Below are 56,491 nucleotides of genomic sequence, written 5' to 3' on the forward strand. Positions count from 1 at the left end.
CTGACGGTGAGGTTACTGTGGACGCTCCCGCACGGTCACGTCTAGCGTATCAGCGAGGGGCGAGGGGGCTTTCTTTGACACCACTGAGTCTTTCCATCGGAGCCGCTTTGCTGTTTTTATTGGCGGGAATTTTGATTTTTCCTAATCAAAAGGCTTTGTTTGGTGTGCTGGCGATTATTTGTGGACTCGCGGGAAGTTGGCTTTATTACCATAAGCGTCAGCAACAAGCCTTGCAGGAGGTGCTGAAGGCAGAAGATGGGCCACCACCGATTGCCCACAAACAAACCGCTGGAAGTCCAGCAGCCCCTCTGAAAGATCCTATTCAGGAAAACGACGCGTTATTGACAGCTTTACAAAGTCGGCAAACACAACAGGTCCAGCAGCTTAACCAGCTCTTACCGATGAAGGACCCAGAGAAAATCTTGCAAGATCCTTTCAGTTATCAACAGGACTATCAACAGTACCAAAAGCTGTTGCAAGAGTTGGAAACAGTCACAGCATCACTACAAAAAACAGATCAAGCATATGGCGAGATGGCGGCTAGCTTTGATTTTTCTAGCAATTGGTTGCCACTGGCTGAGTTGGATTTGTTGGCCCGTTTTGAATATTTGCAACAGTTTGATCAGAAAATGAGTCGACAAAAACAACTTCACAGCCAACAACAGACCACCCTTTTGGCGGATCAGCGGCAAAAATTGGTAGCTCAGCAAAGCCGTTTATCAGAAAAAGCTGAAGCTATACTGGTGGCTACGGATACGGCTAGTCTAGGAGAGATTCCCCAGCGCTTGCAACAGGTACAACAAACAGAAAGTCAGCAACAGCGTCTGGAAGAGTTGACGAAAACGATCGGACCCCTGTATCCCAATCGGCCCACTTATCAAGAACTCAACCAAGCCACAGCGACTAATCAGCAACACGTCCGCCAGTTACAACAAGAAGAGGGGACATTGATGGAGACCGTCCAGCGGCAACGATTGGAGCTAGAAGTCTTACAAAAAGATGGCACTCTTGATGAATTGCGGCAACAACAAGCGCAACTGGAGACCGGCTTGTTTGCAGAGCTAGTGGAATGGGGCGGTAAAAAAACGGCGCAGGCGACTTTGACAGACTTAGCCACCGACTTGTCCCAACAACAGCTCCCCCAACTCTTGCAAGTAGCGGGGCAGTATTTGGAAATTTTGACAGCCGGGCGTTACGATCAATTAGGATTTAGTGAAGGGTTCTTAACCGTTGAAGGCGTGAACCATGCGCGCTTATCGATTCACGAGCTTTCCACTGGGACAAAAGATCAAGTGATTATGGCGATTCGTTTTGGTTATTTGCAACTACAGAAAAACCGTCAGCTGACTCCAGTGATTATCGATGATGGCTGGCTTAACTATGACAGCCAACGGAAAAAGCAACTGGCCCGCCTGTTAGCCCACTTTAGTGAAAATTATCAGGTGATCTGTTTGTCTTCTGATCAAGAAATGGTAAGCTATTATCAAGAACTGCAACAACCGGTGGTAGACTTGCGACAGGTTGGCTAGGTAAGGTGATTGCAGCTAGCTTAAGGGAAGGCGTTGGCCATCACCAAAGACTGTTGGTTATTATAAGGAGTGAAGATTATGACGAAGATTCGCGAAATGCAAGTGGATCAGGAATTTCAAGGCTATTATTTAATCAAAAATGCCGATGTTCGTTTGGCGAAAAATGGTAAAAAGTTTATCGCCTTTACCTTTCAAGATACGACAGGTACCGTAGACGGCAAGTTTTGGGATGCATCGGAAGAGGAAATCGCGCGTTTTGAACCCGGTAAGGTGATTGCTTTGCAGGGAAAACGAGAAGTTTATAACGGACAACCCCAAGTTAAAATCATGCATTTGCGCTTGGCAAAAATCGACGAGCCTTCTGATGCCACTATGTATATGGAACGGGCCCCCCTCAAACGAGAGGAAATGGAAGAAGAAATCAATCAGACCCTTTTTGAAATCATCAATCCTCATTGGAATCGGATTGTCCGTTTCTTACTAAACAAGTATCAAAAAGAGTTTTTTGAATTTCCAGCAGCCAAACGCAATCACCATGCCTTTGCGAATGGCTTGGCTTATCATACGGTGTCGATGTTGCGTTTAGGAAAAGCCATCGCCAAGGCCTACCCAGAGCTGAACGCGTCATTGTTGTATGCTGGCATTATCATTCACGATTTGGGCAAAGTATTGGAGCTTACAGGTCCGATGGCGACAGAGTATACCGTCACTGGCAATCTCATCGGTCATTTAGTCTTGGTGGATGAGGAAATCACCAAGGCGTGTATCGCACTGAAATTTGATGATCAAGAAGAAGATATCGTGGTCTTGCGGCATATGGTCTTATCTCACCATGGGTTGCTAGAATATGGTTCTCCTGTGCGGCCACGAATTATGGAAGCGGAGATTTTGCATCAGATTGATAACATGGATGCTTCCATGCAGATGATGTTGACTTCGATTCGCCAAACGACACCAGGCGAGTACACGGACCGGATCTTTGGTATGGACAATCGTAGTTTCTATGTACCAAAAAATGTCTGAGGCCATCGTTATGGATACCAAAGCCATGCAAAAAGCGGTTTATCAAAATAAACTGGAGCATCAGTTTAACGTTACCGATGTCGACTTGGAGTTTTTGTTGCTATACGGCGAGGTTCATGAAGCCTGGGAAGCCTATCGAAAGAAAAGTCGTGAAGCAACCGCAGATGAGTTAGCGGACGTAGCTATTTATCTATTAGGACTTGCTGAAATCTTGGAGATTGATCTGGGTGAAGCCATTGCTAAGAAGATGGCTTATAATCGCGTGCGCACAGATCATCTAAAAACTGCAAAAGAATAAATAGAAAAATCCCCCCTATCAAGCGGATCAGCTAGGATAGGGGGGATAATTGCTTTATTGCTGAAGTTTTTACTTAGAAGATTCAGTAGTGGATTCAGCTACCGAGCTTTCTGTAGTTGATTCAGCAGCAGAAGATTCCGTTTCAGCAGTTGAGCTAGCTTTAGTTTCTTCTGTAGATTCGGCTGTTGAACTTTCAGTAGTCGATGTGCTTTCAGCGGCATCGATGTAAGTGCTCAAGACGTCTGCGAAGGTATCGTCTTTAATCTTCACATTGGCTTTTTTCAATTCTTCGCCGATGACTTTATTTTGGAAAGTGCTATCTTGGGTGTAAGTAGCAGTGGCGATTTCCTTCAATTCATCTTTGTATTTGTCCATATCGTTGCCTTTTGGTGTGTTTTTCACCATTTTGACAACATAGTAAGTCGTTACCATTTGATAAGAAGAATCGTAAGTGGTATCAGTGATGACATCCGAGATTTCGCCATCTTTCAATTTGTAAATGGCTTGTTGGACAGCTGCGGAAAGGTTAGAAGATTGAGAGTCAAATTTGGCTGTGCCACCGTCTTCTTTATAAGTCGTGTCGGTGTTTTTATCGTTTTCTTTGGCAATTTTGGCAAAGTCGGCATCGTCTTTTTTGACTTCTTTTAACAAGGCTTTGGCATCGTCTTCAGAAGCGGCTGTCATCAATTGGACTTCAACTTCTGGGTGGAAGTTATCCCAAGCCGTTTTGATATCTTCATCCGTCAAGTCAACGTGAGCTTCCATACCTTTTTGGAAAGCCAAGTTTTGCTTGATTAATTCTTTGTAGCTTTTTTCCGTCATATTGCTAGACTTCAAAGCAGCAGCAAAGTTGTCGCCGAGAGATTTTTTAGAAGCATTGAATTCTTTGTTGATTTCTTTTTCAGTTACTTTATCTCCATAAGCTTCCGTGAAGACTTTGTAGATAATCATTTGAGCGACGGATTGTTTGCTTTCATCTGACGTTTTTACTTTGTCATAAAAATCAGAAACCGTGATGGTGGAACCTTTCATCGTTGCGATTTTGTCATCAGTGGCGCTAGATGAGCAAGCCGCCAAACTCAATAGCGTTACAGCGCTGATGGCAGCGGTAATAAATTTCTTTTTCATATTCGTCGTTGCACTCCTGTAGGTCATTTATTTTCACATGGTCTATCATACCACATTTTTGTTTTCAAAAAAAAGGGGCGCTGTGATGTTTCCAAGAAAATTCACAGTTTCCCCTTGATTTATAGGTTTTCTTAAAATCATTCGTGTTTTTTGGCTGTTTCGAATTGAGCAATATGCTCATTGAGGACTTCCGCTTGTTTTTGAATTCGTTCGATACGCGGCTCGGCCTGAAATTGAAACGCCTCGATATCTTTTTGTAGGCCAGTCATTAATTCGGGAATCATTTTTGTGACTAGCGTTTGGGTTTCTTTGGCGCTGTTGGTAAAGCGTTGCAGGCTACGATTGAGGTCTTCTTGGGTTCGAGTGGCTTCCTCTAAGCTCAAGGATAGCTTCCGACGTGTGTCATTGCCGCTACGTGGAGCAAAAAGTAGACCCAGGGCCCCCCCTAATACGGAACCAAACAGCAAACCTTTGATAAAGTTTTTGATCATGACGTCACCTCATTTTTCTTTATTAAGTGGCAATCTTTTAAAAGGCCGCCTGAATCGTATCAGCAATTTTTTGCATTTCAGCAGGGCTATATTGTTGGCTATGATCACCGAAATGAATCGAAAAATCATCCTCTTGGGAATAGCGAGGAATCAGATGGATATGGCTATGGAAGACTGATTGATAAGCCAATTCTTTATTGTTGTTGATGATATTCATTCCCTTGGCATCAGGAAAGGCTTTTTCCAGCGCCCGGGCAATTTTTGGAATGCGAGCAAAGACGGCAGCTGCCAATTCTTCATCATATTCAAAAATATCATCTACATGTTGTTTAGGTACGACTAGCGTATGACCAGCAGTGACTTGTGAGAGGTCTAAAAAGGCATACACGATCTCATCTTCATAGACTTTGTAGCTAGGGATATCCCCGTTAGTAATTTTACAAAAGATACAATCCGTCATGGCAATCGCTCCTTGAATAGGGTTCTTTTTTCATCCTGATTTTGGTCAGGTACTATCATTACTTTAGCACAAGTTTACCAGATTTGAGAGGAAAAACCCAATCACCAGTAGAACAACTAGCAGATTTTTATTTGGTAAGGGACGTGCTTGTGCTATGATGTTACTAAACGGTTAGATAGCGTTTTCAACTTGGAACGGATTTTATATGTATAAATTATAGGAGGCTTTTTCATGTCAAACTTCACCACGCTCCCCAACAACCCATCTTTGGCCGGCTGTGCCCGCTTGATTCGCGATGTTTGTTTTTCCAAAGCAGGTGGCGGGCTATATCTAGATCTGCTATTGCCTTGGGGGGCAGAGCAAGAAGGCAACAACCAGCTTTATCCCGCAGTCGTTTTTTTGCAAGGTAGCGGTTGGACCTTCCCCGACCGGGACTACGAACTGCCGCAGTTGGCTCGTCTGGCACAACGAGGGTTTGTGGTGGCGACGATTACCCACCGCAATTACCATGATGGCTATCCGATGCCGGCGTTTTTGGCAGATGCCAAGACGGCGATTCGCTTTTTGAAGCATCAGGCAGCGGCTTATCACATCGACAAAGAACGGATTTCTTTTTGGGGCACCTCGTCTGGTGGCAACACGTCGCTGTTAGTTGCTTTGACCCAAGACAATCCTGAGTACCACACCGACGAATATGCTGAAGAAAATGACCAGATTTGCTGTAGCGTGGCTTGTTTTCCGCCGACGGATTTGCTTACGTTATTGTATCAACGCAAAGGGGAAGAGGACAATATCGTTGCTTTGGAGAAAGCGGTGGGTGACGTATCTGACGAAGTAGCGAGAACGTTGCTTGAAGCCATGAGTCCTTTGCGATTATCGGCAGCAGGACAACAGGCGAGGGTGCCGATTTTATTGGCCCACGGAGATGCTGATGAACTGGTACCTTATGAACAATCAGCGTTGATGTTTGAGCAGTTGCAAGCAAATGGTGAAGAAGTCAGTCTGGTTAAAGTTACCGATGCGCCTCACGAAGGGGATTTTTGGTCGCCAGAAATGTACCGTCTAATTTTTGATTTCTTGGAGCAACATACTTGAGAGAAAAGTGAATTTTAAATTTATTAGCTGTCGCCGAGGTTTCTGGTGGCAGCTTTTTGGTCCGTTACTTTGTAATTACAGTAATTACGTGATATATTGTGTACAAAGGAGCTGATTTCATGGAAACAGTGAAAGCCCGAAAACAAGGAAATGCAGTGATGGTGACCCTTGCTAGTAAGTTTGGCGTACAAGAAGGACAAGAATTTTATATTTTTAAAGAAGAGGACGGCGCCTTGACGTTGATTCCGAAAATAAACGACTATTTTGCAAATGCCAAAGCCGGAGAATTCATTGATGATGAGCTAGATGAATTAGTTCGTGAATTTACACCAAGGGGGCATGAGCTAGATGAATACTAAGCTAAAGCAAGGCAGCATTATCACCGTTGATTTCGATCCAGCTAAAGGGAGTGAAATTCAAAAAAGAAGGCCAGCAGTCGTCATCAGCCGCGATGAATATCAGCTGGCGGCTAATTTGATGATTGTTTGCCCAATTACTTCTACTCCCAAAAAGACACCTTATTTGGTTCCCGTTCATGGGGAGACACTGAAAGCAGGTAGTAAAGTCAACACAAAGCAAGTCTATACGATGGATCACACTGAAGCCGGTGGACGCAATGTCAAAGTGATTGGCGAACTATCGAAACGGGATTTTTTGATGGTCGCCCAGCATTTTCTCCAAAATTTCAATTTTCCATTCTAAGATCTAGTTCCTGCTACTTAATTTAGACCAATTGAAAGGCGTTGCATTATCCTAACTGTGGCGTGGTATAATAAACGGGAATCTTAGCGAAGACCTATTTCTCGCAACGGCTCCCGAAAAACGTGGTGGGGAGCTTGGCGTAGCAGATTTCCACGTAGACTGATGGTAGGCTGTGTGAACTTTTTAGCCAGCCCTTCATCCCATTTGGAGGAACAAATATGACATTGACAATCACTAATCTTTCCGGTGGCTATGGCCAGCTGCCGGTGTTGAAAGAGTTGAATTTTGAAATTAAAGATGGCGAACTGGTGGGACTGATTGGTCTCAACGGTGCCGGTAAAAGTACCACCATCAAGGAAATTATGGGGTTGTTACAGCCACAAGCTGGTTCCATCACTTTAAATGGGCTGACATTGGCGACTGATCCGGAAAACTACCGCAAGCAGATTGGTTATATTCCTGAAACGCCTAGTTTATATGAAGAGTTGACGCTTAAAGAACATATCGAAATCACGGCGATGGCTTATGATATTCCCATGGAAGAAGCGCTGCGTCGGGCGGAAAGCTTGTTGAAAACGTTTCGACTCAGCAACAAACTGGACTGGTTTCCGGCGAATTTTTCCAAAGGGATGAAGCAAAAAGTGATGGTTTTGTGTGCCTTTTTGATTGAACCGTCTCTGTATATCATTGACGAACCATTTTTGGGCTTGGATCCCTTGGCGATTAATTCGTTGTTGGAGCTGATGGGTCAGATGAAAGCAGAAGGGGCGGCGATTTTGATGTCTACCCACATCTTGGCGACGGCGGAAAAATATTGCGACCGCTTCATCCTCCTTCATGAGGGGCGCATCCGAGCGCAAGGGAGTATCGAGGATTTGCGAAGAGAATTTCAGCTGGCGGATGCTTCCTTGGATGAAATCTATTTACGTCTTACCGAAGAAGCAGGTGTAGCTGGATGAAAGAGTTGTTCCATCAGCGCTTAAATCGTCATCAAAAGCAAATGATGCGCTATTTACGTTATGTTTTTAATGACCATTTCGTCTTGGCCTGTACTTTTTTGCTCGGTGGCGTGGGGCTTTACTATTCGAATCTGGTGAAACAGCTTCCCTCTGATTTCTTGCCGGGAAAACTGTTGGTGATTGCCGTCTTAGTCCTGGTTTTGCACTTGGGAAATTTTGTCAGCTTGACGAAAACGGCGGATGTCGTGTTTTTATTGCCAAAAGAAAAAGAGATGCGCAGTTATTTAGAGGGCGGTTTTCGCTATTCTTTGCTGCTACCTTTTGTCAGTCTGGTACTTCTTGGTGGCTTTATGATGCCCTTGTATGTTGTCAGTGCAGCCGGTCAATTTAGCGACTTTTTCCCGCTAGTATTAGGATTGTGGGGGCTGAAGGTGGCTCATCTGCAGTTGAAACGTTATCGGTTATTTCAAAACAGTCAAGAGGCAAATAAGTGGTATGGTTTTTGGTTGGCCTTTTCTGTGCTAGCTTTGGCTTTGGCAGTCTTTGTCAATCCTTGGGTGGTATTGCCGGCAGGGATCGGGATCGCTGTAGTTTACTATCAGCTGTTATGGAAAAACGTCCAGCAACCACTGGACTGGAACAAGATGATCCAACTTGAAAGCAATCGCTTGCAGCGGATTTACCGCTTTATCAACCTTTTTACCGATGTGCCTCAGGTGGTAGCTTCCGTGAAACGGCGGAAATATTTGGATGGCCTATTGACCAAAATTCCTAAAGATCAGGGCCATACCTACTTATATCTTTATGCTCGCCGCATGTTGCGGGGTTCAGAGTTTAGTGGTTTGTATTTACGCTTAGTCGTCATCGGTGGTTTGCTCTTGTATTTTGTCAATGAGATTTGGTTTTCTGTTGGGCTCGGGGCGTTGTTTCTTTATTTGATTGGCTTTCAGTTGGTGCCGTTATATAACCAATTCCAATACATGGTGATGACGCAACTGTATCCGGTCCCTTCACAGCAGAAAACCAAAGCGCTGCGGCAATTGCTATTGGTGTTATTGCTTGTGGCGGCAGTCATTTTTACGGTTGTCGGGAGTATTCCCTATCCTTCTTGGGGCGATCGTGGTCTTTTGCTGGCTGTTTTTGTGGCTGTGGCGCTGGCTTTTACTTATCTTTACCTGCCTTTACGCATCAAAAAAATGGCGGACTAAAGGCGGAAAAACGCTTTCGGACAGGCAATGGGAACGTATAGTCGCTTGACGATAGTCTGTTAGGAAGCTAAAATAGGTGTACTTTGTAAAAATCAATTGACTTGAAAGCTTCGAGGGAAACTTCGAGGCTTCTCAGCGTCTTAAGCCCTGTTTGTTGTTGAAGAGATAGGTGTTTATTTACTTTTGAAAGGAGCGTCGCTGATGGAATTTCAACTTGGACAAGACTGGCAGTTGAGCCCCATCAAAGGAGATACCGGCAAGGCCTACTTGGGTCTGAAAAACAATGCCAAAGTCTTCGTGAAACGAAATACCACACCGATGTTAGCCGCCCTTTCAAAAGAAGGCATCACCCCTAAGCTAATCTGGACCAAACGCGCCGGCAATGGCGATACTTTTTCGGCCCAAGAATGGCTGGAAGGCCAAGTGATTTCGACAGAAGAAATCGGTCAGCGTAACGATGTTGTGGATGTCTTGTACTCCTTGCATCATTCCAAAAATTTGATTCAAATGCTGGAAAAAATCGGTGGTGAAATCGTCACCCCACAAATGATGTTGGCAGACTACGAAAACGCCTTGCCTCAACCAGTAGCTAGCAACCGCTTTTTGAAGTTGGTTTTGCATTATCTGAAGACCCATGTACCGACGTTTGATGAAAAAGATAAAGCGGTGGTTCATGGAGATGTGAATTACAAAAATTGGTTAGTTTGTCGCCATTACCTGTATCTAGTAGATTGGGATTCCATCATGTTCTCTGATCCTTGTGTCGACGTTGGGACATTTTTGGGACATTACCGACCAAAATCGGCTTGGAATTCTTGGCTTTTGAGCTACGGCATGATGCCCACTAGTGAGAATTTGGAAAAAGTGTATTGGTACGCCCTGCTTTCTTTGTTACAAGAAGTGAAAAAGTATTATAACCGCGGAGATTTTGACCGCATGAACGATGGTATTACGCAATTAAAGCGTATCTTTAGTGATTAACCAACAGCCGGACACACCGCCTTGGTGAACGAGGGGCGCCTGTGACATCCGGCTTTTTTATTGCTTAGATTATGAAGTGAGACAGATGAAAGGAAACGAAAACATGCGAGTAAGAAAACGTAAAGGTGCCGAAGAATTGTTGGCAGAAAATCCTCAGATTGTTGTGCCTGAAGCGACTGGGACAGCTTACAAAGGACGCTGGCGGGAACTATTTGGCAATGACCACCCGATACATATCGAGATCGGTATGGGCAAGGGGAGCTTCATCACGGGGATGGCTCAAGCCCATCCAGAGATCAACTATGTCGGCGTGGAAATGCAAGTCAGTGTTGTATCCCATGCCTTAGATAAAGTACTAGAAAAAGAATTGACCAATGTAAAACTACTGCACATGGATGGTTCAGCGTTGACGGAATATTTTGCAGATAGTGAAGTGGATCAAATCTATTTGAATTTTTCTGACCCATGGCCTAAAAAACGCCATGAAAAACGGCGCCTGACGTCTCCTGGCTTTTTGGCAGTGGATGAAGCGATTTTGAAACCGGCTGGCGAGATTCATTTCAAGACGGACAACCAAGGTTTGTTTGAATATTCTTTGGCGAGTTTTTCTCAATATGGCATGATTTTGCAAAAAGTCTGGTTGGATTTGCACAATAGTGATTTTGAAGGCAATATCATGACCGAGTATGAAGAAAAATTTTCTTCTCGTGGGCAACGGATTTATCGTGTGGAAGCACGATTTGCAGATAAACGCGAAAAAGCATAATGGTTTTCAAACGAACCGTCTCAGGCGACAAGCTTGAGGCGGTTTTTTGGCGCGTGCCCACGAGATAAATAGAGATTTTTATTATGGCAAACACTGGAAAAGCAATGAAAATTTTCTCTAGGAAATTTGACGAAAGCCAGCCTGATTTGGGCATGTCCCCCCGTACTTTTCTTCGAGGAGGTGACTTATGGATATCCAGACATTGTCAGATGAATTGATTCTTTATGGTGTGACAGAGCAGATGCAAGATATGTATATCCAGTGTAAAGAGGAGCGTTGGCAGGTTGTTTTTCGTAAAGGGGAGACTTTCTATCCTTATTGTGAGCTAGATGAGACCGATGCCCGGCAGTTGATTACGCGATTTAAGTACTTGGGGGAGATGGATGTTGGGGAAAATCGCAAGGTCCAGCTAGGCGCCATCACTTATTCTTTGCCTGGGGGGCGGCAACAACGGTTACGGCTGTCGGGAGTGGGGGATTACCGCATGCGCAATAGCCTTGTTGTGCGCTTTTTGCATCCGTTTGTGGAGGCCGAGCCACGCTTTTTTATTCCTGAGCAACTAAAAGTTGTGGAAGAGGCCATGAAGCGTCGTGGTTTGTATTTGTTTGCTGGGCCTACCGGGAGTGGAAAGACCACCTTGATGTATCAATTGGCTCGACAAGCGCAAGGACAGGTGATTACCATCGAGGATCCCGTGGAAATTGAGGAACCCAATTTTTTACAGCTACAGGTAAATCCTAAAATCCAACAAACCTACGATGTGCTGATTCAATTATCTTTGCGTCATCGACCGGATGTTTTGATTATCGGAGAAATTCGTGATCAAGAAACCGCTCAAGCCGCCATTCGCGCAGCATTGACGGGAGTTAAGGTCTTTGCGACGGTCCATGCGAAGGGGATTGCTGGGACCAATGCTCGGATTCGCGAACTGGTAACGACGGAATCAGAACTTGGCGAATGTCTGGAAGGGGTTATCTATCAGCGCCTCCTCCCTTTTGATAAGCAGGGAGTGGGGGCTTTATTGGCGTATCGCTTTAGTGGAAGGGAGCTGCCGTATGACGATTGGCAAGAAAATTTACAAAACCTCTATCAACAAGGAGGCTTGGCTAGGGAGTTTTACGAAAAGGAAATTTAACGGCAAGTTGAAATCCCAACACTTGCAAACCTTGACAGATTTGTTGGTCAATGGATTTCCTTTGCCGGAAGCGTTAGAGGTGATGTTGCGCTCTCAACATTTCGATCAAGAACGACTGGCGAACTTTCACCAAAGACTAACTGAGGGGGCGCAGTTGGCAGACTGTTTCACCAATTTTGGCTTTACCCCGCAAGAAACGGCCCAAGTGGAATTAGCTCAACATCATGGAAATTTGATTGCCACCTTGCAAAATATCGCCCAGCAAATGGAATTGACCAATAAACAACGGCAAGAAATGGTTAAGACGTTGGCTTATCCAGTGTTGTTGTTAGTGTTTATTGCTGGGTTACTTGTGGGGATGCGACAGTTTTTACTTCCTCAATTATTAGCCACCGGTATGATGGATCCAAAACATTGGGGCATTCGCTTTTTGGTGGCAGCGCCCTATTGGTTGGCAGGGATTGTAGGTGGGGGACTTGTGTTGGGAGTATTGTTGAAATTACGTTTGCAATCTTTGAGCGCCATCCAAAAAAGCAGCCTTTGGAGTCGGCTACCCATTGTTGGCATGCTGTATCGCATGTTGGCTTCTAGTTATTTTGCCTTGGAGTGGGGCAAGTTGTTTCAAGAAGGACTGGAACTGCGGCAAATCATCGCCACGATGGGACAAACCAATCCCCGTTCTTTGATGCATCAGCTGGCAGCTGAATTGGATCGCGGGTTGCAGCAAGGGCATTCCTTGGCAGACCAATTGGCTCGCTACCGGTTTTTGACGCAGGAGTTTTCCTTGATTGTCTTTCAAGGGGAGGCAAAAGGACGGCTAGGGGCAGAATTGGTCTTGTATAGCCGCCTCACTCAAAAACGCTTTTATCAAAAGGTAGAAAAAATGCTTCATCTGTTGCAACCTTTGATTTTTTTATTTGTCGCATTGTTGATTGTCAGTGTCTATGCCGCTATGTTTTTGCCTCTTTATGGAAATTTGAACGAAATCATGTGAGTGGGAAAGGAATGCCAGATTGTCTTGGAAAGAAACTGATTTATGCTCTTTAAAAAATCCGTCTTGGAATTAAAAAAGGAGAGAGAAACATGAAAAAAAGCAAAAAATGGTTGAAAAAAGCTCGAGCATTCACTTTGGTGGAGGTGATGGTCGTTTTACTAATTATTGGTGTGTTGGTGATCATTTTGGTACCGAATGTTGGGACAGCCAAAGACACCGCTGATAAGCGTAGCGGGAAAGCAGTGGTGCAGTTGGTTAATAATCAAAAAATGCTATATGAAGTAGAAACAGGAAATTCTGTAGTAGATTTGGATGAGTTAGTGGATGGTAAGTATATTACCACTGAACAATTGAAGGCTTACAATGATTATTTGGCGAAATACCCAAACCCATAGAGCGTTTACCCTAGTCGAAACCCTGCTTGTTTTGGCGGTGATTAGCTGTTTTAGTTTGTTGCCGGTGTTGGCAGTGAAGCGGTGGCAAGAAGAGTTAGCGGTGACGCACTTTTTCAGTCGCTTTGAGAAGATGCTGTTGGTTAGTCAGCAGATTGCGATTATTGAGAAATATCAGACGACGCTCACAGTTGATCGGGGAAATCGAATGGTCACATTTGCTACTATTGGAACTGATGGGAAAACCGGAAGTGATTTTGAAGAGGATTCTTTTTCTGAAATAATCATACCAGAGGCAATTTATTTCAAAACGGCTGATGAAACTAGGTTTTCTTTCAGCACTCAATCGGGAAGTCCCAGTGCGCTTCGTAAAGTGTCCTTTTATCTCAAGGATAAGCCGATAACAGTTTCATACCAAATACAGATGGGAAGTGCACGCTTTGAAAAAACAGTGGAATAAGGCTTATATGTTGATCGAGGCTTTGGTTGCTTTAGGGATGTTAGCCACCTGTGTCATGATTTATCAGGCAGGAACTTTACAGCTGTTAGCTAATGAGCAAGAAAATTATCATCGGATTCGCTCAGCCCGCGTGTTACACGAAGAACTAAGAGAGTACCTGAAATATGATGGAGCTCTTGAGCGGGAGTTGATTTATGGCGAGGAGGTTTTTCAAGTCTTTTTTACGGAGGATAAGTGCTATGGCAAAGTGGTCAGCGACGCCTACGAATTGTCGATTCAAATGGACCCCACCGGCTTTTACGCTGATTGAATGTCTGCTGGCGTTGTTGGTGTTAGGGATGGCGCTGTTTTTTACAACGCCGCTGATCGAGACGACGATTCGAGCAGAGAAGCAGATGAGCAGTTATCGGGATCAAGAATTTGAGGTAGCGATGTTGCAGTTGGATTATGAGATGCGAGGTTTTAGATATTCTGAAAACTCACAAAATATACTGCGATACCTTGACAGTGATGGAAAGGTTGCCGATTTTCGCGTAGTCTCAGAGAATTTTGTTAAGACTTACAATCGCGGATACCATCCGTTAGTGACTAAAGTAACGCAAATTTATGTCCAAAAAACTAAAACAGCAGCAATGCTCACCTTTAGATGTAAAGACGGGAGGTTTCGTTATGCTAAAGTCCTTTTGGAGCCACCGCCTAAGATGGAAACCCTCGACACCCCTTAAAGGGGGCATCATGTTGTCGGCTTTGGGAATTATTCTGGTGGTGAGTGGCTTGTTTTATATGGCAATCGAGAATCGCCAGCTGACGACAAATGTCGCGGTGCGCACCCAAAGAGCCTATCGCGTACGAATCATGGAAGAGATGTTTTGGCATCACTACAAGCGTTTGCCGGAAGAAGAACGACCGGCCTCTGGGAAAATTGATTTTGCGGAAGGGTATCTGGAATTTGGCCCAGCTGTTGATACGAATCACAAAAAATTTAGAGTGAAGGTGATTCTTGATGGCCGCATTCACATTACGTACCATTCTGAAATAAAAAATGATCCAAATCCGGAGAGCAAGTGACCTTAAAAAGAAACAGCTTTAAACACGCACTGACACACAGGCGTTGACAAGGGAGATAGAACTCTTGTCGACGCCTTTTTGACGAGGGTGTAACAGTCAGACTGTTCGCTGTTTCACAAAGAAAAACAAGGAAATTCGTTGATAAATCAGGGGAAATCAGCTAGAATTATACAGGTATACGAGTTGTTATAATGAAAAGATGAGGTGACCTTGTGTTCCCTGAAAAAATTGAAAAAAGTTTTGAGTTGAACCTTGAAGCAATCCAATTGTTGCAAAATGCGTTACAGACGTCTTTTCTGGATGCTTACATCGAAAATGTCGAAAATCAATTGGATGATTATCAAGTCCGAGTGATGGATGGGCAACCCGATGAAGTGACGACTAAGCGCATCGAAAACTTGTACCAACAAATGCAAGAATTGCTATTGCAACCAGAGGAAATTCGCAAACTGTCGCAATTGTTACTCTTAAAAGGTAGCAAGACGGAAAAACTGCAACCCAACCATCAGTTGACGCCTGACGGGATCGGGTTTTTATTCGTGTATTTATTGGAACAGTTGCATCCACAAGACAAACCATTGACAGTCTTTGATCCAGCGGTGGGAATGGGAAATCTGTTATTGACAGCTTTGACCAATCTAACTCTGGCAAAGCGGACCGTTCGTGGCGTGGGTGTGGATAATGATGAGACGCTTTTGGCTGTGGCGGCTGCTGATGCACAGTGGGCCCAAACGCAAGTGCAGTTGTTTCACCAAGATGGGTTGCAAGATTTGTTATTAGACCCTGTGGACGCGGTTATCAGTGATTTGCCAGTGGGTTACTATCCAGTGGACGAAAAGGCGCAGCGCTTTTTGACAGCAGCTGACAAAGGGCATAGTTATGCGCATCATTTGCTGATGGAGCAAGGGATGGCTTACGTCAAAGAAGACAGCTTTGGTATTTTCTTGGTGCCGGCGAATTTCTTGGCGACGGAGCAATCCACTTATCTGAAAAAACTGTTCACGGAAAAAGTTTACTTGCAAGGAATCATCCAATTGCCAGAGGAACTATTTTTCAATAAGGATTCCCAGAAGAGTATCATCTTGTTGCAAAATCATGGCGAACATGCGAAGCAAGCGCCGGAAGTTTTAGTGGCCCAACTAACGACTCTGAAAGATCCAACAAAAATTACCGAGTTCTTTACACAATTCGAAGACTGGAAAGCCTCGAATTTATCGTAAAACCAAACTACCAGACAATCGAAGGAGACCAATGACATGAGCAAAACAATCGCAATCAACGCCGGCAGTTCCAGTTTGAAATGGCAATTGTACCAAATGCCGACGGAAAACGTCATCGCTAAAGGTATCGTAGAACGAATCGGCTTGGAAGATTCGATCTTTACGATTAAATATGGAGATGGCCAAAAATTTGAAACGGTAGAAAATATCAAAGACCATGAAGTTGCCGTTCAAATGTTATTGGACCATTTGATCGAATTGAAAATTATTCATTCTTATGAAGAAATCACTGGGGTGGGCCACCGGGTTGTAGCTGGTGGGGAAGCCTTCAAAGATTCCACGATCATCACTGACGAAGTATTGGAAAAAATTGAAGAACTGGCTGAATTGGCACCTTTGCACAACCCAGCCAATGCGATGGGGATTCGTGCCTTCCGCCATATTTTGCCAAATATCTTGTCTGTCGCTGTTTTTGATACGTCTTTCCATACGACTATGCCAGCTGTCAATTATATGTACAGCTTGCCAAAAGAATATTACACCAAATACGCTGCCCGGAAATACGGCGCCCACGGAACAAGCCATCGTTTTGTTTCCCAACGTGCCATCGAATTTTTGAACAAACCAGCAGAAGAAACGAAGATTATCACTTGCCATATCGGTAATGGGGCTTCTATCACAGCTGTTAAAGGCGGTAAATCAGTGGATACTTCCATGGGCTTCACACCACTTGCTGGGGTGACGATGGGGACTCGTTCTGGGGATATCGATGCTTCCTTGATTCCTTATTTGATGCGTAAAGAAGGCATTGATGATGTAAATGATTTCATCGATATCTTGAACAAAAAATCTGGGATCTTAGGCCTATCTGGGATTTCTAGTGACATGCGGGATGTCCAAAAAGCAGCAGCTAGCCACAATGACGATGCTGAATTGACTTTGGAAATCTACGCTGACCGGATTCGTAAATATATCGCTCAATACATCGCGGTGATGAATGGGGTAGATGCCATCGTCTTCACTGCCGGTGTTGGGGAAAATGCCGCTTATATCCGCGAAGCAGTCTTGAAACCAATGACTTGGTTTGGTATCAAACTGAATACTACAGTCAATAACTTGATCCATGGGGAAGAAGCTGAAATCACTGCTCCTGATTCGAAAGTGAAAGTCTTCGTGATTCCAACTGATGAAGAATTGGTAATCGCCCGTGACGTTCAACGTTTAGGTGCAAAATTGCGCTAGTTTTGATAAACAGGAAAAACGACGGAAATCTGCTGAAATGCTTCAGTAGTTCCGTCGTTTTTTATTGATTAAGCTAGCTTGGCTTTATGAAGATGTTCCATTCGAAACCGTATTTGCTAGTTCTTATCCAACCATTTTTGCATGGATGCCTCGGTTTGGTTGGTGATGTCTTTTTGCAGATCTTCTTTGATATCATAGCCTTCTAAAAAAGCGTCAGCAAAAGCTGCTACATCGGTGCCAGTTACTTCCAGGACGTCTTTTTGTTCTTTGGCGCCCGCTTCGAATAAATCGATTAAATCATGAAAGAGACTGGTGTCTTTACTTAGTGTCAAAGGAGCAATCTTAAATAAGTATTTTTGGATTTCTTGATAGACGATATGGTAGTCTTGGGGCAAAAGTTTGGCACGTTTTTGCAAGGCTCGCCAAGCTTTTTTATCCTGCAATGCTTCTTGTAAGCCCATGTGAATTCCTCGCTTTCCTAGTTTTTTGGCAACGGTATCGTTTAATTATTTGCGTAATTTGTCTCGGTAGTTTTTAGCCCCTTCGATTCGAGCGATTTCACTGATGAAATCATCGACATTTTCACCAATGACGCCACTGATTGGGAGGGCTTCGGCGGCACTTTCTTCAAAAAGATGCAAGACTCCTTCTAAAATCGGATAGAGGTTGCGACCAGTAAAATCACTAAATTGCCAAAGTTTTTGATTCAGTTCTTGCCAAGTCGTTTGGTAGTCTTGAGGTAATAAAGCTACGCGACGAGAGAGTTCTTTTTGCTTTTTGGTCATGTCATTACCGGTAATTTTGTCATAAAGATTCATGGTCATCCTCCTATTTTTTGATTTTAGCTAATTGGTCTGAAAGAAAAGCCCATTTTTTCCAAAAATCCTGTAGGTACGTTTCACCATCTGCGTTTAATCGATAAAACTTGCGGGCTGGTCCCAATTCAGATTTTCGTTTTTCAACAGTGACTAACTTCTTTTTTTCCAAACGTAGTAAGACGGTATAGACGGTGCCTTCTACGATATCTTGAAAGCCGAGGTCCACCAAAGTATTGGTGATTTCATAACCGTATGTTTCGCCACTATTCTGGATGACTTGCAGTACCACGCCTTCCAAGACACCTTTTAATAGCTCGGTCATTCCTTTCACAGCACTCATCCTTTCATGAGTTGGTTTATTACTGAGTAGGACTACATAATATTACAGAGTAGATAATCTGTCAACTACTTTGTAATGTTAAGTAGGTGAAGGGTAAGAAAAAAGAAGAGGTTTTCCTCTTCCCATTATTATTATACCGCTTCTGGTGTGGAAAAAACAGTCTTGTTTTTGAGGTGGGGTGGGTGTAGACTGCAGACTCATCCTAGTGAAAGGACGTGGGGAATTTGGCAGATGTCAGAAAACTTGAGGAGGCACGGCTGGCTTTCGTCTATGCCGAGTTAGTGAAGACGCAAAAACGACTGCAAGACTTGATTGCCACAAAAGACGCATCCGGCATGACTGATTTAGTGGCGATGGCTGGAGAAGTACGGCTAAATCATGACAATTTAGCGGATAATTTGGATACCTTTGCGAATATCGAAGCGTTGAACCGGCAAATTGATCAGTACAATTTGCAATTGGAAAGTAGCAAAAAGCAATTGGACAAAGTGGAACGGCTCTTGCCCAGTCCTTATTTTGGTAAGGTGTTGGTGGATTTTCTGGATAGGGAGCCATCAGAAGCCCTGTATATCGGAGTCAATGGTTTTACGGATGAGCAAGGGTCAGATTTGATTTATGATTGGCGCTCGCCAGTGGCAGAATTGTTTTATAACAATCAGTTGGGAACTTCTAGCTATCAAATTGATCAGGGGAAAGTGTCGGTAGCCATCGAAAAGCGGCGCCAATTACTGACGGAGTATGATTGTCTGATCAACTGGTTTGATAGTGGTACGGCGATCCAGGATGATGTCTTGTTGGCTGCATTGGCTGAAGATAATTCTACCCAGATGAAAGACATCACGGCCACTATTCAGCGGGAACAAAATCTGATTATTCGGGATACGAAACATCCGGTGGTTTTGGTCAATGGCGTCGCTGGGAGTGGGAAAACCTCGGCAATCATGCAGCGAATTGCCTATCTTCTCTATCGTAATCGAGGCCAGCTTAGTGCTGAAGAGATGTTGATCCTGTCGCCAAATCAGGCCTTTGGAAAATATATCGCTCAGGTCTTGCCTGCTTTAGGGGAAGCCAATCCGGTGACCTATACTTTACTCCAGTTGGTCAAAAAACTGATGGTATCTGGTGGCGCCGAGTTGGAAGATGAGACGGCGTATTTTAATCGGATTAGTGGAGGCGGCACGGTTGACCAGACTGGTATCACAGAAATTTTGCGATCACCGGTATTTTTGGAGGCATTGATCACTGAGAGGGATGAAACACCACAGTTTCATGCCATTGGTCACAAAGGTAAGACGCTGATTACGGTGGCACATTTGGAGCGCCTTTACACAGCTACCCCTTCGAATCGTCCCTTGCAGGAACGAATTCAGGGGATGAAACTCCGACTGGCTCAGGAGTGGGAACGCCATTTGATTCGACAAAGCCGTAGCGAGCAGCTTCATCAGCAACTGCTGTCTTTGACCGAGGAGCAACAACGAAAAATGATCGGCCACTTGCTGGAAGAAGCGGATGAAGAGTTATTAGAAGAATACGGCTTGCGGCTGTTACGGCGACGGTATCAAGGGGTGGTTCGTCAGATTCAGGACCTGGATTGGTTGGATGAAGAGGAACTGTTTGCCACGCATTTTCGTCAATCAGCCAAACAGGAGTTGCCTAGCAGGGGCAATCAAGGGGCTGAAATGCTGACAGTGGATTTGGCGATTGCTAAGTTGTATTTCCGTCATCACTTGATTGAGCCAATCCTAGTTCCTGACTTCAAGGTCATCATGGTGGATGAAGTCCAGGATTATTCTGCCGCGGCTTTGCGGTTCTTGCAAAGTTTATTTCCGAAAAGTCGCTTTACTTTGGTTGGGGATGAGAATCAGGCGATTTTTGATTCTCATAGTCGTTTTACGACGATGGTAAGTCTTTTTGGGGAGCAACGAGTGACATATTATCCCTTGGTAAAAAGTTACCGTTCCAGTGGCAATATCACGAGATTGTTTGGCTCATTATTGAAAGAGACGGATACTATTGAAATTCAGGGGATTCGACCGGCGGGAAGAGAAGTTGCTTGGTTAGAGTTGGCGAATGAGACCGATTTGCGGGAGGCCGTGTTAGCCTATGCCGCAAATCTACCAGAGGGCAATTTAACCATTTTAACAAAAACAGCACAAGAGGCCCAAGAAGTCGCATCCGTGTTTGCCGATCAGCCCCAGATTGCTGTCTATGCCATTCCTTTAGCCAAAGGGTTGGAGTTTGCAAATGTCTTGTTGGTGGCTGTTTCAAAAGCAAACTATCACCAAGGAAGAGATCGCCAGCTTTTGTACACGGGAATTTCTCGGGGGACGGAAACTGTGGGACTGATGTGGTCCGGCCAGCTTTCACCGTTGCTTGAAGGACAGGCTAAGTAAAAAGGTCGACTTGCTTCCAGAGAATCACTTGGACTGCAGCCGAACGGGTAAATGTCAATGAAAGAACCCTAAGCCCAACTAGTTGATTGAGCTTAGGGTTCTTTGGTTGGCATTGACCGGTCCCACTGCATCTTGAGGGATTTGCCGGAAACAAGACCAACTGGCTTTCTAATTCTGCTACGACTTCAGAGCGAGCCTCCTCTGTTTTCTTCTGATCAGTGTTAGCCAGCTTCTCCGGCTTTCTCGACTGTGCTCGAGGAAGTGTTACCGGTTATTGCAGTTGTTGTTTTGCCAGCGTCATCGCTGCTAGCGGAGGTGGTTTGTGATGATTCGGTGATATTACTCTCCGGCCACTTTAAATCCAGTAAAGCCATCATTTCATGATAGGCGGTTTCGATCCGTTGCCGTTTTTCTGCGGGTACTTGGTCAGCGTATCTTCCCTTTGGCAGATAATCTTCCGCCAAGTAGACTTGGTAGTCATAGGCTTGATTGACGACACCATCTTGGGTGTAAGTCGCTCCTTCAATCGGTTCTTTGGAAACCCAAGTCGGATGAGGGAGGATGTTGGAAATCGTCGTTTTATCCCCTTTTTTGGTCAGCTCTAACTCCATCAGCACGCCCCGTTCGCCCCAGTAATTTTGGATAGTTTCGTAGCGCTGGTTGGAAAGTAGATTTCCCATAGAGTAGATGATAAATTTTTGTTGGCCATCTTTTTCGATAATTTCTGTGGGTTCGGCAACGTGGGGATGACCGCCGAAAATGATATCGGCTCCTAAATCGATCATTTTGCGATAGGTGCTTTGTTGTTCTTCGGTAGGTGCCAGGGCATATTCAGTTCCCAGCTGAGGCATCACCACGGTGATATCCGCCAACTCCTCAGCTTTTTGAAGGTCGGCGGCGACTTTTTCCATATTCAAATCATGGAGGTATTTGTCGTAGTCAGCTTGACTGAGGTTGTTTTCCATCCCATTGAAACCATAAGCGTAAGCCAATAAGGCCACTTTGATGCCGTTGATTTCTTTAATCAGGATATCATTTTGCCCTTCAGGATTGACGCCAATCGTAGCGATGTCAGCTTTTTCAAAGGCTTTTGCGGTATAGTTCAAACCGTCAAGACCGGTATCCAAAATATGGTTGTGGGCGAGATCCACGACGTCAAAGCCGGCTTTTTGGATGCTCTTGACGACATCTTCGGGGGCGTTGAACATGGGAAAACCACTTAAGGGATAAGCAGGGTTGATGGTTCCTTCAAAATCCCCTAGACAAAGATCTGCACGATCCATGACGGTTGCTAGCTGTTCAAAGTCGTTGTCCAAGTCATAGCGTTTTTCGCCGTCGTTGTAGGCGCCACCAAAAACGACGTAATGATACAGCATATCGCCACTGGCGGTGATGGTAGCTTTGGTTTCCGTTGTTTCAGGAGTTTTTGCTTTGTCAGCGGGAGTGGAATCTTGGGTTTTTGGCGCTGTCTCAGGTAAGGTCCGAATTGGTTTATTCGGTTGGGAGGTAGCAAAGTAAAAGCCCAAAGGTGAGCAGATCAATAAAAGTGAAGCGATCCAGAGCATGATTTTGGTGCTGGTTTTCAATTTGAGGTGATGATGTTGCTGACGATTCATAGTTTCCTCCAAAAATTGCGACCTAATTGCTTGTTCTTTTATCTTTTTCTACAGTCTAAAGGAGATGGCTCAGAGATAAAAGGGGAATCCTATTAAAATTAACCTATTTTTCACAAAACATTCGCAATAGTGTGTAAACAGGTCCCTTTTTTAGAAAGCCAGTGTTAAAATGAGTGCTCATGGGTAGAGGAGGTGACCAGATGATTCCGCAAGAATTGGTGGAATATATTGAAACCAATGTTATTTTTAAATATCATCAACTGGATACGAGTCATGATACGACCCATGTCCGGCAGGTGATTGCCAATAGTTTTCAGATTATCCAGGAGCTAAAGGATGCCTCGATTGATGAGCGAATGGTCTATGTCGTAGCGGCTTATCATGATTTAGGTTTGCTGGCTGGACGGGCAGGACATGAGCAGCGATCAAAAGAGTTATTGTTAGCGGACAAGGGGTTGTCTCGTTGGTTCTCAGTGGCAGAGTTGCAAATGATGGGGGAGGCGGTGGCGGATCATCGTGCTTCTAGCAGTCATGAACCTAGGAGTATTTATGGCAAAATCGTGTCTGAAGCGGATCGGGATATCGATTTTTGGCGAATCTTACGGCGGACTTATGTCTATGCCATCGAAAAGAAACAGTTGCGACACCCGCAAGTTCTAACTGATGAGGCTTACGATTATCTCACCAAAAAATATGGCTGTGACAGTGGGCTTGTTTTCTGGCTAGAGTATTCACGAAATCACAAAAATCTGCAGGAGCTACAAGCTTTTCTGCAAAATCCTGAAGAGTTTGCTTCGGCGTGTCAGGAAGTTTATAAGAAACTACAGCAGGCTGGTTTTTTGGACCAGGCAGCTAGCTCTTGCGCCTCACTAGGATAGGTGTGAGATTATTAAAAAAAGCTGGAGGGATTCCTCCAGCTTTTGATTTAGATGAACTGTCTGCGCAGATGCATCTTTCAGCTTTGATTGTGGATTCAAGCGTAGAGTAAGTGGTGCACGCATCGCAACTCTAAGTTATTTATCGCGCCACTTTAGAGCTACTTTCAAGCCAATTCTACTTTAACGCTCTCCTTGCTAGTAGTGCTTATTGACAAAAAAGACTTAGCATTTAGAGGTCCAACACTGTTTGCAAAATTCAACGGAATCTAGCCTAAAAAGGGGTTTCGTTGAATCGACGCACTTTCCGCTAGTTATTTACGTTCTTTGACAATTTCCAAAAACTCATCTAGGTCTTGGCGATGGGTTAGCTGGCGATTGCAGGCATCACTGTCGATGCAAATGTAGTTGCCTTTTTTGGTGTAAGTGCCTTCTGAGCCAGTTTTGGTTGTCGCCATAAACAAGGCGACGTTGCTTTCTTTGTGGCAGATGGCACAGACATTTTTTTTGACACTTGCGGGAATCGAGCCGGCAATTCCGGTTAAGCGACCGTCAGCATACAACAGCAAATATTTTTTTTGACTGCCGGGGTCGTTCCAGCCGAGATAGGTGTGTTCTCGCAAGTCGATTTGATCGAAATCTGGCAGCTTTAGCTTTTTGACTTTGCGAAAGACCTTTTCTATTTGTTTGGTAGACGGCTTGGCAAAAGGGACGACAAAGTCTTTGAAGTCCTCAAAAAAGCGTTGGGTCTTGGCCTTGGTCACCCGGGTATCCATGATAAAGTCGATCAACTCTTGGATTTCTGGATAATCTTCGGGAACATTTTCACGAATCTTGGCGACGGTTAATGCTTGAACCGTTTGGATCGTATGTGGATCGTTGACAGATTGATAGACGTTGATCAGCTCGTCTGCCGCTTGGCGCAAGGCCATGAATTGATATGGTTGGATTGTTGGTTTCATAGTTATTTTCCTTTCCGGATTGCCTTATTTTTAGGCAACAAACACTGCTGATCCCGGAAAAGGTCCAGGTATCAGCCTAACAGCCGACAACCTGTGTTTTAGAAGATACAAAACGTATCATCTGATCACCCCCAGTTACTAGCCAATATTTTAGCATGTTTTTGTTAAGTTGCAAGAACCAATCCTTGAGCTTAAGGTTTTCTATAGGCAAAACTTATAGCTGGCGATTGCTTTTAGCGATTATCCAATCCGACCATGAGATGCTACACTAACTGGTAAGCAATCTTGAATGAAGATTAATCAAACATGGAGGCGTTTTTGGATGAGTCAAGCAGAGCGTACAATTTTGGATTTAGTGGGGCAAACCCCAATTGTAAAGCTGCAACACAGCGTACCCGCAGATGCAGCAGATGTCTATGTAAAACTGGAGTACTTCAACCCAGGCTCTTCAGTGAAAGACCGGATTGCCTTGGCGATGATTGAAAAAGCCGAAGCAGAGGGGAAACTGACTGTTGGTGGGACAATCGTGGAACCGACTTCCGGTAACACTGGTATTGGGCTGGCGATGGTCGGGGCGGCTAAAGGGTATCAGGTGGTTATCGTGATGCCAGACACCATGAGTATTGAACGCCGCAAATTGATGCAAGCATACGGCGCCCAACTAATTTTGACTCCGGGTGCAGAGGGGATTAAAGGCTCGATTGCCAAGGCGAAAGAACTGGCAGAGGCTAACGGCTGGTTTTTGCCATTACAATTTGAAAATCCGGAAAACCCATTGATCCACGAATTAACTACGGGTAAAGAAATTGTGGAGACTTTTGCAGGAGAAACATTGGATGCTTTTGTTGCAGGCATTGGCACTGGCGGCACGATCACTGGAGCGGGGCGGGCCTTGCGAAAGGCGTATCCAGATATTTTGATTTACGGCGTTGAACCAGCCGAATCAGCAGTTTTGGAAGGGGGCCAGCCAGGACCTCACAAAATTCAAGGGATTGGCACTGGTTTTGTGCCAGCTACTCTGGATACGGCAATCTATGACGAGGCGGTATCTGTGACGAGTGAAGCGGCTTTGGCTACTGCACGAAAAATTGGGCAAACAGAAGGGCTGTTGGTAGGAATCTCAGCTGGCGCGGCCATCAATGCGGCACTAACGGTTGCGGCTGAGTTGGGAGCGGGCAAAAAAGTTTTAGCCATCGTGCCTGATAATGGCGAACGTTATTTGTCGACAGCCTTGTATCAATTTGAAGACTGATGTGCTCTCTAGTCGTTGAACCTTCCCTAAAATAAACATACAAAGAAGCCCTTTTTCTTGATGAGTTGTCATCTAGGAGAAGGGCTTCTTTATGTTTGGATTGATCTGTTATTTCTTAACAATCAAATTGATGGCTTGTTGGATTTTCGCTTCTTGGTTTTCTTGGTCTTCTGTGGGATGCTGCAGGCAATTTTTTAGATTTTCGGCAACGATAAGGCCCATGATGCGGTCGACACTAGAACGGACAGCGCTAAGTTGTGTTACTACATCAACGCATTGAGCTTCTTCTTCAATCATTTTTTGAATGCCTCGGAGCTGACCTTCTGCCCGCTTGAGGCGATTGATTAGCTGTTTATCGCAAGCGGTCATTATTCTATCTCACCTCTCCAAGCGGACATGCCGCCCATGACGTTGGTGACATCGTAGCCTTGGCTTCCGAGAAATTCCGAAGCGTTGGCCGAGCGAGCGCCGGAGTGGCAAATGACGAAGTATGGCTGTTCTTTGTCCAATTGAGTATAGCTTTGAGCTAGTTCGCTTAATGGCATGTTGATGGCTCCGGGGATGTGGCCGTTTTGGTATTCATCGACTTCCCGGACGTCGATAATTGGTTTGTTGTTTCTTTCTTGGTAAAATTCATCGTTTGAAATAGATTGATACATGTTTTTTCCTCCTTGAAAGGGTTAGTTTGTTGGTTTAAGTCCTTTGACCGTTTTGTAAAGAGCGAAGGCGCCATCGAGGTTTTTCACCTTGAAGCCGGCTTGTTTCAGGATTCGTTCTCCCAGATAGCTTCGTAGTCCGCTGTGACAACTGATGATGTATTCCTGGGTAGGGTCTAGTTCTGATAAGCGGCAGCGCAATTCGTCTAAAGGGATATTGATGGCATCAGGAAATTGGCCGTTTTGTTTGAGCTCATTTGTAGCCCGGACATCCAAGAGTTTCTTTCCTGCAGCTAGTTCGTCTGCCAGTTGGTACCATTGAATATTTTCGCTGAGACCTTCTACTAAGTTCATAGCCGCGTACCCTAACATATTCACCGGATCTTTGGCAGAACCAAAAGGCGGTGCGTAGGTGAATTCCAGTTCTGGCAAGTCGAAAATGGTCAAGTCACCTTTGATTGCAGTCGCTAAAATGTCAATCCGTTTATCCACGCCTTTCGCACCAATTCCTTGGGCACCGTAGATTTTACCGGTTGCTTTGTCGAATACCAGTTTCAATAAGATGTCCGTTGCGCCAGGATAGTAGCCTGCGTGATCTTTGCCGGAAACGTGAACCACTTGAACGTCATAACCAGCTTGTTTAGCGGCCCGTTCGCTCAATCCAGTGGAGGCTGCCGTCAAGTCAAAGACGCGTACGATGGCGGTCCCGATGCTGCCTTTGTTTTTACGAGACAATCCAGCGATGACATCGGCGACTTGCCGACCTTGCCGATTGGCTGGGGAAGCGAGGGAAATCAATGTATCCTCTCCGGTAATTTGCTGTTTTACCACGATGGCATCTCCGACAGCATAGATATTTGCGACACTTGTTTGATAGTTTTCGTCTACTAGAATGCCCCCTCGGAAACCAAGTTCGATGCCAGCCGTTTGGGCCAAGGTAGTTTCTGGTTGGACCCCTACAGCGAGAATTGTCAAATCAGAGGATAGGCTAGAGCCATCCTCTAAGATGATCTCTTGCCCTGCTTGGCGAAAAGCAGTGGCAGATTGGGAAGTGATGACTGTCACATCATTTTTTTCCAGTTCTTGTTTTACATAAGCCGCCATTTCTTCATCTAATGGGGGCAACACTTGAGGTGTTTTTTCCACGACCGTGACGGCAAGGCCCCGTTTTTGGAGATTTTCGGCCATCTCTAAACCAATAAAACCAGCGCCGATTACGGTGACGTGCTGTAGTTGGTGAGCATCGACGTAAGCCATGATGCGATCCAAATCAGGGACATTGCGCAACGTAAAGACGTTTTGAGCTTCAGCTAGGCCTTCGATTGGAGGAATAAAAGGTTTGGCTCCAGGAGATAAAATCAAATAATCATAAGTTTCGGTTACTGTTTCTGTGCCATGGGCAATGGTGAGTTCTTTTTTCTCAGGGTGGATAGCGATCACTTCATGATTGGGACGTACATCCAGTCCGAAACGGGCCTGCAGTGCTTGCGGTGTTTGCACAATCAATGACCCGTGATTGCTGATTTCACCAGAGACATAGTAAGGCAGTCCACAGTTGGCAAAGGAAACATCTGGCCCCTTCTCCAATACAATAATTTCGGCATCTTCCATCAAGCGGCGCAATCGAGTCGCTGCTGACATGCCGCCGGCTACACCGCCGACGATTACAATTTTAGTCATGCGTATTTTCCTTTCCTAGTTGAATTTGTCCAACGATTCATACCGCCAGCGACATTGACTACCTCATAACCTTGCTTTTTCAAGGCGCGAGCAGCTTGTTTACTTCGCATACCCGATTGGCAAATCACGTAAACGGTCTCTGTATTTTTTTGCCGGTAACTATTAATCTTGTCTAACGGGTGATTTTTGGCTCCAGGGATATGCCCTGACTGGTATTCGCTTGGTGTTCGAACATCCAATATCGTGGGCTTTTCTTTTAGTTTTTCGGCTAATTCCGCTGTCGAAATGCTGGGAATTGCTTGAAATAGGTTAAACATTTGGTTCTCCTTTCTATACCTGTATGGGTATATTAAAACCCAAGCTGGTGCGGAAGTCAATTGTTGTGCTTAAGTAAATCTGAGGTTTTGTATACATGTGGGGGGGGTATATGGAGCGGGTATCTTTTCTTTCGTTGGGAAATATGTTATCTTAACTTTGGAAGTTTCCTCTATAGTAGAGGAGAGTTTCACAATAAAGAATGAAGGAGCGAAGAAGATGACCGCAGGAATGAGATTGCGCAGCACACTTTTGGATTGTCAATAAAATATCTAAAAGTCTTGCATAGTCGACATTTCAAGGGCGGAGTCTGCTCTTTTTGATAGAATTGGTGGTAAGAACGCGTACATTTTGCGGATTTGAACGGGGGGTTCCATGGAAATCCATGGGGAATTTTTCCTGTATTTTGTGAAAAGTACCATGATTATTTACGCCAATATTATTTAAAACACATTACGTCGAGGACAGGATAAGACTGTTTTCGGCGTATTTTTTGGTTTTTCGGAGTGTATGAGGCTGATGGTCTGGCTTATCTGTTTTCAAAGAAAGAACGCTTTGAAAACTCGACGATTGGATGGGCTGCGCCCTTGGATAGCCTAAAATAGCACCATTAAATAACGGCTGTGCAAACTTCAACTTAACTTTGAGGAAGTGCATAAGAATGAATGAACGATTAATAAAAATAACTGGCGTGAAAGTAATTATTGGGGGCAAAGACATCCTTGATATCCCCCAGTTGCAACTTTATGAAAATGAACGGATCGGCATTGTTGGAGACAACGGCAGTGGTAAGAGTACGCTGTTGAAATTATTAGCGGGGCAAGTGGAGCCAGATCAGGGACAAATTCAGCGGGAAGCAGTTTTTGGCTATTTTCCCCAAGGCGGTCGGGCGGAGTCGCCAGCGGCAGATGGAGAAACCTTAGCTATGATGAGTCACTTGGCGGTGCCCCATCTGGAGAATCCAGATTTGCTTAGCGGTGGGGAAAATGCCAAGTTTCGCCTGTCACAAGTCTTGGCGGATTATCAGCCGGGCTTGTTATTAGATGAGCCTACTACCCATCTGGATCGCCAGGGAATAGGAGTATTGACAGAGGAGTTGCGTTATTATTACGGAACGTTGGTAGTGGTGAGTCACGATCGGCAGTTTCTCAACCAAGTGGCGGAGACTATCTGGGAAGTGGTAGAAGGCAAAATCACCGTCTACAAGGGAAATTATGATGCGTATCATACCCAAAAAGAGCAGGACCAAGCCACCCAACTACAAGCGCATCAGCAGTACTTGAAGGAAAAACAACGCTTGGAGACGTCCTTGCGTAAGAAACAAGAACAAGTCAAAAAGGCAGCAAAAGTTTCCAAGAAAAAGCAGCAACAACAAATTCGTCCGGACCGTCTATCTTCTTCCAAACAAAAGGATACGGTGGAGAAAAATCTTCAAAAAAGTGCCAAAGCGCTAGCAGGGCGCATGGAACGTTTGACTGCAACAGCAGCTCCGCAAACCAAGCAGACGTTGCGCTTTCCAACTTTGAAATCGTTGGCAATCCATAATCCTTTCCCGGTGATGGGGATGGATTTGCATCTGTCTGTCGGAGATAAAGTGATTTTGGATAAGGCGAATTTTCAATTTGGTGCTGGGAAAAAGATTGCAATCCTGGGAGAGAATGGGGCCGGGAAAACAACGCTGCTTCAGCATATTTTACAAGGAGGAGCAGGGTTGCAAATTTCCCCGAAAGCTCGTTTTGCTGTTTATGGTCAGCTGGATTATGTCTTGGATAAGAAACAACCTTTGATAGGCTATTTGCAAGAACGCAGTGAATTTTCAGAGCCTTTTGTCCGTAGCATCTTGCATAATCTAGGCTTTACGCCAGAACATTTGCAAACGCCGGTACAACAGCTAAGTGGCGGGCAACGGACTCGTTTGGCTTTGGCGACAGCGTTTTTAGAACCGGCCAATGTGTTAGTGCTGGATGAACCCACCAATTTTATCGATTTAGCCACGATTCAAGTGCTAGAAGAGTTGCTGCTGGCATACCCGGGGATGGTGCTGTTCACCTCCCACGACGAATCTTTTGTCGATCGAGTGGCAGATGAAAAATGGCGTTTGGGGGAGGGGAATTTGACCTTAGAGTGGCATCGCGGGTGATTTCTTGAGATCGCTATAATTAACCTTTTAACTGTAGTTTGTTTTTTTATTATGCAAATGTATTTTATAACAGTATTTTACAACTGTGTTCGTTTGTTTTCTATTTTATATACTATTTCTATTGTTTTTATTTATATGTCAGTCATTTGTGATAATTAATACATGGTTAATTATTTGTTATAATTCCGGAGATGTGATACAAATAGTTTTGAGAAGACTGTCGCGGGGTGTTCACAAAAACGTTATCGAATTTTTGTGTATTACCCCGTGGTAAGGCCTTATCAAAATAATCAGATATTGGAGGAATAGTAGATGAAAAAAGGTTGGGTAGCCGTTTTGTTGTTGGGAAGCAGTTTGCTTTTAGCGGCATGCGGCACAGCGACGCAAGGAGCAGCAAAGGATGCTAGTTGGACCAAAGTGGAGCAAGCGGGAGAAATGACGGTTGCGACGTCGGGCACCTTATTTCCTGCTTCTTACTATAATGACCAAAACCAGTTGACCGGCTATGATGTGGAAGTTGCCAAAGAAGTCGGCAAACGCTTGGATGTTGCTGTGACATTTAAAGAATACAATGTGGATGGGCAAATCGCTTCCATCGATCGAGGAGAAGCCGATTTTGCTGCCAATGACTTTGGCTTGTCAAAGGAACGAGGGGAAAAATTTATGTTGAGTACACCAATCAAGTATTCCTTTGATAGCATGATTGTCCGAAAAAAAGATGATTCTGGTATCAAGTCATTGGCGGATCTGAAAGGCAAGAAAGCGGCGGGAGAGCCAAATACGAGCTACATGCGCATTGCCGAAAAATATGGGGCAACTCCGGTCACCTATGACAATGCCACGAATGATCAATACCTGACGGATGTAGCCAATGGTCGAACCGATGTCATTTTAAACGACTACTATCTCCAAAAAATGTCGGTGGCAGCTTTACCAAATATTCCTGTGAAGATTTTGGATGGCGTCTTTTTCAATGCCAATCACAGCGGCTTTTTATTCGTTAAAGGACATGACGAACTGCTGAAAAAAGTCAATGGGGCCTTAAAAGCGATGCAAGAAGATGGGACGTTGGCAACAATTTCGGAAGGGTATTTTCAGACGGATGTCAGCGTGAAACCCGATAAAGTCATCAAAGAAACGGTGACAGCCGACTGATGTATATCCCGAGATTAAATGTGCGATTGATGGTGGAGTCGCTGCCTTTTGTCCTGCAAGGGCTGAAGTATACGCTGGGTATTAGTATGGCTACCTTTATTTTGGGGAATTTGGTGGGGATTTTTCTAACGGTTTTAGGACTTTTGCCTAGTCGGCTATTGCGCGGGTTTATTCGCTTTTATTTGTCCTTTTTACGAGGGGTGCCGGCTTTAGTCCTACTGTTCTTACTTTATTTTGGCCTGCCCGTACGGTTATCTGCTATGACGGCTACCCTGATCTGCTTTACTTTGACCAGCAGTGCTTTTATCGGAGAAATCTATCGTGGGGCCATCAATGGGGTGGATCGGGGCCAGTGGGATGCAGCTTATGCCCTTGGGTTGAACTTTCCCAAAACGATACGACTGGTCATTTTGCCCCAAGCGCTACGCCTGTCTGTACCAGCGCTGGGAAACGTGGCGATGGATTTGGTGAAGGGGACTTCTTTGGCGGCGATGATTACGATTCCGGATATCTTTCAGAAGGCCAAAATCATCGGTGGCCGCACCTTTGACTACATGAGTATGTATGTATTGGTGGCGCTGATTTATTGGGGGCTGTGTATCTTGATCGGTCAGCTCCAAAAACGCTTGGAAAGTTATTTTGAAGAGAAAAGTGGGCTGGGTAGTAACCCGCGTCAGCAAAGATAAGGGGATAAATGAGCCAGGCTGGAGGGATTGCTTCAGCTCTTGTGAATTAAGGCGGAAACGAGACAGGTTGTTTTTTACCGTGGCTCGGTTCCGCCTTAAATCTGTTGCTGCTAGTTGGACGTAGTGGCTTTTGCTTAGGCCAACCGGATGTGCTAGCTGTGCTCGTTTTTGAAGATAACAACGTTCAATCTGATAGTAATCATGAGCGCTTATTGCCAATACATCTTCTCGCCACCGGGACCGGCCAAACGTTGCTCACGAAGGGCTGTGATTTTGGCTACCATTTCCGGATCGTTCTGATGGTAAGCAAGATGCGCTTTTTGACTAAGGGTAATTAAATTATCAGCATAGTCAGTGCCTTGTTGGGCGACGGGAATCAGATGATGAATTGCCATCGCGCCATTATGCACCGGAATGCGTTGACCAAAACGATTGTGCCAGGCAAGGTCTACACCGGTAATTTGGCAGCGAAAATCATCACGACAGGCAATCCGGTAAGGAACTGTGGGTGTGCTGCGCTTAGTAAAGGTGACTTTGGTGTAGTTGCGAGAACAGCTATCTTTGCAAAATGAGCGGCGACCTTTGGGTAACGCTTTGCCACACCACTTGCAAGTGGCCGGAGCAGTGCGTAAGTCGGGTGTCCGATATTCAAGGGTTTCGCTAAACTGTCGCTCATACTCCGCCAAACTCAACCAACGGCGGTGAAACGTAGCGTCATCAGCTAACCGCAACTGACTACCTGGGCCTTGGTAATGATCGTCGACGGGAAGGCTTGCGATAAAGTCGCTGATTTGCTGCTTTTGCGTAGGGGCTAGTTTGCTAGCCGGGAGTTTTAGGGGAATTTCTCCTGTGAAGGAGGTCAGTTTCCGACAGTGGAAGCAGAGGGCCCAGCTTGTGTCGGGCTGCTCTGTTAGGAGTAGAGTGAGCTTACGGTGACAATGGGGGCAGTTGGCACCGGTATATTGCGTCTGGATCATGGGCAGGATTTCCTTATCTAAGCATTTTGTCATTGTTAACGATATGATACACTGGCTTTGACAAAAGGGAAAGGTAGGTGCCCCGGATGGTAGATTTGACAGCGGAAAAACGACAAGAATTATGGCATACGCTGACGGTTTTGCAAAAGGAAACGTTGTTAGCCCACAAAAAATACCGGCTGCAGTCCCTCTTTTTGACAGAAAACTTTCTGGAGGATGAAGCGTGGCAATTTGCGGATTTTAAGGAGGATCCCTTTTATCCTAAGGGGGAAAACAAACTTTATTGTCGTTGTGGGCGTCAAGTGAAGTACCAGTTTATCTTGGTTTCCACTGAAACGGGTGAATTGATGCCGCTAGGGTCTACTCATTTTGCCCAACATCTGGGGGTGCCAGAGTTGGTGGCTCACCAAGTTCGCAGCGGACTCCATCAGATTGATCGGGGGCTGGATTTGATTTTGCAACAGGTAGCCGTGGGACTGCACTTTCCTGAAAAGTTGTATCGGGAGGCGCAGGTGCGACAGCTGTTGCCTAAGCTACCCGCTGAGGTGGCGGAGCGACTCCAAGCTTTTGCAGTGGCGGATTTGCCAATCTATCAAGAAGATCAACAGGTGCTATTCGAGGTATTGAAACAAGCTAATAAAGGACGACAGGAAAGCCATTCTTGGCAACCGCAGAGAGTCGGCAAGAAACAGACCCAGACCAAGGATAACCCTTTAGAAGAGCTGATTTGCCACTTGCGACATGTCGAGCTGGGGGAACAGATTGAGGTGGCGGCATTCGCGGATTATCTTGGTGAGTCGCAACGTACTTTGAGGCGATGGCTGGGCTTACTGACAGGGGGGCGTTTTGCGGTTCAAGTCCGGCAAGTAGGAGACGACTATTATCGAATCAAATAAATGAAAACAGCTGGCTAGGTTTGACGGATAGGTGAACGAGGAGTTCCCGTCAAACCTAGCCAGCTGTATTTTTCAAGACAAAAAAAGAGTGATCTCGAAAGATCACTCAATAATGCGGTCGAGAGGACTTGAACCTCCACGGTATTGCTACCACTAGCGCCTGAAGCTAGCGCGTCTGCCAATTCCGCCACGGCCGCATAGGCATGAATCTAGAATAACGGAAGGTGCCTTAATTTGCAACTATTTTTTAAGAAAAGGTCCAATTTTTTATAGATCAAGAACTTATAAAAAATTACGCTCTAAAAAGCCCGAAATATCAGTAATTAAGTAGTCTATCATGCCGTCATTTTGATGTCACGAAAAAGATGAAATTTAGCGACCTAGGTAGTTTACCACTATTTGGTGGGAGTTTTTATTGCTCAAGTTTACTTAGAAATATTAGTGGAGACACTCGTGGGCATAACGATCTACAAGCTAGGTCAAAGAGGAAAGGTGGATTTGTAAATATCATTGAAAGTCTTTCAATTGTCTGAAAAGTAAATATAAATATGAAAAATATCCAAAACATCCAGCACTTTTTCATAAAATTGCGAAAAAAGGTTTATGTAACCGATTTTCTCGGTTATAATGTGTAAGGAAATCAGAGACTGGGGGATGGATATGCGTAAATGGATTATGGCTGGTATGATGCTTTTGGGCCTGGTGGTGGGAACGACTATGGTGCAAGCAGCTGAAGCAGAGCTAGTCATCAAAGAAGAAGCGCAACAGTACCAATTGGCAGTCACCAATAAAAAAGGTGATTTGTTAAACTTGGAACCAGGAGCAAAACTACCTGAAGAAACCATTACTTTGGCGAATGAAACGTCTAAAAAAACGTTTAACGTGATGATGCGTCAAGCAGTGTCTGACGATTGGTTGATGGATTATTTGCAAGGGACCGTCTCGGTGGGAGATGAGGTTTATACGTTGGCAGAGATCATGTCTGGCGTGGAAGTTACAATTTGGCCAGGTGTAAAAACACCAGTTACCACCCACCTTTTCTTAGCTGGGGGCGAGTTGGGGAAAGATACGCGGCAAGCTAAAAGTACCATGACTCTTGATTTTACGGTAACTGAAGAAGGCGTCGAGTTGCCAATGACCGCTAATTCGACGGATATGAGCACCTCTCAAAGTTCGAGTTCGCAAAGTAGTCACGCCAATTATGCTGGCCAAGCACCAGGGGGGAAGCTGCCAACTACCGGCTCCCGCATGGGTCAGTTTGCTACTCTTGGGGGATGTATCGTTATCGGTGGGGCGTTATTCTTATTACGCAACCGCAAAGATGAACGATTCCATAAATAATAAAAATAAACACTGAAGCAAATCGGTTTCTACGCCGAGCTTCAGTGTTTTTTTATATGCTGAGGTATAATCACGTTTGGTTTCACGAACCAACTCTCTTCGGATTAAGGACTTAATCTGCTAGTACATCTTGACTAGTAAAATATGTCGGAAAGGCAGCGACGACGGCTTCAGCATCTTCGTTGACTTTGTGGATGTGGTGGCGGATCGCGGCGCCTAGAGCTGCTTGATCGTTACTAGCAATCAAGGCAACGATTTTTCGATGTTCTTTTAAAATGTTATCCCAACCTAGCTCAGCTACTTCCAAACGCAGGTACCGAAAACGATTTAAAGCCGTATTCAATAATTGAAGCCACTCCCAAACATGTTGCTTATTGGCGATTTCATAAAGAGTTTGGTGAAATTCTTCGTCCAGTTGGAAATAATGGTCATGGTCTCTGGCTTCAAAATAGATTTGCTGGATTTTTAGTTTGTTTTCCAGTTCAGCTAGTTGCACAGGGGTGATGACTTGGGCGACTTCTTGGGCGACGATTTCCTCGATGTTCTCCCGGACAAAGCGGGCTTCGTAGACTTCTTGCAGGTCGATTTTGGAGATGTAGGTGCCGCTTTGGGGGATGACAGTCATTAAGCCTTCTTTTTGTAAACGTAAGATGGCTTCTCGTACCGGTGTTTCCCCGATACCTAGCTGATGTACCAAATCTTTTTTGGAGACCTTGGCTCCGGGTTTGAGTTCATTTTTCAAAATCTGTTCTTTTAAGCGGCGGTAAGCTCGGGATTGGTTGTTTTCCACTGGAAGGCACCGTCCTTTCTTGAATTCCTCTTATCTAAATACTAATATATCAGTATTCTGGATGCAACCTTCTTTTCCTTCCGCGGGATGACCGGCCATAAAAATTCCCTGCTTCTTTCAAAAATTATTCACACTTTTTAATCTTGGTTTATGTTTTCTTCCTTAAGCTTTTTTCAAGGTTTCCTTGGTGTAGCAAATAACTTGTGAGTTATTTTTGCCACGGAAAGATGATGAATGATAAGGAGGACCACCAGTGATTGAAGTAACAGGATTGGTAAAAAAATATGGGGACCAATTGGCCGTTGATCAATTGAGTTTTACCTTGGAATCTGGCCGTATCTATGGCTTATTGGGAGCCAATGGGGCGGGAAAATCCACCACCATGAATATCATTACCGGTTATTTAGGAGCTACCGCCGGTGATGTGGTCATCAATGGCAAAAATATTTTGGATGAACCGGAAGCGGCCAAACGTCAAATCGGCTACCTACCAGAAACACCACCCTTGTATCCCGAGATGAGAGTCACGGAATACTTGCAGTTTGCGATGGGGCTTAAGGGGCTTCATAAAGAACGGATCGTGCCCCATCTCCAAGAATTGCTGGAAAAGGTGCAGCTGGAAGATGTCAAAGATCGTTTGATTCGTAATTTATCAAAAGGTTACAAACAACGAGTGGGCTTGGCCGAAGCGCTGATTGGCTGGCCACCGATCATTATTTTAGACGAGCCGACTGTGGGTTTGGATCCGCAGCAAATTATCGGAATTCGCCAGTTGATCGCCCAACTGGGAGAGAAACATACGGTGATTTTAAGCTCCCATATTTTGGCAGAAGTACAAGAGATTTGTGATCATATTTTAGTGATTCAACAAGGAAAATTGATCGCTAGTGAATCTACAGAAGATCTGTTAGCTTTGATGGATCCTTCGCAAGGACTGGAGCTGGTAGTAGAAGGGGAGGAAAAACAAGTCTCTGACATCTTGAGTAGCGTGCCTAATATTCAAAAGCAGATGAGTGATTCTAAAGAAATCAGTTGTCTGCTTTTTTAGCAGCGTATTGACTCGCTTTCTCGGCTAATTGTCAGGTTACCTGTCTCTATCGCTAAATTGGTCTATATGTTAGCAATTCTCACAAGCTATGAAATGAATAGAAAAATAATTCAAAAAATTCAGATGATATTCTGGATTTTTGAAAAGTTCCTGTTAGAATAGCTTACATAACCAACAAGGTTGATTAAAAAAGGAGTGATTGGATGGAGACAGGAAACATCGCATTTATTTTGATTTGTTCGGGAATGGTATTTTTGATGACACCAGCACTAGCGTTTTTCTACGGTGGTCTCGAACGCCGAAAAAACATTCTGAACACCATGATGATGGTCATATGTACGATGGGCTTGGCCTCGCTGATTTGGCTTGCGGTTGGCTACAGTCTTTCCTTTAGTTGGGGAGGATCTTTTATCGGTAATTTCGATAAAGCCTTCTTTAACGGCGTGTCCATGACTCAAGGAGCAGGATTGCCAGAAGGGTTGTTTGCTGGTTTTCAGATGATGTTTGCTTTGATTACTACCGCGATTTTGACTGGCTCGGTGGTTGGGCGCATGCGTTTTCCAGCTATCTTTTTGTTTATTGCAATCTGGTTGGTGGTCGTCTATGCACCGATGGCTCACATGGTGTGGGGTGGTGGTTTCTTGGAGGAAATCGGCTCCATCGATTTTGCAGGAGGCAATGTCGTTCATATTAGCTCGGGCATCTCGGGACTTGTCCTCGCTTTGGTCTTAGGGAGACGACGCGAGTACCAGCAAATGGAATACCGTCCGCATAACATTCCATTCGTGGTGCTGGGCACTGGATTGTTATGGTTTGGGTGGTTTGGTTTCAACGCTGGATCAGCTTTAGCAGCTGATGGCTTGGCGATTCATGCCTTGTTGACCACCAATACGGCGGCTGCTGCGGGGATGTTATCTTGGATGTTGTTGGAACGTGTCAAAAACGGTAAACCGACAGTAGTGGGGGCTTGTACTGGAGCAGTCGTCGGGTTAGTCGCAATCACTCCGGGTGCGGGTTTTGTTTCTTTATGGTCAGCAATTGTGATTGGTGCGTTGGTTAGTCCTTGTTGTTACTTCTTTATTTCTGTGATTAAGCATAAACTTGGCTTTGACGATGCCTTAGATGCTTTTGGCTGTCATGGTGTCGGTGGAATCTATGGCGGAATTATGACTGGGATCTTTGCGGATCCATCAGTCAATGGGAAAACGGGCTTGATTTATGGCGGACTTGAGTTGTTTATTGCTCAAATCGAAAGTATCGTCTTTACCATTGTTTTTGCTGGATTAGCTAGTCTGATCATCATCAGTGTCATCAAACGTTTCATGCCGATTCGCGTCACTGCGAAAGAGGAGGCTATCGGGATGGATCGTTCAGAACATGATGAAACAGCCTACCCAACTTTCTCAGGAATGGACTCGTAATAACGGATGGAGGAGATGAATAGATGAAAAAAGTTGAAGCGATTATTAGGCAAGAAAAATTTGAGGAACTTAAAGAGGCCCTTGAAACTGATCTGGAAATCAGTGGCATGACGGTGACCCAAGTGCTAGGCTTTGGCAATCAAAAAGGTCAACAAACCTATGTCCGGGGGCAAGAAATTTTGACTAGCTTGCTGCCAAAAATTCTGGTAAGTTTTGTCGTTAAGGAAGCAGATGTGGAAAGCGTCATTCAGTTTATCATGACTATTTGTAAAACCGGTGAAGTTGGGGATGGGAAAATCTTTGTCTCTCCCGTGGATGAAGTCGTTCGGATCCGTACCGGAGAACGTGGGACGGAAGCGATTTAAGGATAGTGTTTCGATTGCTAGCTACCTGTCCCATCATTTCAAAACGGTGACAGGTAAAAACTTATTGAGCTACTTGACAGAAGTGCGGATGGTCAAAGCTGCCCAGTTACTGGCGACCAGTGAACTAAAAATTAATATCATTGGGGATATAGTGGGCTATCACAAAACGCAATACTTTATCTCCTTGTTTAAAAAGCAGTATGGCCTAACCCCACAACAATATCGTCGGCAACACAACCTTCATCAATGAGAAGTGGTTTTTAATAAAAACGGCAAACTTCTCTCTAAAAACTTCCTGAAAAGCATGGTAACAGTGCTTTTTAGGAAGTTTTTGTAGGCTGAGAGAGGATAACACGTTACCTGTGGTGGGCTTCGCGACTGGGTTTCCTTTGAAATGAAGGCGAAACTGATTCCGGATAAGGGAATTAGGGATTGGCTCTGATTTATTTTGTGAGAGGTGAAGACCATTATTTCGTTTTTTTGATACCAATCACTGAAATGATTTGCTCTCTCGCAAATTGGTTTGTTCTTGAAGCAAAACAATTTGCTTTATTTGTGAGGGTATCTCTAGTGCTATCATTTCGAAAAATTCGAGATAACAACGAAATAAACAAATGAATAAGTTAACTTTTAAAAATCTATTGAAAACGGTTGTATACGCATTGATAATGTGGTATTCTCTATACGTAAAAGGGGATAACCCAATAAATAGTTAATCAAATCATTTGGTTAATCAAAGGAGAATGAATATGACCATCCAATTAGTAACGAAAAAAGCCGGGCCCGCTATCAGCAAATACATCTACGGCCACTTCGCTGAACATCTCGGCCGTTGTATCTATGAAGGGCTCTATGTCGGTAAAGATTCTGAGATTCCAAACGTCAACGGGATGCGCACTGACGTCGTAGAAGCATTGAAAAACATCAAAATCCCCGTTTTGCGTTGGCCAGGGGGCTGCTTTGCTGACGAATACCATTGGAAAGATGGTATTGGCGCCAAAGAAAATCGCAAAATGATGGTCAATACCCACTGGGGTGGCGTGACCGAAGACAATAGCTTCGGGACTCATGAATTTTTCGAATTGGTGCGGCAATTAGGCTGTGAAGCTTATGTCAACGGTAATGTCGGCTCCGGCACGGTTCAAGAAATGCAAGAATGGGTGGAATACATCACCATGGGTGGCATTTCACCAATGGCAGAAGAACGTCGTAAAAACGGCCAAGAAGAACCATGGAAGATGAAATTCTTCGGTGTTGGTAATGAAAACTGGGGCTGCGGTGGCAATATGCGGGCGGAATACTATGCGGATGAATACCGTCGTTACCAGACGTATGTCCGTCAATATGGCGATGAAAAAATCTACAAAATCGCTGGTGGTGCCAATGTGGATGATTATCATTGGACCGAAACCTTGATGAAAAACGCCCACTGGATGATGGATGGCTTGAGTTTGCATTACTACGTGCATCCTCATGGTTGGGAAGAAAAAGGCAGTGCCACTGACTTCACCGAGGAAGATTGGTACTTGACTTGCGACAAGGCTGCTTACATGGATGAGCTAGTCACCCGTCATGGCACCATCATGGATAAATACGATCCAGAAAAAAGGATCGGCATGATCGTGGACGAATGGGGGACTTGGTTTACTGCAGAACCTGGCACCAACCCTGGTTTCTTGTATCAACAAAACACGATTCGAGATGCAATGGTGGCAGCTATTACCTTGAATATTTTCCACAAACACGCAGACCGGGTACACATGGCCAATATCGCTCAAACGGTCAATGTGCTACAAGCGATGATCTTGACAGATGGTGCCAAAATGGTGAAAACACCAAGTTACCATGTCTTTGATTTGTACAAAGATCACCAAGATGCCAATCGGGTCGACGGTTTTGGTGATATGCCAGAACATGTGACCTATACCGCTTCCCAAAAAGACAATAGCTTAACCTTGAGTTTGACTAACTTTGATTTGAAAGAAACGGCTGAGTTGGCCTTTGCTTTGGACCAAGGGGCAAAAGTTGTTAGCGCTCGTGGACTTGTGGGTACAGAAATGAATGCCTACAACGATTTCGATCATCCAGAAACCGTGACGATTCAAGAGTTTGCTGATTTCAAACAAACTGCTGAAAGCTTGCAGGTTAGCTTGCCACCAATGAGTGTCATCACCTTCAAATTGGAGCTTGCCTAATGACGTGTCGGGGATGTCAGCCCAAAGAAGAAGCGGCTAACGCGGATGTTTCGGCAATCGTAGCGGAAATGCTAGCCTTGGAGCCGGTTCATTTGGCAAAAGAAGTGGCCCAAGCCCGCGTGAGCGTTTGCGAAACTTGTCCCCACCGTTCGTTACACACCTGTACAAAATGTGGTTGTTATTATGAGTTTCGTGCTTATCTGCCCCAAAAGGACTGTCCGGCGGGGCGCTGGCCGAAGCTTGAGGCAGCTGAAAAAGGGGGACGTTAGCATGCGTTTAGATATTGGTGAAGACTCCTTGCCGGTTTATGAAGCTTTAGCTAGCAAGACCCGTCTGGAAATCTTGCGACAGCTAGCTTTAGGTGAACGCAATATCAAAGAAATGGCGGAAATCCTCGGCTTGTCTGCTGTGATTGTCGGCAAGCATATCAACCAGCTAGAGGCAGCTGGTTTGATTGCCACTCGGCGGGAACCAGGAAAAGGCGGTACCCAAAAAGTAGCGAAAATTTTGGTGGAAGAACTGAATGTCGTGATTGCTCAAGAACAACGTCGTGGCTACCAATACCGCCAAGAAGTACCTATCGGGCATTACAATCAATTTGATGTTACGCCGACTTGTGGCCTGGCGACTGTGGAAGATTATATCGGTAATTTCGATGAACCTAAATATTTTATGGATACTCATAAAGCTGAGGCAGGGATTTTGTGGTTCACTAAGGGCTTTTTGGAGTATCAGATTCCCAATTTGCTCCAAGAAAATCAACAAGTCGTCGAATTGCAGCTATCAATGGAACTTTCATCGGAGTATCCTGGCTGGAAAAGTGACTGGCCTTCAGATATCACGCTTTCCCTCAATGATGTAGAACTGTGTACGTGGCAAAGCCCTGGGGATTTTGCTGACCGTCGCGGGAAATATACCCCTGCTTGGTGGTCACCAGAAATCAATCAGTATGGGATTTTGCTGACAGTGGACGTGACGGATCGGGGCATCTTCATCGGTGGCGAAAAAGTTGCTGACGTGACTTTGGCAGATGTGACAGCCGATTTGGGGGATTTTTGGAAGTTGAAACTAGAGGTTAAAGAAGATGCGACCAATGTCGGCGGCCTGACCTTATTTGGTAAAGCTTTTGGTGATTATGATCAGGGAATTGTGGTCTTGACGAGCTATCGACCAAAATCAATCTCAGAAAGCTAAATAATCAAATAGCAAAGAACCTTCATAGAAATTTTCAACTGTTGTTTGACAGTGAGAAAATCATCTATGAAGTTTTTTTGCGTAAGGGCCTTCCTAAGCTCAGAAGTAGGATAAGGAGAAGTGTGGGAGCATCTTTGAGTATCGATGAGAAAGTCTCCCTGACACTTTTTTAAGGGGGCATGAAAAAAGGTTTGGGGAACGGGTATTGGAATACAAAAGACTCATAACAAAACTAATTTTTGGGAGCTTGTGAGTTTGGAGATCAATTGAGTGTTTAGCAAAAAAAGATTTCCGATAAAGCAAGGTTTATTATCACTATCGGAAATAATGTGTGAAGATGTTATAAAATCAGTTGGAAAATCATAACTATTCTACATAAAGATACGGTATCGTAAAAGTAATAAAAAACTAATTAGAGGTGACTTTTTATGCTATTGCAAAATAGTAAAATGGCCGTCGATATTACTTCGAATGGAATAATAGAAAAGCTAGTATTAAAAGAGGATCCACATCAAATGAATTGGGTAATAAATAGTAATTATCTAAATCAAGTTGGGTATACTTCGAAAGATAAGTTATTTGGAAACTTTGAATTGAAATTTGAGGATAAGGAATATCGGAGTATCACAATAGAACCTACGATGACTTATGATGAAGCAACTTGCCGCTTGAGATATAGTATAAATGCAATGGATATTGTGATGGAATATGATTTATCTGATTCAAACAAATTGATTTGGAAGATACGCGTGGAAAATAAAACCAATCAATCTTTTAAACTTCAGCATTTTTCAGTATGGAGTTCTTTTGCGTATATAATGTTTCGAGACAAACACGTTGAAAAAAATATTTTTCATTCTGCTGCACTGTTTCCTTCAATTTCGAAAGACTATACGAAATTAGCAGTAATGAGAAGGAGTAGTCAATCCAGTAGTTTAGGTTTATTTCAAAGTAGTGGGAGTACGTTATCAGTAGGATCGTACTGTGAATTTGAAAATAAGTTTTTTGAAGCGGTTTCTCCATCGCTGGATGGTGTTGTATACCACGATTTAATTCTTTCAAGCACCATGGGGTTAAATGATGATTGGTGTTATCCTGCTAACCCAGTGTTTCTCGAGAAAAAGGAATCTGTTGAATGGGAATTTGTGATTATGCAAGTAGATAATCAAGAAGACTTTTACCAGAAAGCTGCATTACTAGGGCACCCTCAGTATGATTATACTGATTTAGCGTTTGTTGGTAAGACTTTTGATTTGGAATATCAGGCGTCGTCCTCAGTGAAGAGTATTCAAATTTTCAGTGCGGGCCATCAATTGAAAAATGAGACTATTCAGATAAATGCGACAAGTTGTAAGATGATTTTTTCAGAACCTGGAGAACACAAAATTTTTCTTCTTTTTGAAAATGGTAAAGAGGACCAAATCATTATTAACGTGATAGATTCTGTGGAAAGAATAATTGCTGATAGGGTAGATTATTTGTGTCAAAATTCTTATAAAGAGGAATATCAGAATGAACGTGATGTCTTTTTGCCATTATCAAATCAAGGTGAATCACTTGGCAAGATGACGTTGATTTTGAAACTAAACCTTCTGGGGAAAATGAATAAAAGTCAAATTGAAAAAGTTGAAAGAAGTCTAAATCATTATGTTTTAAACAAATGGTTTGAAAAAGCTGATTTTAATTGTCCGAAAAATGTATATGGTGATTTTTATCGTGTAATGGATTTTGAGTATTTGGGTCACCTATTATTTCTTCTCTCGCAGATACCAGATAATTATTTGCATTTCCACTCATCTGAAACATATTTGAATTGGGCTAGTAAAGTGGTAGAACTGCGAATTAATCCTGCAAAACACACTCGGTTTCGGGAGAAGGAAGAGTCGGAAATGTTGGGAGTCTTTTTCTTGTATTTAGATGATTTATTGGAAGCATTGAAAGATAAGCTACCAAATCAATATAAAAAGATTTCTATGCTGTGGGAGAATAATATCTTTAACATTTTAGAAGAAAAAAGCTTATATAAAGGCGCTATGACGGAACACTTCTATGATAATGCTGGATTTGGTCCTGCGGCAGCATCATTGGCAAATGCCCATTATCATGATGAGTGTGAAGTTTATGCTGATTTATTATTAGCTAATATCGGCTTTTCCAATGATTTTCGGATGCAAAACCCTGATCGGTGGTGGGAAGCCCTTTCCTATATGATTCACTCTCTGTGGGGAGGAATTAGTGCAGCTGCAGCTTTAGATGTTTTTCATGAATTAAAAAAACCAGAGTATTTAGAAGCAAGTTATCGAGCATTTATTGCCGTACTGTATTGTTACGACTCAAATGCCACTAGTACGACTAAATTAAATCCGGGAGAAGCAGCTTCTACATTTTCTTGTGCCAAACCTCACCACAACCGACCGGATCTTGGGCATGCGCGATTTGGTCAGGAAACATTTGCTTCTGATGGTGGAATTTTTTCTGGAATTTTTTCTGAGTCTATTAAACAAACTAGTGATTGGGATATGGGAGAGGAGCTAGTGGCATTTTTGGATCGTTTTGGACAAGACGCGTATTGCTACGAGAAAGATGGTAAGCTACGGCTGGTAAATTGTCATATTGATGAAGTAGCAAACCAAAAAATTATTTTTAATGATGCGCCTTTCCCACGTCACATTTTTTACTTAGATCAGAATGATTTGCGGATAATTCCTAATCAAAGTAATGTAGAACTTTTTATTAGTTCGAGTGATTCTTGCGATAGTTAAGGGGGGATACATGAAACTTCTTTTTAAAACACAAGGAAAAATAGGCACTACTTTGAAATCCGCATTTGGTTGCAATATCTGTCATCGATAAGTTTGTCTTTATCAAAAATGATGCTGCTTTTTCTAGTCGGTAGGTAGCGAGATATTCTAGTGGAGTCATATTGAAGACTTGTTTCATACAACGAATTATATAATTTTCGTGAAAATGAAAGTTTTCTGATAGCTGCTGATTATTGATTTCTTTAGAAAAATTCTGTTTTAAATAGAGTTCAATATTTTCAGCTAATTCAGTTGATGCTGTTTTAGCATGACTTTGTTCTTCTAGTGCTTTAAGGAGTTGTGTAAACCTTTTTTGATTATCCCAAAAGACAATTGCTTTTTTTTCACCTTTTGTACCAAGTAAAAGGCGATCCAAAAGAGCGAAAATAAACTTTGAATCTGCTAATTTTTGAAATTTGTTTAAGTGTAAAGTATAGTCCTCGTTATGATAATGAAGATTTGGCATAAATACGTCAGAGGATAGATTTGTTGGTGAGTCATTTACTACCCAATTACCGTCATAATAAAAATGAATCCAATAAAAGCGGGTTGAATCTTTACAGGGATAAGTGGAGTAATGGTGACTATTAGGGTTTAGAATTAGCATCTCGTTTGTGTGAACTTCGTATTCTATCCCATCTTCAGTAATAAATAAGCATCCTTTCGTAACAAATAGTAAATCAAAATAAGGGAGCCCGTTACGATTTGGGTGCTGTTGACCGGCAGAGTAATAAGTAAGATTTCCTTCGATAAATGTAGGGAATGAAGGAATGACTAGAGAGAGTATCTGACTTTTTTTCATATTGAACCTCCATAGTGTTGAATACTATAAATTGAAGTTGAATCTCTATAATAAATAATAGCGGTTTCATTTTATAATATACATGTGCTAAAGAAATAACTCAATACTTATAAAGTTAGTTAGAATAGTAAAGCTAAAAAATAATGCTGTGTCTCGGATGGCTAAGTAAATGATTTATAGATGGTAGCAAGTAATTAATAACAATAGGTATTGAGCATTAGTAAATACTATGGATTTTTTAGATGAATCAATTAACTAGTTCAATATCATGTAATTAAAATCAAAAACGCATCTTTTTAATAACATAAGGAGCATGCGATTTGATAAAAATATTTAAAAAAGTGAGGGGTTAAAATGTTTAAAAAAATATTGGCAGGTACACTAATTACTTTGGCGAGTGTCACACTTTTAGCAGGCTGTGGATCCAAAGGCAATGATGGAGACAATGCGGGTACGGAGGATGGCAAAGTAAAAATTCGGTTTTCACTTTGGGACAAATTTCCTCAAAATATTATTGATGAGTTTAATGAAAAATACCCCAACATTGAACTAGAAATTGTTCAAACACCTGATTCTGATTACTCTCAGAAAGTTAATCAAATGTTAGTGGGAGGAACAGCTCCAGATGTCATCCTAGCATTCGAGACTGACTTGCCTAAATTTGCAGAGGCTGGCTCAATCATTTCGTTGGAAGACTATCTGAAAGACTCAGAAAAAATTGATTCGACTGATTTTATTCCGGCTGTTGATAAATTAAACAAAGAGACTGGAGGCAGCTACGGTTTACCATGGTGTTATGCATCTGAAATCTTATTCTATAACAAAGATATGTTTGATGCTGCAGGAGTTGAGTATCCAACAGCAGATTGGACATGGGATGATTTCGAAAAAGCAGCTCAGAAGTTAACCATTAAAGATGGCGATAAGGTAACTCAATGGGGAGCAGATTCTTTAAGTTTTAGAGGTTTGTGGTGGTCGCTTGCAGGTCAAGGTGGGGATGCGGTAGTCAAAGATGGCCAATTGGAACTAGGTGATGGATTACGATCAGCTTTAGAATATCAGAATGTTTTGACAAATGAGTTGAAAGTTAGTCCAGAACCTTCTGCTGGAGATTCAGTTGCGGATTTATTTGCTGCTGGTCAAGCGGCAATGACGCGTACGGGCAGTTGGATGACAGGCCAATACAAAGATGTGGAGTTTAATTGGGATATCGAAACATTACCTAAGGGTGAACGAGCTTATAATTCTTTACACACTGGATTTTATACAATTAATTCCGCGAGTAAGCATAAAGATGAGGCCTGGAAATTTATTGAATTCATGATGAGTGAAGAAGGTCAAACGCTAAATTCACAATGGGGTAATAATCCTTCAGCCCTTAAATCTATCGCTGCTAAGGGGGCTTATAAAAATGCTGGTGAGCATGGACCAAGCAATTGGGAAGCAATTGAACGTTCTGGTGAAGAAGGTGAGTTTGGTTATACTCTTGTAAATGCTGGTACGACAACTAATATGGTTAATCAATTTGATGCATACCTTCTTGGAACTACTCCAATCGATGATATTTTTGATAAATACCTTCCACAAGCAAATAAAGAAATAAAAGATAATCAGTAAAAAATACCAGTGGAGGCAATTTATATTGCCTCCATAAGGTTGTAGAAACGAGGCATCTATTCTATGAAAAAATCAAAAAAAGTAAGACAGTCTTTGAAGGATACTTTAGGCGCGTATGGATTTCTGGCTCCTTGGATTATTGGTTTTATATTTTTTACGGGAGGACCAATTTTGATGTCTTTCCTACTGAGTCTGACAAAGTGGAACTTATTAGGGGACCCTAGATTTGTTGGCTTTGATAATTATCGACAGCTTTTTAGTGGCGATTCAGATTTCTTTGAGACTCTTAAAATTACTTTTCTTTTTACAATATTAAATGTTGTCGTCACAGTTGGTGCTTCGTTATTTTTGGCAGTATTGCTTAACTTCAAAGTTAAATTTATTGGGATATTTCAATTCTTCTATTTTGTTCCGGCAGTTATGCCTTCTGTTGTAATGACAAGCTGCTTTATCTTGATGTTTAATAATCAATTAGGGATTGTAAATTATTTTCTATCATCAGTTGGAATAGATGCCCCAAACTGGTTAGGGAATCCGCAGCTCATTTGGGTTGTTGTGGGGATTGCTAGTATTTTTACTTTTTCCACTGGACAAATGATGTTGATCTTTAATTCGAGTTTAAAAGAAGTTCCTATAGAATTATATGAAGCAGCAGACTTAGATGGGGCAAATGCTTGGCAACGATTTAGAAATGTCACATTACCTTCCATTTCACCAATTTTACTATTCAATGTAGTTGTAGCAACAGTTAATTCATTTAATGGAGCATTTACAATTCTATATCCTCTAACAGGTGGGGGCCCAGGAAACGCAACAAAAGTACTAAGTTTACAAATTTATGAAAAGGCATTTCGTCAGTTTGATATGGGGATGGCTTCTACATTAGCATTTATCATGTTTATTATTGTTGCTTTAATTTCTATTCTACAATTTAAACTATCTGATGATAAAGTAAACTATGGTTGAGGTGAGGGAGAGATTATGAGAAAAGATTATTCATCTAGAAGATTGAAAATTGTTCAGTATATAGTCCTAATTTTCTTTGCAATCCTAATGTTTTTTCCAATATTTTGGATTTTTTCTAATTCTTTAAAAACATTAAACGGGATTAGTTCGTTTCCACCCAAAATATTTCCTACCGAGCCACAATGGGAAAATTATATAGAAGTATTGAAAAAAAGTGATGCCTTAACTTATTTGCGTAATAGTTTAATATTGTTGGTTGGAAATACTGTAGGAACACTTTTATCTAGTTCTATAGTAGCATATCCTCTTGCGCGTATGGATTTTAAGGGAAAAAATATGATTTTTGGACTGATTTTGGCAACTATGATGGTACCGACAGTTACCTTAGTTATCCCTCAATTTATTCTATTTCGTAATTTAGGATGGCTAGATAGCTTCTTACCTATGATTGTTCCTAGCTTCTTTGCTTATCCATATAATGTTTTCTTGTTTAGGCAGTTTTTTAAAACTATACCTAAAAGTATTGATGAATCTGCCATGTTAGATGGCTGTACAAAATTACAAGTATTTACTAAAGTACTTGTGCCGTTAGCCAAACCTATTTTTATAACAGTAGGAGTATTATCTGCCATATTTTGGTGGAATGAGCTCTTTCAACCATTAATCTTTATTGATAGTGAAAAATTAAAACCACTAACAGTAGGCGCATTGACAGCTTTTAAACTTGAGGGTGGTCAAAACCAAACAGCTTGGAATCTTCAAATGGCATTTGCTATGATTATGGCAATTCCCCCGATGATCTTATACATGGTGGCTTCAAAGCATTTGGTAGCAGGTATTAAAACTTCTGGTATGAAAGACTAGCGTTATCAATATTTCCTTTATGTTGGTAATATATTCTTTAATTCTTAAAAATATAGGATTCAAAAATGGTGAAAACACAGTCGACGTTCTCGTTGACTGTGTTTTTATATTTATATAATCTACTGTACTGAGAGATACAAAAAACAGTCAGTATCACTGCTTTTTCTCTCACAGAATCTATGGTAGGCTATAGAAAATATTCGCAACGGAAGGATGTCGATGGTTTTGCATGAAATAAATCAGGCGGAAATGGGCGCATTAAGAGAACAAGTAGTGCATGGCACACCGGCTTTTCCAGTAGGTTGGTACCCTCATTTACGAAGCTATTGGCAAGAGTATTATTTTATTCCTCATTGGCATCGAGAACTAGAATTGATCATAGTAGAGTCTGGTCAGATGGAGTTGGTGATTCAGGGACAGTCTTTTTTATTGCACTCGGGGATGGTGTTGTTGATTCCACCTAATGTTTTGCATACGGCTTATCGTTTGCCAGAGAAAGACTGTTGTTTTAGTTGTATCGTCTTTGCGCCGGAGTTTATCGCTGGGATGGCCCAAGAAACGATTCGACAAGAGTTGCTGGAGCCGTTGTTTGTCTCGGAGTTTCATGAAGACTTACTGATAACCAGTCAAGTAGCAGATGTCTTGGGTCTGTCCGAAGCTGTCCACCAGTTGCTGGAAGCGTTGGACCAAAAAGAGCAAGCTGTTCAGCAGTTACGAGTCAAAGGATTATTGTTGCTAATTCTAGCGACACTCTTTGAGCAAAAAGGTGGTATCAGTCCAAATAACAAGCTGTCGCAGAAATTGCAACAAGACCGGGAAAAAATCATCTTAGGCTACATGGCTGATCACTTGGCGGAAAAAATTACTTTGGCAGAATTAGCTAGTCAACTTAATTTGAGTAAAGAGCAGTTTTCGCGTTTTTTTCGACAGGCTTTTCGTCGCAGTCCGTTGCAATATGTCACACAGATGCGTTTGCAAAAAGCTTGTCGCTTGTTGCTGCAAGGGGACTTGACCATGTCGGAGGTTGCCGAGGCTTGTGGTTTTGACAACAGTAACTATTTTGCCCGCGTATTTAAGCAACATTTTGCGATGAGTCCTACCGATTTCCAGAAGAAATGACATGATTGTGCTAAAGGATGCCACGAATTCGAAGGTATCCTTTTTTGTTTGGAGGTAAAATGAAACCACTATCATGGGAGGTAGCACAGGTTACTTCCAAAAGCGACTATAGGAGGAAGACAACATGGCAGTCTTTACAAATGGCAAGACGTATCTGGAATTTCAAAATAACAATGAACGGGTGCGAATTATACCTTGGGGGGCCAACAGTTTTCGAGTAGTGGCGACACCCAACGGTCCGGTAGATTTAACTTCGGCGGCTCTTTTAGAACAACCGGCCATTACCGATGAAGTGACGATTACGATCAGAGAAAACGAAGCCACTATCCAATCTGGCAATATTAAAGCAGTGGTCAATTCAGAAGGTTGGTCGAATGTTTTCGGTCGAATCAGTTTTTACGATGGAGCAGGGAAGTTGCTTTTGGCGGAAGCTGATGGTGGCGGGGCACTCTTGAAAAAGCCTCGATATTTTCGCTCGCAAATTGGTGGAGATTACCGGTTGACAGCGACCTTTGCAGCCAATGACGGTGAAAAAATCTACGGTATGGGGCAATACCAACAAGATATTTTAGACTTAAAGGGGTGCAATTTAGAGCTAGCCCACCGAAATTCGCAAGCCTCCGTACCTTTTTATGTTTCCAATAAAGGTTATGGTTTCTTGTGGCACAATCCGGCAGTGGGAACGGTGACTTTCGGCGCCAACACCACGGAATGGCGAGCAGATAGTACCAAACAACTGGACTACTGGATTACTGCTGGCGCGACACCGGCAGCCATTGAAGAACAATACAGTGCTGTGACCGGACGTGTGCCCATGATGCCCGAATATGGCCTCGGGTTTTGGCAATGTAAGCTCCGCTATGTCAATCAAGATGAAGTCTTGGAAGTGGCACGAGAATACCATCGCCGAGGAGTCAAGGTCGATGTTTTGGTGATTGACTACTATCACTGGCCGCGTTGTGGAGATTATCGCTTTGATGAGCACTTCTTTCCAAATGTCAAAGAAATGGTGGCAGAGTGTCGTTCTTATGGCATCGAGTTGATGGTGTCAATCTGGCCGCAAATCGATGTCCGCAGTGAAAACTTTCAAGAGATGAAAGAGCGTGGCTTATTGGTACAGACTGCTCATGGGATGGATGTCCAGATGATTTTTCACGGGAACAATGTCTTTTATGATGCGACAAATCCAGAAACTCGGAAATACATTTGGCAAAAAGTCAAGGCCAACTACCGGGAGCAAGGCATTCGTCTCTTTTGGTTAGACGAAGCGGAACCGGAATTTGGTACCTATGATTATGACACTTATCGTTACTATGCCGGTAGTGTCTTGCAGCAAGGAAATATCTATCCGCGGGAATATGTTCGTGGATTCCATGAAGGAGAAGCGGAAGACTTTGGCGAAAACACCGTGAAATTGGTTCGTTGTGCTTGGGCAGGTAGTCAGCGTTATGGGGCGTTGGTTTGGTCTGGGGATATTCATTCCACGTATCAAGATTTCAAAAATCAAGTGGTAGCTGGTTTGCAGATGGGCTTGGCAGGGATTCCTTGGTGGACCACAGATATCGGCGGTTTCCATGGTGGGGATGTGCGGACCGATGAGTTCAAGGAGCTGTTGATTCGTTGGTTCCAATACGGAGCCTTTAGTCCTGTGATGCGGATTCATGGTTCCCGTACCCCCCATCGAGAAATTTTTAAAGCAGATGGCGAACCGACTGAACAAAGTGGTGCGGCTAATGAAATCTGGAGCTACGGTGAAGAAAACTACCAGATCATGAAGAAATTCATCGATGTTCGTGAAGCAATGCGAGATTATAATCGCGACTTGATGACACAAGCCCATGAAAAGGGAGCGCCAGTTTTACGAGGGATGTTCTATGAGTTTCCAGAAGATGCGACGACTTGGGATCTGAAAGACCAGTACATGTTCGGTGAGGATGTCTTGGTAGCGCCGGTGATGGTAGCTGGGGCCACCACACGCCGGGTCTACTTGCCACAAGGGGCACAATGGACTGATGCCCGGGATGGCAAAGTCTATCAAGGGGGTCAATGGCTGGATTCTAAAGCGGCTATCGAAACCTTACCCATCTTTTTACGAGATGGGCGCCAAGAGTATTTGGTGGGGATGATTTAATCAAAAAGAACTGTAGAACAATAATGGTCTAATCAGCCATATTGCTCTACAGTTCTTTTATTTTAGGGATTGTGCGCAAATATAGTGAGAGTTAATTCTTACAACTCCCCAGTGGTTTTCCCAGCAATTCGCCCGAAAGTGATGATATCGGTGATTGCATTCCCGCCGAGGCGGTTGCTACCTTGGATGACACCAGTAAGTTCGCCAGCAGCGTAAAGGCCTTTGATAGGGTTGCCTTTCGCATCGAGAACTTCGGTATTTTCATTGATGACCAAGCCCCCCATAGTATGGTGCACAGAAGGGATGGCTTTTTCGATATAGTAAGGACCTTTTTCAAGGGAGACTAAGCCACCACGGTGATGGAAGTCTTTGTCATCACCACTTTTAGCATAGGCATTTACTTTTTCAATCGTTTTTTTCAAGTTGGCAACGTTAATATCAAAGAAATCAGCTGCTTCTTCTAACGTATCGGCTTTGACTAACAATTTGTCTTTGATTAATTCATTGTATTCGTCTTCGTGGGCTTCTTTGGTTTTGGAGATGGCATCGATATCATCGTTCCACAATTGGTAAGTGTAGCCACCAGTTTGCGCTAAGATTGCTTTGGAAATAACATCGCGGCGTTCCAGTTCCTCGACGAAACGTTGGCCTTCTTGGTTGATTAAGATGGCGCCGTCAAAGCGGGTATCTGCCAGTAGGGAAATGACACCGGTTTTAGGGTTGGCCACGGGATAGGTTTGGATACTTTCCATATTGGTCAACGCCGCTCCAGCTTTTTCTGCCATCACGATGCCGTCCCCGGTGGTTCCTTCAGTATCTGTGGACATATAGCGTTCGTCGTATTCAGGATTGTATTCTTTTCGCATTTCAACATTGGAACCGAAGCCGCCAGTCGTTAAGACAACGGCATCTTTGGCATGAAATTCCACTGGTTGTTCTTCTTTATAGGTGGCTTTCACACCGGTAACTTTGCCTTTATCATCTTGAATCAATTCGTCGGCTTTGGTATCTACCAAGATATCGACTTTCAAGGATTCAGCTTTTTTCTTCAGTTTGGAAATGACTTCTTGGCCGGTATGTCCCACGGGGATCAACGCCCGTTTGTAGCTATGGCCGCCAAATTGGAAAAGTTGATCATCTAAAAAGTCAACTTTGACTTCATCTTTTAACCATTCCGCTGAATTCAAGGCATTTTCAGCAAGGATGCGGACCATCTTAGGATCCCCTAAGTTGTCGCCACCTTTCATGGTATCTTCGTAATAGCTTTCGACTGAATCCCCTTTGATGCCTAATTTTTTTTGCACCCAGTTGCCAGGGGCATTCATTTCACCACCAGAAATCAGGGTATTGCCGCCAACTGTTGGCATTTTTTCAATGATGACGACTTTTTTGCCCGCTTCTTGCGCTTCGATTGCAGCACTAAAACCAGCACCGCCTGATCCCACTACGACGACATCGTACTCTTGTTTGTCGGCAATCTTATCGGTTTTCTTTGCGCTAGCTTTCACCGCCGCCAAAGTGATACCGGATTTTTCGATGGCATCTTTCACCGCCGCCAAGTAACCTTCGCTAGTGGCAGTGGAGCCGCTGATAACGTCCACGTCGGCTGAATTTTGTGAAAGAATCGTATTTTTCAATTCTTTGTAGACGGGTTCTGATAGGACCTCATTTTCTTTTTGGTCTTTGATTTTTATATCTTTGATTTTTTCGCCAGCGAAAGTGACGGCTACTTTGATATCTCCATGCTTCCCGGCGCCGGTACCTTCGACCGTTTTACTCTCATTACTTTGCCCGTTGCTATTGCCACAACCAGCAATCACTAGTAGCGTAGCTAGTGCGATGGCGACTTTTCCGAACTTCTTTTTCATCTGTTTCTTTCCTCCTGGACGATTTTTTCAAACAAATTCAGTATAATGGGAGCGACCTGAAAAAGCGTTGGACTTTTTGAGATACAGGTGGACTTTTTAAGCTATCTGTGAAAAAAGACACAAGGAGTATTTATGAATTCAATTAAGAAAAAGACCATTTTGATTTTCCTAGCCACTTCGCTAGCCTTGATTACCGCCTTGACTTTGACGATTCACTATGAGCTGACTCGTAAAACGATCCCTTTGAACCGGTCGATTACCCAAAAATTTGTGGATAATCGCACGAGTCAAATCAATAGTTGGTTCGGGGAGCGTTTATCCGAGTTGCGCTTGTTAGCTTCACTTTCCAATACCCACGAATACCAGCGGGAGAGCTTTTTTGCGGAGACGGAAAACTTAGTAGCTACCGCACCGGAAAACTATTTGTCGATTCGCTTGGTTTCCAAAAATGGCACTTCTTATTCTGCGGATCCGATCATCCCCAGTTTTTCCGTCCGAAAACGGCCCTACTACCTTAAGATGACTCAAGATCCTACTTTGGCATATACCGTCAGCAATCAGCTGATATCCAAAGAGGACCATCAAGCAGCAGTGGTGATTTTGTATCGTTTGGCGACACCTTTAGCCGATGAAATTACTTACATTGCGGCGGCAGTTCCCCTGCAAAAAGTGATGTCTCTGGCAAAAGATTTGGATCTGTACGATGGGACGGGGATTTTATTGGGAGAAGAAAGTCGTCCACCAAAAGTCGATTCCAAGCAGCAGCTACTGTTTACAAGTGAAATTGACTATTTGCCCAATTGGCAGGTGAATTATATCGTCAGTCGAGGAAGTCTTGGTGCCAGTACCCAGCAGCTATTGCGAATTTTACAAATCGTTTTGGTGATTGTGTTATTGTTATTGGGCGTTTTTTTACTCCTGCTCTTCCGTGGAATTTTGCGCCCGATTGTAACTTTGCGTGACACGATGTTACAAGTTCAAGCTGGGGATAAGACCGTCCGAGCTCAAGAGACAGGCCCTACAGAGATTGCTCAATTGGCGACGGCTTTTAATACCACTCTGGATAAAGTCTACGAAAACGAAGAGAAGTATCGCAAGGCTTCCTTGCGAGTTTTGCAGGAACAAATTCAACCACATTTCTTGTATAATACCTTAAATACGATTCAATGGCAGATTGTCGGTGGGGATTTGGAGCGGGCGGTCACCATGTTAGAAAATTTGAGCATGTACTTAAGAAAAGGACTGAATCACGGAGACGAACTTTGTCGGGTGGCCGATGAAATCGCCCATATTCGTAGCTATTTAGCAATTCAGCAAGTTCGCCATGAAGAGTTAGCAGAGGTGTCCATTCATTTGCCACCAGAGCTTGCAGAAAAGAAAATGCTGCATTTCCTTTTGCAACCAATCGTGGAAAATGCCATCGATCATGGGATACGTACGCAGCAACAACGCAGTTCCCGTCTTTGGCTGACGGTAGCGGGGACGGCAGCTGGTTTGGTTCTCACTGTGGGCAATGATGGCACACCGATTGCACCAGAAGTCTTGCAACAGCTTAATCAAACTGGCGATCATGAGCCACCAATGGCTGATTCCACTGATGCCGGTTTTGGTTTGCTAAATGTGCGGCGCCGTTTGCAGCTGACTTATGGTAACCGGGCGCAGATGGTATTTGCTAGTGATGAATTGGCGACGGTCGTTACGATTTACTTGCCGTATCTGGAGAAAGGAGTAACGGATGAGCACTCTCTTATTAGTAGATGATGAAAAGCCTTTGCGAGAAGGCTTAGCGGCTTATATACGTCAGAGTACGACGTTATTTTCACAAGTCTTGACAGCAAAAAATGGTACGGAAGCGTTACAGTGTTTTGAAGAACAGTCGATTGCCGTGGCTATGATTGACATTAATCTTGGGGATTTTAATGGCTTAGATTTGATTGCTTTGTTAAATAAACGGTATCCTGATACGATCATCGTGGTGATTAGTGGCTATGATGATTTTGAATTTGTGCGTAAAGCGTTGACCTTAAAAGTCCATGATTACTTATTGAAGCCGATTC

At 43.5% G+C, this 56,491-nt stretch carries 58 protein-coding genes and 1 tRNA gene (2 of these 59 only partly in view); 42 read left to right on the top strand and 17 right to left on the bottom strand.

What is annotated here, in order from left to right; all coding sequences use genetic code 11:
* The 3 genes from ACO03U_RS07800 to ACO03U_RS07810 all read left to right on the top strand — a co-directional run.
* Positions 1–1,529, top strand: the 3' portion of a protein-coding gene (locus tag ACO03U_RS07800) for an ATP-binding protein (protein ID WP_204686441.1). The gene continues 1,228 nt to the left of window position 1, outside the view; the window shows 1,529 of its 2,757 coding nt (coding positions 1,229–2,757); its start codon lies off the left edge, out of view; the stop codon is at positions 1,527–1,529.
* Positions 1,530–1,607: 78 nt separating this feature from the next.
* Positions 1,608–2,552 carry a 3'-5' exoribonuclease YhaM family protein gene (locus ACO03U_RS07805; RefSeq protein ID WP_161870556.1) on the top strand — a complete coding sequence of 315 codons (945 nt, stop codon included), beginning with the start codon at positions 1,608–1,610 and terminating at the stop codon, positions 2,550–2,552.
* A gap of 10 nt (positions 2,553–2,562) precedes the next feature.
* The gene (locus ACO03U_RS07810) at positions 2,563–2,850 is read left to right on the top strand and encodes a MazG nucleotide pyrophosphohydrolase domain-containing protein (protein ID WP_204686439.1); all 288 of its coding nucleotides are present in this window, start codon (positions 2,563–2,565) and stop codon (positions 2,848–2,850) included.
* A gap of 69 nt (positions 2,851–2,919) precedes the next feature.
* Here ACO03U_RS07810 and ACO03U_RS07815 read toward each other — a convergent pair whose 3' ends face one another.
* The 3 genes from ACO03U_RS07815 to ACO03U_RS07825 form a co-directional block, all read right to left on the bottom strand.
* The gene (locus ACO03U_RS07815) at positions 2,920–3,978 is read right to left on the bottom strand and encodes a peptidyl-prolyl cis-trans isomerase (protein ID WP_204686437.1); all 1,059 of its coding nucleotides are present in this window, start codon (positions 3,976–3,978) and stop codon (positions 2,920–2,922) included.
* A gap of 137 nt (positions 3,979–4,115) precedes the next feature.
* The gene (locus tag ACO03U_RS07820; RefSeq protein WP_204686435.1) at positions 4,116–4,469 is read right to left on the bottom strand and encodes a YtxH domain-containing protein; all 354 of its coding nucleotides are present in this window, start codon (positions 4,467–4,469) and stop codon (positions 4,116–4,118) included.
* Between the two features lie 37 nt (positions 4,470–4,506).
* Positions 4,507–4,929, bottom strand: a complete 423-nt coding sequence (locus ACO03U_RS07825; RefSeq protein WP_204686433.1) for an HIT family protein — start codon at positions 4,927–4,929, stop codon at positions 4,507–4,509.
* A 231-nt stretch (positions 4,930–5,160) separates the two neighbouring features.
* Here ACO03U_RS07825 and ACO03U_RS07830 point away from each other — a divergent pair, with 231 nt between their 5' ends.
* The 16 genes from ACO03U_RS07830 to ACO03U_RS07905 all read left to right on the top strand — a co-directional run bounded on the left by ACO03U_RS07830 (position 5,161) and on the right by ACO03U_RS07905 (position 17,151).
* Positions 5,161–6,024: a prolyl oligopeptidase family serine peptidase gene (locus tag ACO03U_RS07830; protein WP_204686431.1), complete on the top strand. Its 864-nt coding sequence runs from the start codon at positions 5,161–5,163 to the stop codon at positions 6,022–6,024.
* Between the two features lie 119 nt (positions 6,025–6,143).
* Complete coding sequence (mazE, locus tag ACO03U_RS07835; RefSeq protein WP_161870562.1) at positions 6,144–6,383, top strand: type II toxin-antitoxin system PemI/MazE family antitoxin; 240 nt, start codon at positions 6,144–6,146, stop codon at positions 6,381–6,383.
* Positions 6,373–6,726, top strand: a complete 354-nt coding sequence (locus ACO03U_RS07840; protein WP_161870563.1) for a type II toxin-antitoxin system PemK/MazF family toxin — start codon at positions 6,373–6,375, stop codon at positions 6,724–6,726. The genes mazE and ACO03U_RS07840 overlap by 11 nt, the downstream gene beginning before the upstream one ends.
* A gap of 218 nt (positions 6,727–6,944) precedes the next feature.
* A complete protein-coding gene (locus ACO03U_RS07845; protein WP_204686429.1) occupies positions 6,945–7,685 on the top strand; it encodes an ABC transporter ATP-binding protein in 741 nt (246 codons plus the stop codon).
* Positions 7,682–8,893: an ABC transporter permease gene (locus ACO03U_RS07850; RefSeq protein WP_204686427.1), complete on the top strand. Its 1,212-nt coding sequence runs from the start codon at positions 7,682–7,684 to the stop codon at positions 8,891–8,893. The genes ACO03U_RS07845 and ACO03U_RS07850 overlap by 4 nt, the downstream gene beginning before the upstream one ends.
* A gap of 201 nt (positions 8,894–9,094) precedes the next feature.
* On the top strand, positions 9,095–9,874 hold the full coding sequence (locus ACO03U_RS07855; RefSeq protein WP_161870566.1) for a phosphotransferase family protein: 780 nt from the start codon (positions 9,095–9,097) through the stop codon (positions 9,872–9,874).
* Positions 9,875–9,977: 103 nt separating this feature from the next.
* On the top strand, positions 9,978–10,640 hold the full coding sequence (gene trmB / locus ACO03U_RS07860) for a tRNA (guanosine(46)-N7)-methyltransferase TrmB (protein WP_204686541.1): 663 nt from the start codon (positions 9,978–9,980) through the stop codon (positions 10,638–10,640).
* A 187-nt stretch (positions 10,641–10,827) separates the two neighbouring features.
* Complete coding sequence (gene comGA, locus ACO03U_RS07865; protein WP_204686425.1) at positions 10,828–11,775, top strand: competence type IV pilus ATPase ComGA; 948 nt, start codon at positions 10,828–10,830, stop codon at positions 11,773–11,775.
* The gene (gene comGB, locus ACO03U_RS07870) at positions 11,696–12,769 is read left to right on the top strand and encodes a competence type IV pilus assembly protein ComGB (protein ID WP_204686423.1); all 1,074 of its coding nucleotides are present in this window, start codon (positions 11,696–11,698) and stop codon (positions 12,767–12,769) included. The genes comGA and comGB overlap by 80 nt, the downstream gene beginning before the upstream one ends.
* Before the next feature lie 89 nt (positions 12,770–12,858).
* Entirely contained in the window at positions 12,859–13,164 is a 306-nt protein-coding gene (comGC, locus tag ACO03U_RS07875) for a competence type IV pilus major pilin ComGC (RefSeq protein ID WP_161870570.1), read from the top strand.
* The gene (gene comGD / locus ACO03U_RS07880; RefSeq protein ID WP_204686421.1) at positions 13,133–13,621 is read left to right on the top strand and encodes a competence type IV pilus minor pilin ComGD; all 489 of its coding nucleotides are present in this window, start codon (positions 13,133–13,135) and stop codon (positions 13,619–13,621) included. Before comGC ends, comGD begins: the two co-directional genes overlap by 32 nt.
* Positions 13,602–13,931, top strand: a complete 330-nt coding sequence (locus ACO03U_RS07885) for a hypothetical protein (protein WP_161870572.1) — start codon at positions 13,602–13,604, stop codon at positions 13,929–13,931. The genes comGD and ACO03U_RS07885 overlap by 20 nt, the downstream gene beginning before the upstream one ends.
* The gene (comGF, locus tag ACO03U_RS07890; RefSeq protein ID WP_161870573.1) at positions 13,861–14,346 is read left to right on the top strand and encodes a competence type IV pilus minor pilin ComGF; all 486 of its coding nucleotides are present in this window, start codon (positions 13,861–13,863) and stop codon (positions 14,344–14,346) included. Before ACO03U_RS07885 ends, comGF begins: the two co-directional genes overlap by 71 nt.
* Before the next feature lie 10 nt (positions 14,347–14,356).
* Positions 14,357–14,689 carry a competence type IV pilus minor pilin ComGG gene (gene comGG / locus ACO03U_RS07895; protein ID WP_204686419.1) on the top strand — a complete coding sequence of 111 codons (333 nt, stop codon included), beginning with the start codon at positions 14,357–14,359 and terminating at the stop codon, positions 14,687–14,689.
* 212 nt (positions 14,690–14,901) lie between these two features.
* A complete protein-coding gene (locus ACO03U_RS07900) occupies positions 14,902–15,909 on the top strand; it encodes a class I SAM-dependent methyltransferase (protein ID WP_204686417.1) in 1,008 nt (335 codons plus the stop codon).
* A 36-nt stretch (positions 15,910–15,945) separates the two neighbouring features.
* Positions 15,946–17,151 carry an acetate/propionate family kinase gene (locus tag ACO03U_RS07905; protein WP_161870576.1) on the top strand — a complete coding sequence of 402 codons (1,206 nt, stop codon included), beginning with the start codon at positions 15,946–15,948 and terminating at the stop codon, positions 17,149–17,151.
* A gap of 116 nt (positions 17,152–17,267) precedes the next feature.
* Here the strand turns inward: ACO03U_RS07905 and ACO03U_RS07910 are convergent, their stop codons facing one another.
* From ACO03U_RS07910 to ACO03U_RS07920, 3 genes are read right to left on the bottom strand one after another with little or no spacing between them, the layout of a single operon-like run.
* Complete coding sequence (locus tag ACO03U_RS07910) at positions 17,268–17,612, bottom strand: DUF1048 domain-containing protein (protein ID WP_204686415.1); 345 nt, start codon at positions 17,610–17,612, stop codon at positions 17,268–17,270.
* Between the two features lie 45 nt (positions 17,613–17,657).
* On the bottom strand, positions 17,658–17,969 hold the full coding sequence (locus tag ACO03U_RS07915) for a DUF1048 domain-containing protein (RefSeq protein ID WP_204686413.1): 312 nt from the start codon (positions 17,967–17,969) through the stop codon (positions 17,658–17,660).
* A gap of 10 nt (positions 17,970–17,979) precedes the next feature.
* Complete coding sequence (locus ACO03U_RS07920; protein ID WP_204686411.1) at positions 17,980–18,300, bottom strand: PadR family transcriptional regulator; 321 nt, start codon at positions 18,298–18,300, stop codon at positions 17,980–17,982.
* 233 nt (positions 18,301–18,533) lie between these two features.
* Here ACO03U_RS07920 and ACO03U_RS07925 point away from each other — a divergent pair, with 233 nt between their 5' ends.
* A complete protein-coding gene (locus tag ACO03U_RS07925) occupies positions 18,534–20,702 on the top strand; it encodes a HelD family protein (RefSeq protein WP_204686409.1) in 2,169 nt (722 codons plus the stop codon).
* Positions 20,703–20,923: 221 nt separating this feature from the next.
* Here ACO03U_RS07925 and ACO03U_RS07930 read toward each other — a convergent pair whose 3' ends face one another.
* Positions 20,924–22,318 (bottom strand): CapA family protein, encoded by a 1,395-nt coding sequence (locus ACO03U_RS07930; RefSeq protein ID WP_204686407.1) that lies wholly within the window; start codon positions 22,316–22,318, stop codon positions 20,924–20,926.
* Between the two features lie 200 nt (positions 22,319–22,518).
* Here ACO03U_RS07930 and ACO03U_RS07935 point away from each other — a divergent pair, with 200 nt between their 5' ends.
* Positions 22,519–23,196: an HD domain-containing protein gene (locus tag ACO03U_RS07935; protein ID WP_204686405.1), complete on the top strand. Its 678-nt coding sequence runs from the start codon at positions 22,519–22,521 to the stop codon at positions 23,194–23,196.
* A 311-nt stretch (positions 23,197–23,507) separates the two neighbouring features.
* Here the strand turns inward: ACO03U_RS07935 and ACO03U_RS07940 are convergent, their stop codons facing one another.
* The gene (locus tag ACO03U_RS07940; protein WP_204686403.1) at positions 23,508–24,155 is read right to left on the bottom strand and encodes a FusB/FusC family EF-G-binding protein; all 648 of its coding nucleotides are present in this window, start codon (positions 24,153–24,155) and stop codon (positions 23,508–23,510) included.
* Positions 24,156–24,477: 322 nt separating this feature from the next.
* On the opposite strand from ACO03U_RS07940, the gene cysK reads away from it, so the two are divergent.
* The gene (cysK, locus tag ACO03U_RS07945) at positions 24,478–25,407 is read left to right on the top strand and encodes a cysteine synthase A (RefSeq protein ID WP_204686401.1); all 930 of its coding nucleotides are present in this window, start codon (positions 24,478–24,480) and stop codon (positions 25,405–25,407) included.
* Positions 25,408–25,515: 108 nt separating this feature from the next.
* Here the strand turns inward: cysK and ACO03U_RS07950 are convergent, their stop codons facing one another.
* From ACO03U_RS07950 to ACO03U_RS07965, 4 genes are read right to left on the bottom strand one after another with little or no spacing between them, the layout of a single operon-like run.
* Positions 25,516–25,776: a metal-sensitive transcriptional regulator gene (locus tag ACO03U_RS07950; protein ID WP_204686399.1), complete on the bottom strand. Its 261-nt coding sequence runs from the start codon at positions 25,774–25,776 to the stop codon at positions 25,516–25,518.
* On the bottom strand, positions 25,776–26,066 hold the full coding sequence (locus ACO03U_RS07955; RefSeq protein ID WP_204686398.1) for a rhodanese-like domain-containing protein: 291 nt from the start codon (positions 26,064–26,066) through the stop codon (positions 25,776–25,778). The genes ACO03U_RS07950 and ACO03U_RS07955 overlap by 1 nt, the downstream gene beginning before the upstream one ends.
* Before the next feature lie 21 nt (positions 26,067–26,087).
* On the bottom strand, positions 26,088–27,743 hold the full coding sequence (locus ACO03U_RS07960) for an FAD-dependent oxidoreductase (protein ID WP_204686396.1): 1,656 nt from the start codon (positions 27,741–27,743) through the stop codon (positions 26,088–26,090).
* The gene (locus tag ACO03U_RS07965; protein WP_204686394.1) at positions 27,740–28,060 is read right to left on the bottom strand and encodes a rhodanese-like domain-containing protein; all 321 of its coding nucleotides are present in this window, start codon (positions 28,058–28,060) and stop codon (positions 27,740–27,742) included. The genes ACO03U_RS07960 and ACO03U_RS07965 overlap by 4 nt, the downstream gene beginning before the upstream one ends.
* A gap of 659 nt (positions 28,061–28,719) precedes the next feature.
* Here ACO03U_RS07965 and abc-f point away from each other — a divergent pair.
* The 3 genes from abc-f to ACO03U_RS07980 all read left to right on the top strand — a co-directional run bounded on the left by abc-f (position 28,720) and on the right by ACO03U_RS07980 (position 32,039).
* The gene (gene abc-f, locus ACO03U_RS07970) at positions 28,720–30,198 is read left to right on the top strand and encodes a ribosomal protection-like ABC-F family protein (RefSeq protein ID WP_204686392.1); all 1,479 of its coding nucleotides are present in this window, start codon (positions 28,720–28,722) and stop codon (positions 30,196–30,198) included.
* A gap of 312 nt (positions 30,199–30,510) precedes the next feature.
* Positions 30,511–31,353 (top strand): transporter substrate-binding domain-containing protein, encoded by an 843-nt coding sequence (locus ACO03U_RS07975; RefSeq protein ID WP_204686390.1) that lies wholly within the window; start codon positions 30,511–30,513, stop codon positions 31,351–31,353.
* Complete coding sequence (locus ACO03U_RS07980) at positions 31,353–32,039, top strand: amino acid ABC transporter permease (protein WP_204686388.1); 687 nt, start codon at positions 31,353–31,355, stop codon at positions 32,037–32,039. Before ACO03U_RS07975 ends, ACO03U_RS07980 begins: the two co-directional genes overlap by 1 nt.
* Before the next feature lie 209 nt (positions 32,040–32,248).
* Here ACO03U_RS07980 and ACO03U_RS07985 read toward each other — a convergent pair whose 3' ends face one another.
* On the bottom strand, positions 32,249–33,016 hold the full coding sequence (locus ACO03U_RS07985) for an HNH endonuclease (RefSeq protein ID WP_204686386.1): 768 nt from the start codon (positions 33,014–33,016) through the stop codon (positions 32,249–32,251).
* A gap of 86 nt (positions 33,017–33,102) precedes the next feature.
* Here ACO03U_RS07985 and ACO03U_RS07990 point away from each other — a divergent pair, with 86 nt between their 5' ends.
* Positions 33,103–33,912 carry a hypothetical protein gene (locus ACO03U_RS07990; protein ID WP_204686384.1) on the top strand — a complete coding sequence of 270 codons (810 nt, stop codon included), beginning with the start codon at positions 33,103–33,105 and terminating at the stop codon, positions 33,910–33,912.
* Between the two features lie 113 nt (positions 33,913–34,025).
* Here ACO03U_RS07990 and ACO03U_RS07995 read toward each other — a convergent pair.
* Positions 34,026–34,109, bottom strand: a tRNA-Leu gene (locus tag ACO03U_RS07995).
* A 463-nt stretch (positions 34,110–34,572) separates the two neighbouring features.
* Between ACO03U_RS07995 and ACO03U_RS08000 the strand changes: the two genes are divergently transcribed.
* Positions 34,573–35,253: an LPXTG cell wall anchor domain-containing protein gene (locus ACO03U_RS08000; RefSeq protein WP_204686382.1), complete on the top strand. Its 681-nt coding sequence runs from the start codon at positions 34,573–34,575 to the stop codon at positions 35,251–35,253.
* A 112-nt stretch (positions 35,254–35,365) separates the two neighbouring features.
* On the opposite strand, the gene ACO03U_RS08005 is transcribed toward ACO03U_RS08000, so the two are convergent.
* Positions 35,366–36,043, bottom strand: a complete 678-nt coding sequence (locus ACO03U_RS08005) for a GntR family transcriptional regulator (protein ID WP_204686380.1) — start codon at positions 36,041–36,043, stop codon at positions 35,366–35,368.
* Positions 36,044–36,296: 253 nt separating this feature from the next.
* On the opposite strand from ACO03U_RS08005, the gene ACO03U_RS08010 reads away from it, so the two are divergent.
* The 8 genes from ACO03U_RS08010 (at position 36,297) to ACO03U_RS08045 (ending at position 45,028) form a co-directional block, all read left to right on the top strand.
* Positions 36,297–37,091 (top strand): ABC transporter ATP-binding protein, encoded by a 795-nt coding sequence (locus ACO03U_RS08010; protein WP_204686378.1) that lies wholly within the window; start codon positions 36,297–36,299, stop codon positions 37,089–37,091.
* 203 nt (positions 37,092–37,294) lie between these two features.
* The gene (locus tag ACO03U_RS08015) at positions 37,295–38,512 is read left to right on the top strand and encodes an ammonium transporter (protein ID WP_204686376.1); all 1,218 of its coding nucleotides are present in this window, start codon (positions 37,295–37,297) and stop codon (positions 38,510–38,512) included.
* A gap of 23 nt (positions 38,513–38,535) precedes the next feature.
* Positions 38,536–38,877, top strand: a complete 342-nt coding sequence (locus ACO03U_RS08020; RefSeq protein WP_204686374.1) for a P-II family nitrogen regulator — start codon at positions 38,536–38,538, stop codon at positions 38,875–38,877.
* Positions 38,858–39,127 carry a helix-turn-helix transcriptional regulator gene (locus tag ACO03U_RS08025; protein WP_204686372.1) on the top strand — a complete coding sequence of 90 codons (270 nt, stop codon included), beginning with the start codon at positions 38,858–38,860 and terminating at the stop codon, positions 39,125–39,127. Before ACO03U_RS08020 ends, ACO03U_RS08025 begins: the two co-directional genes overlap by 20 nt.
* 499 nt (positions 39,128–39,626) lie before the next feature.
* On the top strand, positions 39,627–41,072 hold the full coding sequence (locus ACO03U_RS08030; protein WP_204686370.1) for an alpha-N-arabinofuranosidase: 1,446 nt from the start codon (positions 39,627–39,629) through the stop codon (positions 41,070–41,072).
* On the top strand, positions 41,072–41,341 hold the full coding sequence (locus ACO03U_RS08035) for a DUF6171 family protein (RefSeq protein ID WP_204686368.1): 270 nt from the start codon (positions 41,072–41,074) through the stop codon (positions 41,339–41,341). The genes ACO03U_RS08030 and ACO03U_RS08035 overlap by 1 nt, the downstream gene beginning before the upstream one ends.
* Before the next feature lies 1 nt (position 41,342).
* Entirely contained in the window at positions 41,343–42,266 is a 924-nt protein-coding gene (locus ACO03U_RS08040; RefSeq protein ID WP_204686366.1) for an ArsR/SmtB family transcription factor, read from the top strand.
* Positions 42,267–42,694: 428 nt separating this feature from the next.
* Positions 42,695–45,028 carry a hypothetical protein gene (locus ACO03U_RS08045; protein WP_204686364.1) on the top strand — a complete coding sequence of 778 codons (2,334 nt, stop codon included), beginning with the start codon at positions 42,695–42,697 and terminating at the stop codon, positions 45,026–45,028.
* Here the strand turns inward: ACO03U_RS08045 and ACO03U_RS08050 are convergent.
* Positions 45,000–45,869, bottom strand: a complete 870-nt coding sequence (locus ACO03U_RS08050) for an AraC family transcriptional regulator (RefSeq protein ID WP_204686362.1) — start codon at positions 45,867–45,869, stop codon at positions 45,000–45,002. The two genes, ACO03U_RS08045 and ACO03U_RS08050, sit on opposite strands and share 29 nt — an antisense overlap.
* 354 nt (positions 45,870–46,223) lie before the next feature.
* Between ACO03U_RS08050 and ACO03U_RS08055 the strand changes: the two genes are divergently transcribed.
* The 5 genes from ACO03U_RS08055 (at position 46,224) to ACO03U_RS08075 (ending at position 52,566) form a co-directional block, all read left to right on the top strand.
* Positions 46,224–47,486, top strand: a complete 1,263-nt coding sequence (locus ACO03U_RS08055; RefSeq protein ID WP_204686360.1) for an ABC transporter substrate-binding protein — start codon at positions 46,224–46,226, stop codon at positions 47,484–47,486.
* Between the two features lie 63 nt (positions 47,487–47,549).
* Positions 47,550–48,452, top strand: a complete 903-nt coding sequence (locus ACO03U_RS08060) for a carbohydrate ABC transporter permease (RefSeq protein WP_204686359.1) — start codon at positions 47,550–47,552, stop codon at positions 48,450–48,452.
* A 15-nt stretch (positions 48,453–48,467) separates the two neighbouring features.
* Positions 48,468–49,316 carry a carbohydrate ABC transporter permease gene (locus ACO03U_RS08065; RefSeq protein ID WP_204686358.1) on the top strand — a complete coding sequence of 283 codons (849 nt, stop codon included), beginning with the start codon at positions 48,468–48,470 and terminating at the stop codon, positions 49,314–49,316.
* A gap of 219 nt (positions 49,317–49,535) precedes the next feature.
* Positions 49,536–50,435 (top strand): AraC family transcriptional regulator, encoded by a 900-nt coding sequence (locus ACO03U_RS08070; protein ID WP_204686357.1) that lies wholly within the window; start codon positions 49,536–49,538, stop codon positions 50,433–50,435.
* Between the two features lie 124 nt (positions 50,436–50,559).
* Positions 50,560–52,566, top strand: a complete 2,007-nt coding sequence (locus tag ACO03U_RS08075) for a glycoside hydrolase family 31 protein (RefSeq protein ID WP_204686356.1) — start codon at positions 50,560–50,562, stop codon at positions 52,564–52,566.
* 98 nt (positions 52,567–52,664) lie between these two features.
* Here ACO03U_RS08075 and ACO03U_RS08080 read toward each other — a convergent pair whose 3' ends face one another.
* The gene (locus tag ACO03U_RS08080; RefSeq protein WP_161870654.1) at positions 52,665–54,434 is read right to left on the bottom strand and encodes a flavocytochrome c; all 1,770 of its coding nucleotides are present in this window, start codon (positions 54,432–54,434) and stop codon (positions 52,665–52,667) included.
* 132 nt (positions 54,435–54,566) lie between these two features.
* Here ACO03U_RS08080 and ACO03U_RS08085 point away from each other — a divergent pair, with 132 nt between their 5' ends.
* Both ACO03U_RS08085 and ACO03U_RS08090 read left to right on the top strand, forming a co-directional pair.
* Positions 54,567–56,195, top strand: coding sequence for a sensor histidine kinase (locus ACO03U_RS08085; protein ID WP_161870655.1), 1,629 nt, complete (start codon positions 54,567–54,569; stop codon positions 56,193–56,195).
* Positions 56,170–56,491: the start of a response regulator transcription factor gene (locus ACO03U_RS08090; RefSeq protein ID WP_204686355.1), read on the top strand. It continues 419 nt past the right edge of the window; 322 of the gene's 741 nt are visible here — the first part of the coding sequence; its start codon is at positions 56,170–56,172; its stop codon lies beyond the right edge, outside the window. The genes ACO03U_RS08085 and ACO03U_RS08090 overlap by 26 nt, the downstream gene beginning before the upstream one ends.

The sequence above is a fragment of the Enterococcus diestrammenae genome (genome assembly GCF_049384045.1).
GTDB lineage: Bacteria > Bacillota > Bacilli > Lactobacillales > Enterococcaceae > Enterococcus_C > Enterococcus_C diestrammenae.

What these genes read in the sequence shown, in the direction of transcription:
- comGC (WP_161870570.1), top strand. Translation starts at nt 12,859, where the DNA reads ATGAAAAAAAGCAAAAAATGGTTGAAAAAAGCTCGAGCATTCACTTTG.
- ACO03U_RS07845 (WP_204686429.1), top strand. Translation starts at nt 6,945, where the DNA reads ATGACATTGACAATCACTAATCTTTCCGGTGGCTATGGCCAGCTGCCG.
- ACO03U_RS07940 (WP_204686403.1), bottom strand. Translation starts at nt 24,155, where the DNA reads ATGAAACCAACAATCCAACCATATCAATTCATGGCCTTGCGCCAAGCG.
- comGA (WP_204686425.1), top strand. Translation starts at nt 10,828, where the DNA reads ATGGATATCCAGACATTGTCAGATGAATTGATTCTTTATGGTGTGACA.
- ACO03U_RS07855 (WP_161870566.1), top strand. Translation starts at nt 9,095, where the DNA reads ATGGAATTTCAACTTGGACAAGACTGGCAGTTGAGCCCCATCAAAGGA.
- mazE (WP_161870562.1), top strand. Translation starts at nt 6,144, where the DNA reads ATGGAAACAGTGAAAGCCCGAAAACAAGGAAATGCAGTGATGGTGACC.
- ACO03U_RS08000 (WP_204686382.1), top strand. Translation starts at nt 34,573, where the DNA reads ATGCGTAAATGGATTATGGCTGGTATGATGCTTTTGGGCCTGGTGGTG.
- ACO03U_RS07810 (WP_204686439.1), top strand. Translation starts at nt 2,563, where the DNA reads ATGGATACCAAAGCCATGCAAAAAGCGGTTTATCAAAATAAACTGGAG.
- ACO03U_RS07850 (WP_204686427.1), top strand. Translation starts at nt 7,682, where the DNA reads ATGAAAGAGTTGTTCCATCAGCGCTTAAATCGTCATCAAAAGCAAATG.
- ACO03U_RS08085 (WP_161870655.1), top strand. Translation starts at nt 54,567, where the DNA reads ATGAATTCAATTAAGAAAAAGACCATTTTGATTTTCCTAGCCACTTCG.
- ACO03U_RS07830 (WP_204686431.1), top strand. Translation starts at nt 5,161, where the DNA reads ATGTCAAACTTCACCACGCTCCCCAACAACCCATCTTTGGCCGGCTGT.
- ACO03U_RS07825 (WP_204686433.1), bottom strand. Translation starts at nt 4,929, where the DNA reads ATGACGGATTGTATCTTTTGTAAAATTACTAACGGGGATATCCCTAGC.
- ACO03U_RS07950 (WP_204686399.1), bottom strand. Translation starts at nt 25,776, where the DNA reads ATGACCGCTTGCGATAAACAGCTAATCAATCGCCTCAAGCGGGCAGAA.
- comGD (WP_204686421.1), top strand. Translation starts at nt 13,133, where the DNA reads ATGATTATTTGGCGAAATACCCAAACCCATAGAGCGTTTACCCTAGTC.
- ACO03U_RS07965 (WP_204686394.1), bottom strand. Translation starts at nt 28,060, where the DNA reads ATGTTTAACCTATTTCAAGCAATTCCCAGCATTTCGACAGCGGAATTA.
- ACO03U_RS07910 (WP_204686415.1), bottom strand. Translation starts at nt 17,612, where the DNA reads ATGGGCTTACAAGAAGCATTGCAGGATAAAAAAGCTTGGCGAGCCTTG.
- ACO03U_RS08060 (WP_204686359.1), top strand. Translation starts at nt 47,550, where the DNA reads ATGAAAAAATCAAAAAAAGTAAGACAGTCTTTGAAGGATACTTTAGGC.
- ACO03U_RS08020 (WP_204686374.1), top strand. Translation starts at nt 38,536, where the DNA reads ATGAAAAAAGTTGAAGCGATTATTAGGCAAGAAAAATTTGAGGAACTT.
- comGF (WP_161870573.1), top strand. Translation starts at nt 13,861, where the DNA reads ATGGCAAAGTGGTCAGCGACGCCTACGAATTGTCGATTCAAATGGACC.
- cysK (WP_204686401.1), top strand. Translation starts at nt 24,478, where the DNA reads ATGAGTCAAGCAGAGCGTACAATTTTGGATTTAGTGGGGCAAACCCCA.
- ACO03U_RS07935 (WP_204686405.1), top strand. Translation starts at nt 22,519, where the DNA reads ATGATTCCGCAAGAATTGGTGGAATATATTGAAACCAATGTTATTTTT.
- comGG (WP_204686419.1), top strand. Translation starts at nt 14,357, where the DNA reads ATGTTGTCGGCTTTGGGAATTATTCTGGTGGTGAGTGGCTTGTTTTAT.
- ACO03U_RS07820 (WP_204686435.1), bottom strand. Translation starts at nt 4,469, where the DNA reads ATGATCAAAAACTTTATCAAAGGTTTGCTGTTTGGTTCCGTATTAGGG.
- ACO03U_RS08070 (WP_204686357.1), top strand. Translation starts at nt 49,536, where the DNA reads ATGGTTTTGCATGAAATAAATCAGGCGGAAATGGGCGCATTAAGAGAA.
- ACO03U_RS07840 (WP_161870563.1), top strand. Translation starts at nt 6,373, where the DNA reads ATGAATACTAAGCTAAAGCAAGGCAGCATTATCACCGTTGATTTCGAT.
- ACO03U_RS08030 (WP_204686370.1), top strand. Translation starts at nt 39,627, where the DNA reads ATGACCATCCAATTAGTAACGAAAAAAGCCGGGCCCGCTATCAGCAAA.
- ACO03U_RS07930 (WP_204686407.1), bottom strand. Translation starts at nt 22,318, where the DNA reads ATGAATCGTCAGCAACATCATCACCTCAAATTGAAAACCAGCACCAAA.
- ACO03U_RS07905 (WP_161870576.1), top strand. Translation starts at nt 15,946, where the DNA reads ATGAGCAAAACAATCGCAATCAACGCCGGCAGTTCCAGTTTGAAATGG.
- trmB (WP_204686541.1), top strand. Translation starts at nt 9,978, where the DNA reads ATGCGAGTAAGAAAACGTAAAGGTGCCGAAGAATTGTTGGCAGAAAAT.
- ACO03U_RS08065 (WP_204686358.1), top strand. Translation starts at nt 48,468, where the DNA reads ATGAGAAAAGATTATTCATCTAGAAGATTGAAAATTGTTCAGTATATA.
- ACO03U_RS08080 (WP_161870654.1), bottom strand. Translation starts at nt 54,434, where the DNA reads ATGAAAAAGAAGTTCGGAAAAGTCGCCATCGCACTAGCTACGCTACTA.
- ACO03U_RS07915 (WP_204686413.1), bottom strand. Translation starts at nt 17,969, where the DNA reads ATGAATCTTTATGACAAAATTACCGGTAATGACATGACCAAAAAGCAA.
- ACO03U_RS07980 (WP_204686388.1), top strand. Translation starts at nt 31,353, where the DNA reads ATGTATATCCCGAGATTAAATGTGCGATTGATGGTGGAGTCGCTGCCT.
- ACO03U_RS07985 (WP_204686386.1), bottom strand. Translation starts at nt 33,016, where the DNA reads ATGATCCAGACGCAATATACCGGTGCCAACTGCCCCCATTGTCACCGT.
- ACO03U_RS08050 (WP_204686362.1), bottom strand. Translation starts at nt 45,869, where the DNA reads ATGAAAAAAAGTCAGATACTCTCTCTAGTCATTCCTTCATTCCCTACA.
- ACO03U_RS07955 (WP_204686398.1), bottom strand. Translation starts at nt 26,066, where the DNA reads ATGTATCAATCTATTTCAAACGATGAATTTTACCAAGAAAGAAACAAC.
- comGB (WP_204686423.1), top strand. Translation starts at nt 11,696, where the DNA reads ATGACGATTGGCAAGAAAATTTACAAAACCTCTATCAACAAGGAGGCT.
- ACO03U_RS08055 (WP_204686360.1), top strand. Translation starts at nt 46,224, where the DNA reads ATGTTTAAAAAAATATTGGCAGGTACACTAATTACTTTGGCGAGTGTC.
- ACO03U_RS07975 (WP_204686390.1), top strand. Translation starts at nt 30,511, where the DNA reads ATGAAAAAAGGTTGGGTAGCCGTTTTGTTGTTGGGAAGCAGTTTGCTT.
- ACO03U_RS08040 (WP_204686366.1), top strand. Translation starts at nt 41,343, where the DNA reads ATGCGTTTAGATATTGGTGAAGACTCCTTGCCGGTTTATGAAGCTTTA.
- ACO03U_RS08015 (WP_204686376.1), top strand. Translation starts at nt 37,295, where the DNA reads ATGGAGACAGGAAACATCGCATTTATTTTGATTTGTTCGGGAATGGTA.
- ACO03U_RS08075 (WP_204686356.1), top strand. Translation starts at nt 50,560, where the DNA reads ATGGCAGTCTTTACAAATGGCAAGACGTATCTGGAATTTCAAAATAAC.
- ACO03U_RS08045 (WP_204686364.1), top strand. Translation starts at nt 42,695, where the DNA reads ATGCTATTGCAAAATAGTAAAATGGCCGTCGATATTACTTCGAATGGA.
- abc-f (WP_204686392.1), top strand. Translation starts at nt 28,720, where the DNA reads ATGAATGAACGATTAATAAAAATAACTGGCGTGAAAGTAATTATTGGG.
- ACO03U_RS07815 (WP_204686437.1), bottom strand. Translation starts at nt 3,978, where the DNA reads ATGAAAAAGAAATTTATTACCGCTGCCATCAGCGCTGTAACGCTATTG.
- ACO03U_RS07805 (WP_161870556.1), top strand. Translation starts at nt 1,608, where the DNA reads ATGACGAAGATTCGCGAAATGCAAGTGGATCAGGAATTTCAAGGCTAT.
- ACO03U_RS08035 (WP_204686368.1), top strand. Translation starts at nt 41,072, where the DNA reads ATGACGTGTCGGGGATGTCAGCCCAAAGAAGAAGCGGCTAACGCGGAT.
- ACO03U_RS07960 (WP_204686396.1), bottom strand. Translation starts at nt 27,743, where the DNA reads ATGACTAAAATTGTAATCGTCGGCGGTGTAGCCGGCGGCATGTCAGCA.
- ACO03U_RS07990 (WP_204686384.1), top strand. Translation starts at nt 33,103, where the DNA reads ATGGTAGATTTGACAGCGGAAAAACGACAAGAATTATGGCATACGCTG.